We start from the raw sequence: 56114 nt of genomic DNA, 5'->3' as shown, positions 1-56114 counted from the left end.
GGGCAAGATCCTCAACGTGTGGAAGGGCCCTGACGCCAGCAAGGCGCGCCACGCGCTGCAGATGCTGCACGCCTCAGGCGGCGAGCTGTCCACCAAACTGGAGATGATGGGCTCCGCCCTGCGCCAGTACGCGAGCTACCTCCCCGAGACGATCTCGAAGGTCGAGGGCATCTCGACGAACAAGAGCTCCGATGGCGACGTCCCCAGCTCCGAGATCATGGTGGACGACGCCGCCAACGCGAAGGCCGCGAAGGCCGCCGCGGACCGCGAGGCCCAGCAGGCGATGCAGGAGCTGAACAAGAAGATCGTCGATCTTTACAACGTTCAGGTTCCGCACGACGTCTCCTACGAGCTGCCCGGCGTCTCGATCCCGGGCGGTACGGGCACGTACCGCGACCCCGGATACCCGGACCGCGTGGGGATCAACGCCGGCTCCGGTGGAAGCGGGTCGTCGGGTGGCTCCGGCGGGTTTGACGGCGGCTCCGGTTCCGGCGGCTCGGGTTCCACGGGCTCCACGGGTAACGGCACGGGCTCCGACGGCTCCCGCGGCAGCGGTTCGGGCGACTCCTCGGGCTCCGGCTCGGGTGACAAGCCGGGCTCGGACTCCGGCAACGGCAGCCAGAACGGCTCCGACTCCGGCGACAAGCCGGGCTCGGACTCCGGCAACGGCGACCAGAACGGCTCCGACTCCGGCGGTCAGGGCGATTCGTCGAGTGACGGCACCGGCAGCCAGGATCCCTCGAAGACCGGCGGTTCCGACACAAAGGACCAGACGGTCCCGCCCGTGCTCGGCCAGGACGACAAGACCAGCAGCGACAACGTCAAGGGCGGCTTGGACCCGAACGGGACCGAGGTGTCCGCTTACTCGCCGACAACGCCGACCACTACGCCGACCACGGTTTTCAACCCGACCGGCAATCCGGTGAGCACCATCGCCCCCAACCCGGTGGGCGTCCTCTCACCCACCGGCACGCCCAGCGTCCCCTCGGTGCTCGGCTCGCCGAACGGTGGCATGGGCGCGGGGGGCCAAGGGCTCGCGGCGGCGATGCGGACGTCCGGGAACGGCATGTCCGGCGGCATGCCGTTCATGCCGATGGGTGGTGGTGGCGCGTCGGACCAGGGGGACTTCGAGAGAATGACCTATCTCCCCGCGGACCAGGACGATTGGAACTCTGCGCACGACGTGACCGACCCGGTCATCTGCTGATCGCGCTACGGGGAGTGGTATGGGCAACTCAACGCAGAACTCCAGCCAGGCGGCTCAACTCGCGCAGCTGCAGAACAGCGGGCAGTTGCCGACGGCGTCGGGCGTCTCCTTCAAGACCAGCGCGCTCGACACCAACAGCGAGGCGATAGACGAACACGCCGGGGTCATCTCCTCGCTGGAGGCCAAGACGAACACCCTCCCCGTACAGTGGCCGCATTTCGGGGTGATCGGCATCGGCGTCAACAGCGTCCACGACAAGGCGGTCGAACGGCAGAAGGACGCGCTCGAGAAGGGACGCAAGGCGCTGCAGAGCTGGAAGACCGCGCTCAGGCAGGCCTCCTCCAACTACCGGGCGGCGGATGACGCCAGCGGCAATCAGTTCCAGAACGTGGGCTTCGACCCGAACAGCCTCGGCGGCGGACCGAACCTCGGCGGCCTCGGCAATCCCGGCGGCTCCGGCCTGCCGAATTCCGGCGGCATACCGGACCTGTCCGGTGTGGGCAACCCGCCGGGGGGCGACACGAACCTGCCCAACGGTGGCCTGCCCAATGGCGGCCTGCCCTCGACGGATCTTCCCTCAACCGATCTACCGAAGACCGACCTGCCTTCGACGGACCTCCCCAAGACGGACCTGCCATCGACTCCTGATGGGAGCCAGATCAAGCAGCCCGACATGAAGGTGCCGGACATCGACTCGGCGCTCAACGGTCAGCCGCAGCTGCCCGATTCGAAGCTGCCCGGTGTCGACGGCAAGGTCCCCGACACCACGTCGCTGTCCGGGCTCGACCCCAACTCGGTGAACACCCCGCAGCTCAAGAACCCGGACCTCAGCAGCCTGTCTCCGGACTCGACCGGCATCGGCACCAGGACCGGCCCAGGGACGGGAACGGGCACCGGGACGGGTACCGGCACGGGCACTGGCACGGGCATAGGCACCGCGCTCGGCACCGGCACCGGTGTGGGTGCGGCAGGCGCAGTGCCGGCCGGTCTGAAGGGGATCAACGGTTCGAGCGGGATGCCGATGATGCCCATGATGCCGATGGGCGGCGGCGGGACCGGTGGCGACCGGGAGAAGGACCGCGAGAACGCCCTGCTCGGTGAGGACGAGGGTGTTTGGGGCGGCGACGATGAGATCGCGCCCGAAGTGATCGGACGGGATTCCAGGTGAGCTACGAGACCGACGCGTCGCTCTACAAGCTGGCGGCGAGCTCCGCGTCCGCCGCGGCCGTCATGATCCTGCAGCCCTGGGCTTTCTACGTCGCCGCAGCCATCGGCGTGATGGTCTCGGACCCCGGGGGGATGTCGAAGAGCGCCAAGGCCTGGCAGGATCCCGACCTGCTGGACGAGCTGGAGGCGGGGCTGGACCACCTCAAGCAGCAGCTGAAGTCTTCGGGCAAGTGGGCGGGCGGGGCCTTCGACACCTTCGAGGGCATCCACACGGCCTTCAAGAACGGGGTCAAGTCACTCAAGGACACCCGCAACGACACCGGGAAGGCTGTCGACGCGGCGGCCGAGGCCTACCACTACGGCGCCCTCGTGGCCGTGGTGATAGGCGGCAGTATGTTCGCCCTGGGGCTGTACAAGCTGATCTCGAAAGCCACCCCATGGACCGCGATCCTCGCCGAGGGAGTGTCGGCTGCGAGGGGCCGCATCACCCTGCAAGCGGTCAAGACGCTGCTCTGGAAGCATGGCAAGGTCGTCGGAGGTCTCTCCCTGGTCCTCTACTTTGTCATCCAGCAGACCGAGATGACCGGAAAGCTCTTCCCCGGGCTTGAGGCCTCCATCCCCACCGAGATGACCGCGATGAAGTCGGGCGGCATGCCACCGTTCTCCGACGCGGGCATGCAGTACGACGAGAAGCTGGGCGGCCTCGGCGTGAAGATGGACGAGTCGCTGGGCAAGGTGCCCGGCGACATCGCCTCCGTCTGATCCTTACTCGTCCAACGGGATCCGCAGCACCTGTCCGGGCACCAGGCTGCGTGGGTCGTCCCCGATGATGTCCCTGTTCGCGGCGTAGATCTCGCGCCACCGGTCGGGGTCGCCGTACACCTTCTCGGCGATGTCGTACAGCGACCCGTTGTTGACGGGCCAGTAGCCGACCTTCGCGGTGTCGACCCGTGACGGCGGAGTCGCGTGGCCGCTGGCGACGGGCACGTTCGACTGGGGCAGGTCGCCGAAGTCGGGGTTGGTCTGCAGGGGCCGCCACACCCGGAAGAGGGACGTCGGGATGCCACCCCAGAACTGCTTGTGAATGTTGCCCGGCTTCCCGGCGACCCTGGCTCCGGGCAGCTTGAGCTTGACCTGCTCGTACGCCCAGTTGCGCATCCCGACGAAGCCACCGAAGGCCATGCCGGACTCGCCGACGGCGGCGCCCGTCTTGGTCAGGGTCGCCGCCCAGCTCGCCGCGGTGCCGCCCTGGAGGATCCCCTTGCCGAAGAATCCGGACATGGGGGCGAAGGTGGCCATCACCATGGCGCCCGTGGTGATGCGGGCCGCCTGGGTGAAGGTCAGGGGGGCGAGGTTGAAGAGGCTGTGGCCGCTGATGCCCTGGGCCACCATCTGCGTGCCGATGACGCCCGCGTACACGCTGCCGGAGGTCTTGGCGTACGCCTTGAAGCTCGACGCGGCGAACTTGTCGGCGATGGCCGAGTACTTCCTGAACTTCGCGACCGTCAACTCTGCCTTCTCCATGGCCGTGGCGGTGCGTGCTGTGGTGCCGAGCTTGGCCACCCACTTCAGCCGGCCGACCACGGGCAGGACCTTGAGCGCACCGGCACAGATCCTCAGGACGGACGCGAACCTGGTGAGGACCTGGGCCGCCAGAAGGACGATCTTCGTCGTCCGCATGTAGGCGGCTCCCGCGGCCAGCCATCCACCCCATACGCCGGCGGCCCACCTGAGGGCTATGAAGGCCGCGTACCAGATGATTGCGGTCTTGAGCAGCTCGATGATGGCCTGCCTGGTGTGGGCGGCCGAGTCCGCCACCATTCTGAGCAGATTGGCGATCTCCGTGCAGCTCTTCTTCAGCGCGACGCGGTTGTCCTGCCTGAGTACCAGGCCCCAGACCTTCCTGAAGTCGTCGGCGGCCTTGCCCTTCCACTCCTTCACGATCTTGTCGAGGTAGCCGGCGTGCTGGCCCTGGGCGCGCCCGTCCAGAGCGTCGAAGACTTTGTCGAGGCTGACGGCCAGGCTGTCGTGCGCCGCGGCGGCGGCCCTGAGCCGCCCTTCGGTCTCATCGCCGCCGATGAGCGTGGGGAGTGCGCGCCACATGGACGTGATCGTGTTGAGCAGCGGGGTGGGGTCGAGCAGCGAGCCCCAGTTGATCTCGAAGTGCCAATCCGCCCAGTGCCACTGGAGCGGGTTCATGCTGCCTTCGTGGCTCATCTGGTGCCTCCGACCTGGCTGGCCTGGTGGCCGGCCTGGTAGTTGTACGCGGAGACCTCCAGGGCCGTGGTGATGAACTCCAGCGCGTCGGCCAGGTCACCGAGGTAGCCGTAGACCGACTCGTACCGCTTGTCCCGGTGGTTGTTCTCCGCGGTGCCGTTGACGTACGCCGCGCCCAACTCATCTGCTCCTGGCGCGAGGCCGAAGTCGCTCGTACTCAGCTTGGCCGGCGCGAAGGCGATCATGCAGTTGCGGACGATCGGGGCCTGCTCGGCACAGGTCTCCATGGCCTTTTTCAGATCCGGCGGTATGACCTCATACCCCTCGGTCTTGTCCCCCATCGGCCCCCCAGGCATCACAAAGCCACATATGTCCCATTGATAGTAATGTTCACGGCTATTTGTCGTCCAGGAAACCTGCTGTTTACGAGCCACCTGAGCTGGTTACGAGCCACCTGAGCGCATCGCCGGGGTGTCGGAGACCGGTGTCCTGGCGGCCGCCGGGTCCAGCGTCGGTCCCTCAGGGATCAGGTGCAGGAGGTGGGCGGGCAGCGGGGCCACGTTCGAGGCGTCGTAGCCCAGCTTGGTCAGGACGTCGGGCGTGGCCAGCCGGTACTTCTTCCCCTGGTCGGTGACCAGGTAGAACTGCTGCACCGAAGAGAGCTGGTTCTCGGCGGGCAACAGCCCCGCCAGCGCCGCCGTGCCCGGCGGCAGCAGCACCTGGTCGAATTTCTCCGGGTTGCCGTTCGACGCCGGCGTCGGGATGGCCATCCGGCTCCCCACGGTCAGCGTGCCCTTCACGGACCCCTTCACGGTGTTGGCGTAGACCATGCACAGCGCTGCCGAGCTGGCGGGCACCTGGAAGCGCGGCATCGTGGCCGGCATGCCGCCGCCCGTGATCCGCTGGGCCGACACCTTCGTCGCGTTGGCGGCCGCCGCGTCGATGGGGATCTCCCGCACGTGGTTCCGTCCGTACGCCGCCTGGCTGGCCGGATCCTGGACCAGCAGCGTCGCCTGCGTCTGGGTGATCGGCGCGAGGCCGTCCGCGAGCATGACGTACCAGCGCGCGGGGGCGCCGGCGACCGGCGCGACCTTGAAGACCTGCCCGACCTTGAACGTCGAGCCGCCGGGTCCGGGGATGTTGCGGCCGCGCTGGGGGATCTGCGGCGCGGCGAAGTCCGAGCCCTCGGCGATGGCGTTGATCCACGAGGTCGGCACCCGCCGGGGCGTCTGGTCGGTGAGCCGGCTCACGTTCTTCACGGCCATGCGTTGGTTGCCCCAGAGCGCCCAGTTCTGCCGCCCATCGCTGACGATCAGCGCGTCACTTCCGGCCGGCGCGCCGCCGACGTCGGTCCCGCCCACGAGCGTCACGTACGACTTGCGCCCCCCGGCGGCGTCGGTCGCGTCCACCACGCAGGCGGACCAGGGCGACTTGATGAGCCGCTCGGGTTTGGGCAGCGAGTCGGGAGCGCCCGGGATGCCCACCTGCCCGCCGCGCGCGAAGCCGGCCAGCGACTCCGTGGACACCGTCTTGACCTTGATGGCGTCGCTGTCCAGGAGGAGCCGGGCGGAGACGTAGTTGGCCACGGGCAGCAACTGGCCGGTCTGCTGGCTGTAGACGTAGGAGGCGCCCGTCTCCTCCTCCACGATGAGCTGACCGGCGTCCCGCAGATTGGTCGCACCGCCCGGCTTGAGCATGCCCCAGATGCCGAACCCGGCGATGATGAGGACGCCGATCATGACGCCGGCGAACGTCGCCACGTTGTGCCGCCGCATCGGCGACTCGGGTAGGTCGGGTTCGCCCTGCAACAGGGCCATACCCAGGCGCTGGGTCATGAGCCGATGTGCCTGGTAGAGATCCTTGCGGGTCTGCATGCCACTCCGTTCCGGTCCTGCCTGAGGACAGCATAGGAGTGTTGCCTATGAGGACAGTGGGTGTTATGTCGCAAATGAGGGCACTAGATCGTGATATATGGGTAAAGTTTGTGGTCAGTGGTGCCCGGGGAGGTTGCTGTGTCAGATCCCGATAAGTTGAGTCCGCCGGTCCAGGGCTGGCATCTGGAATCGGATTGGGCCGGGCTCGATCCCGAGCGCGAGGGCGTCACGTACAGCGCCAGCAAGCTCAAGAAGCTCGCCGAGCAGCTTACGGATGAATTCGCCAAGTTCTCAGGGGAGAAGTCCGGGTCCGTCAACGACCTGGATATGAAGGCCAACCTCATCGGCCTGAAGGCGACCGTCGAGCAGGTCAAGCGATGGGACGGCGGGCAGGCCTTCGTCGAAACGGTCCAGCGTGGGCACAAGGAGTTCACCGAGGTCTACCGCGAGGTCGTCGAGAAGACGCGGATCGCCATCGAGCTGATCAACGCGGGCGCGGGCAACTACGAGCGCGTCGATCTCGCCAACCTCGGTAACAAGGAGGCGTAGGCTCCCGTGGCCGAAGACAAGAAGATCAAGACCAAGAAGCAGACGCACATGATCAAGACGTACTGCCCGACCTTTGGGGTGGACGACGACGGCAGGAGCGTCGCCGAGGTCAAGACCTTCGTCCAGTCGCTGGACGCGGATGCCGTCAAGCAGGCGGGCAACGCCTACCTCGACGCCTGCTCGACGCTGGCCGGTGCCCAGCGCGTCATCGAGGACATCAACGTCGAGATGGCGAAGTGCTGGGGTGGCAAGGCGTCGGTCGAGGCGCAGGAAGCCCTCAGGGTGTTGCACGCGACGGTGCGCGAGCTGTCGGGCAAGCTCAACTGGATGGGCCGCCCTCTGCAGTCACTCGGTGACAGGATCCGCGAGCATCAGGAGTTCATGGACAAGGGAGGCTTGTCCTGGGCCGACAACACCTACACCTGGGACGACTCCATGGTCGGCTGGTATCGCACCATGGACAAGGGCATCGAATGGGGCTCCCAGGACGAACTCGCCGGCAAGCACCTGCGCCTGCTGAACGACGACCTCACGCAGACCTACCAGAACCTGCCGGACTCCTTCCACAAAGAGATCCCGGACATCAAGGACCCCGCCGCTGCGTCCCCTCCCGTCACGCCCTTGAACACGGACTTCTCCAACCCCGGCGGCACGAACGGATTGGGGAACGGCGACTACAACGGCGCAGGCTTCAACGACGGCTCCTCTGACGGCTCGGACAAGACCGGGGGCGTGACGGACCCCACGGGCGGCGTCACGGATCCCACCAAGGGCCTGACCGACCCGACAAAGGGCGTGACGGACCCCACCACTGGCGCGACGGACCCGACCAACGGCGCGACAGACCCCACGAACGGCGCGACAGACCCGACCAAGGGCGTTACGGACCCCACGGGCGGCGTCACGGATCCCACCAAGGGCCTTACCGACCCGACGAAGGGCGTGACAGACCCCACGTCGGGCATTACCGACCCCACCAAGGGCCTGTCCAGCCCCACCTCCACCAAACTGGAGGACTTCCAGCCCCCCGCCGACTGGAACTCCGGCAACACCCCCACCTCCTCCACCCCCACTTCCACGACCACCAACCCCAACTTCACTTCCCCGAGCTCCCCGAACTCCTCCTCGCCCGCCACCGGACCCCTCACGAGCGCCGGAGGTAACGGCAGCATGGGCTCGGGCCTGTCGAACGGCCTGGGCTCGGCCAAGGCAGGCAGCGGGACCGGGTCAGGCATGCCGTTCATGCCCATGGGCGGCGGCGGCGCGGGCGCCGAGGAGCGAACCAATGAGGGCGGCACCTGGCTGACCGAGGACGACGACGTGTGGGGCGGCGAAACCGAGGGCGTCGTCACCGACCGAATCGGCTGACTGTCCCTGCACGTGTGCGTTCGGGGCCGGATCGCTCGTACGTACGCGCTTGTCCAGCAGAGCGGCCAGCCCCACGGTCCCGAGCGCGGCGACATCCAGCCCGGCCCCGATCCAGGCCACCACCGGATACCCGAACCCGGCCCCGATCGCCAGCCCGCCCACCCACGGCCCCACGGTGATCCCGACGTGGAACGCCGAGAAGTTCGTGGCGGGTGCAGACGTCCGACCTCCACCCGTTTCTGACGCGCCCCTACGCGCCCTGGACGCGTCGCGCCTCGCTCCGGAGGCGGACGCCTGGGCAGGCTCGGCGCTCAGACGGGCGTGTGGTTCGCCCGGTTCTACGGCGGTCCGGTGTCCGTGATGGCGGCTTGGATGGGTGTCGTCCGGCCCATGGTGACCAGCAGGCCGCGTCCTGGCGGGCCTCCGACGGAGCCGCGCGGTAGACGGACCGTGAACAGGTCGCCATCGGCCGGACTCTGTACCGACAGGAGTACGCCGGTGCGCGACTTGCGGGTTTCCGCTACGAAGCCGCGGTATGCCGTCGCCAGGTCGCCTGTCGCGCCCGCGATGATGAGGCCGTGGTCTCCGTCCCGACCTGATCGGAGGATCTCTTCCAGGGCCGTACCGAGGGGGGAGTCCGGGTTGATCAGCTCGGCGTCGTCCACGATCACCACGTAGCTGTCGCGGTTCGCGAGCAGCTCCTGTAGCCCCGCTCCGTCTCCATCGAGTACGGCGAGAACACCGTCCAGCGTACGCAGCGGGCTACGCCGGGGGGCGATGGCGACGACCGGTGTGCCGTACGAGATGAGGGACCTGGCGGCCGTCACCAGCACTGAGGAGCGTCCCGAGCGGGCCGGCCCGGCGACGACGGCGCCGGGACCGTGCGCGAGCAGGTCCAGACCCATCGGAGCGAGTGCGTCACCGCCTGCGCCGACCAGCGCCCATAGGGGCGAAGGCCGGGCGAAGTTCGGTTCCAGGTCCATGGCCTGGTCGGCGGTGATGCGCATGGGAAGCGCGTCAACGCGAAGCGGAGGCTCTCCCTCCCAAAGCCACGCACCACGTCCCAGGCGAGCCGACCGACCCGCTCGGGCAAAGCCACCCGACACGCCCACGTCGCCCAATGCGCCGCCCGAGACGCCGCCGCCTGATGTCCTGCCTGGAGCGTCGCCACCTGGGGTGCCGCTTGACGTTCCACCTGCGGTGCTTCCGGATGCGCCGCCTGACGCGCCTGCGCTGCCCGACGTACCCGTGTCCCCCGGAACATCGCCACCTGGGGTGCTCAGCGACACGTTGCCTGGGACGCCACCACCTGGCGCGGCCGCGCTACCTGACGCCCTACCGCCGATTGACGTGCCGGCCGGGACATCGCCACGTGACGTGCCGCCCGAGGTGTCGCTTGGCGTGATGTCTGGTACGCCCGCTATGGCCTCTCGGAGGTTCGTTCCAGGCTCTGCGGGGGTGGTCGTGCTGAGCCGGGCGGAGTCTTTCGAGGATGCTGTGGAGGCGTATGTCGGGATGCTGTGGAGAGGGGCTGTCGCGCGGGCGAGGGACTGGAGGGCCGCTACCTGGGCGGGGCCCGAGGGGTCTCGGGTGAGGAGGGCGATCTGGCTTTCGACGATGCCGTGTTCGCCCATCGAGAGAGCTCGGCCGGAGGGCATCGATGTGGGGAGCCCCTTCATCGGCATGCCTGCCAGGCCGTAGTCGGCCGGGTCGGCGAGGCGGAGGAGGAGGCGGTCGTCGAATACCGTGGAGATCTGGCCGAGCAGGCACGAACGGTCACCGGTCACCACCGCCCGCAGTCCCACCGCCGGACCCTCTCTGAGTAGTTGCAGGAGGGACTCCGTGAGGCGGCCGTAGTCGTAGCCCTCGAACGCCGCCACGTAGCCCTCCCAGCGGTCGACCATGAGGACCAGCCAGGGGAGGCGGTGGCCTGCCTGGCGGTATTCGGCCAGCGAGGCGTGTCCGGCTTCGGCGAGTAGTTGCTGGCGGCGGCCCACCTCGGCGCGGAGGCGGGCCAGCAGGCGTTCGACGCGGTCGAGCTGGTCGCGGGTCACGACCGCGCCACAGTGCGGCATGGCCATCAGCGGGAGCAGTGCGCCCGATCCGCAGTCGATGGCGTGCAGGTGCACGTCGGCCGGGGACGCTTGCGCGGCGATGGCGCCGGCGATCGTCCGTAGTGCGGTGGACCTGCCGCTACGGGCTGCTCCCGCGATGAGCAGGTGGCCACCCTGGGCCAGGTCCAGCGCGAGCGGGCGTCGGTCCTGCGCCCAGGGCCGATCGATTACCCCGAAGGCCAGTGGGCCCACTTCGGTGAACGGTCCTGAGCCGGTGTCCGTCCCTGAGCCGGCGAGCGGCCCTGAGCCGGAAAGTGCTCCGGCCGCCAGGGAAAGCGTCCCGGCCGCCAAGGAAGGGATGATCTCGTCGAGGGTCACGGTCGAGGGCAGCGGTTCCAGCCAAGGGCTCGGTTGCTCTGGTACGCCGGTGAGGCGGGCGGCCTCGATGAGCGCGTCCGCGAGGACGGTGAGGTCGGTGACCGTCGACCCCTCGGGCGGCTCTGGAAGCGGGGGGAGCGCCCGGCCCAGGGAACGCCAGTCCACGTCGATCACTCGCAGCTGACCGCCCGCGCCCGCCAGCCCTCCCGCGCCCGCCAATCCGCTCGCCATGCCGCCTGGGCCTGGCATCCCACCCGGAAGGGCGCCCGGACCCGCAAGGCCGTCCGTGCGCAGCGGCCCGCCCGTTCCAACCGGCCCGCCCGTTCCAACCGGCCCGCCCGTTCCAACCGGTCCGGTCGCGCCCGATCGGTCGGCTCTGAGGGACGTGCTTGCTACCGGGCTTCGGCCGCCGACTCGTGCGGTCTGTACGGCCACAGCCGCCCCCACACCGGACTTCACGTAACACCGGCCAGGTGTCGACTTGGAGATGTGCGCCGCGTCCGCCATGTCGATGACGTCTGAGGACTCGGCGGGCTCGGTGACCCGGAGCGCGATCCGCAGGGACGTGTTGGCCTGGATGTCGGCCGTGACCACGCCCGCCGGGCGCTGGGTGGCCAGGATCAGGTGGATGCCGAGCGAACGGCCCCGGCGGGCGATGTCGACCAGGCCGTTGACGAAGTCGGGTAGCTCGGCCACCAGAGCGGCGAACTCGTCGATGATCAGCACGAGTCTGGGCAGCGGCTCGCCGGTGTAGTCGTCGATGTCCTTGGCGCCGGCGGCCAGCAGCAGGCGTTCGCGTCGCCGGATCTCGGCGGCCAGGGAGTCGAGGGCCCGCTGCGTCAGGTGGCCGTCCAGGTCGCTGACCATGCCGACCGTGTGCGGCAGGCGTACGCACTCCTTGAACGCGGCACCGCCCTTGTAGTCGACCAGCACGAACGTGAGCTGGTCCGGCCGGTTGGCCACCGCGAGCGAGCAGATGAGCGTCTGCAACAGCTCCGACTTGCCCGCGCCCGTGGTGCCGGCGATCAGGCCGTGCGGACCGTCCACTCTCAGGTCGACGGAGAACGGGCCGTCGGGGCCGATGCCGATGACCGCCTTCGTGGAGCCGTGGCCGTGCCAGCGGGTGACGAGGTCGTGGCCGGACGGGGCGGGCAGGCGCAGCAGGTCGAGCAGGCGGATCGCCTCGGGGAGGTGACCGGCCGGGTCGTCCCTGCTCACGTCGCGGATCGGGGCGAGCGCCCTGGCCACGCGGTCGCACCACGACGGTGACACCAGGTCGGCCAGAACCGGGCCGATGACCTCCAGGCCGCCGCCGAGCAGGCGTACCTGACCGTCCGCGGCGCACGCGGCGACGGTGGCGCACTCCTCGGGGAGCAGGCTCTGGTCGTCGTCGAGGGCGAGGGTGAAGACACCCGAACGCGGGCCTTGGCGCAGGATCTGTGGCATGCCGGGGAGGCCGCGCAGGACCTGGGCGCCGTCGAGCACGACGAGGACGTCGTAGGGGCGTACGTCGTAGGAGGTGAGAGCCGGTGTTTCCGGGCCGCCCAGGTCGTCCCAGCCCGTGGGGATCTTGCCGAGTTCGGGGATGGCGGTGTTCTGGCGTTCGTCGATGAGGGCGGCCAGCTCGGCGACGCGGTGGGCGGCGGACTCGGGGTCGGTGCCGACCAGGGTCACGCAGTCCTCGCCGCCGCGCGGGGCGCAGTGCGGCAGCCAGCGGACCCAGCCCCAGCGGCGCTCGCCGTCGGCGTGCGCGGACAGGACCACGATGGCCAGGTCGCGCGGGCTGTGGAGGGTCGCCGCCTGGCCGATCAGCCAGCCGGTCAGGCCGGTCGCGGTGTCGCGCGGGCCGGTGACCCCCGCCACGCCGAGCCTGCGCATGGCCAGGGCCACCGGTACGGACCGGCAGATCGGCGGCGAGATCGCGCCGCCCTTCTCCTCCGAGAGCTCCAGGTTCGCCGGGAGGTCGGCCAGCCCGACCCTGAGCCGCAGTGCGTCGGGATCGTGAATGCGCCGCTCCCACAGCCGCCTGCGTGGACCGGTGGCGGTGAGCAGCACCTGCGCCGGGTCGGGCGCGTCGGATCGGCGGATCAGCTCGTCCTCGGCCCTGGCCTGCTCGACCGCCAGGTCGTACGCCTCCAGGCGTTCCTTGTGCTGCTTGGCGGCCTTTCTGTGCTGTTTCTTGCCGTGGCGGCGGTCGCTCCACCACTGGCCGATCATGATGAGGGGGCTCATCAGGGCGATGAGCAGGTAGTACGGCTGACGTAGGACGTAGGCCAGCGTGACGCCCATCACCGCGGGCAGAAGCGCGGCCAGCAACTGCAGGCGCATCCCCTCGGTGCGGCTGGGCTCCTGGGGGCGTTCGAAGGTGCGCTCGGGCTCGGGCCTGCGTAGTCGTGGCGGGCGGTTGTAGGCGACGCCGCCCTCCGGGAGGGGCGCCAGGTGCGCGTCCTGCGGCTCGATCGCGGTCAGGGTGAACACCGAGGATCCGCAGGTCAGCAGCGTGTGCTCGGGCCAGTCGACGGGTTCGGTGAGCGGCTGGGCGGCCAGCGTCGGCGGCTCGTAGTGGACGGGCATCAGCTCCGCCGCCTCGCGTTCGGCGACCCGGGCGGTGAGCTCGGCGACCTCGTCGGCCCACCGGCCCTTGAGCTTGAGGCGCTGCGTCTGCTGGGGCACCCGGTGGCGGGCCGGTTCGACCGTGATCGCGTCTGGGGTCACGCGCAGGGTGGCGGCCTCGGGGGCGAGGGACGGGTCGGCGACGGTCAGCGCGCACATCGGGTCGGACCCGATGACGTGCACGCCCAGGCCCAGACGGTGAACGGCGCCCGCGGCCGGGCCGCCGACCACCCGCACCTCGGCCACGCCGCCGGGCTCCTCGATGATCGTGGAGCGTGCGAGGTGGGGGTCGAGGGTGACCTTGTCGCCGTCGCGCAGCACCGCCCCCGCCAGGGCGCGCGGGTCGAGCGGCCGGCCATTGCGCCAGATCACGGCGCCGTGCCAGCCAGGCCCGTAAGTACGGCCCCGGTCGGACCTGTCAGCCCGGCCCCGGGCAGGCCCGTCTGCCCGGCTGCGGTCAGCCCCGTCAGCCCGGCCCCGGGAAGATCCGTATGCGCGGCTGCGGTCGGCCTCCTCAGCCCAGCTCCGGGCAGGCCCGTCCGCCCGGCTGCGGTCGGCCCCGTCAGCCCAGCTTCGGGCAGGCCCGTCCGCCCCCTCCTGGCCGGACCCCTCGGTCCAGCTCCGGTCGGATCCCTCGGTCCGGTCCCGGATGGGCGCCCCGAGGGGGTTGCGCGGGCCGCCAGTGATGTCCCGCGGATCAGGGGTGGGGGCGCTCGGTGGTCCGTCGGCGCGGGTGTGCCGCCTCGATGGGCGGCCGCCGGGGTCGGTCACCGACATGCCGTAGGGGGCTCGAGCTCGGGGAAGGCGGACGACTTCGGCCAGCGGTGCCTGACCGCTGAGTGCCTCGCTCACCCTCGCCACCGTGGCGCCGTTGTCACCCTCGATCACAACGTCACGATCGCCTTGCTCGCCGAGCACGGTGAGCATGATCCGCATGTGCCGTCTCCTCGATCGGGCCTCGGCGCAAAGGTAGCGCCCGAAGAAAGGGTAGGTCCCGTGGTTGGCGGCAATGGCATGGAAGGGCCGGGTTGTGGATAACAGGCGACGGTAATTATGGCCTGTGGAAAGTCGACGATTTGGTTGCCCATTTAGGGGGTGGTGGCTAACGCATGTTAATGGAGTGAATGGTGTGAAAAGAGGGGCGCGGGTGGGCGTCCCCAGCGCCAACAGGGCAGATGCAAGGCCGGAGCCTGAGTGGGCTCGCGAATCGCCCCACTCCATCCCGCCATCGCCGCGCTTATCCCGAAAAAACCACCCTCGTCAACTTGGTAGAAACAATAGGCATCGATTATTTCTTGTTGACACCGCGCCACCTGCGAAACGAGCATGGTTCCTCGCATTCCAGCCCCGCTCCCACAAGCGGGTGCACATAATGGCGTGAATTCGACAATTCACAATGGGAGCCCCCCACCCATGAGGACCAGTGAAAAGCCTGCCGTCAACACGGCGGGGTTGTCCGGCCCTGCCTCGCGCAAGCTCCCCGTGCCGCCCCGCGAACGCAAGCCCGCCCTGGCCGCTCTCGCCGTACTCCTGATCCTCGGCGGAGCGCTCGCCACGACGCTGCTCGTGCTGCGCAGCGGCGACCGGATCTCCGCGATCCGGGTCACCCAGCAGATCGGCGCCGGGCAGCAGTTCACCCTCGAGGCGCTCGAAGAGGTGCAGATCGCCAATACCGGCCTCGACTTCGTCTCCTGGTCACAGAGGGGCGAGGTGACGAAGAGCTTCGCGGCCGTCACGATCGTGCCCGGCACCCTGCTGACCCACAACATGGGCGTCAAGGCCAGCAGCGAGCTGGTGCCCGGCAAGGCCAAGGTGGGCCTCGCCCTGAAACCTGGGCAGTTCCCGTCCGGCATCGTCGCAAGCCATCGGGTCCAGGTGGTGTACGTCCCAGCCCGTACCGAACAGGCGGAAAGCCGCGTACTCGCACAGAGCGCGCTCGTCCAGAGCGTCAGCGACAGCGGCAGAACCGGTGGATCAGTCCTGATCACCGTGATCGTCGACGCCGCGGCGGCGAAGACCATAGTCCAATACGCCTCCAGCGGTGAGATCGCCGTGGCCGACCTGCCCGGAGTAAATTGACGTGGCGCTGATCGTACTGGCCGCCGACAAGGGCGCGCCGGGCGTGACCACTGCCGCGACGGCACTCGCGGCCGTCTGGCCGCGCCCCGTGCTCCTCGCCGAGTGCGACCCCGCGGGCGGTGACCTCGCCTACCGGCTGCCCGCGGCCGACGGCGGCGTGCTCAACCCGGGCAAGGGCCTGCTCACGCTGGCCGCGACCGCCCGGCGCGGCCTGGAGCCCGCGCAGATCCACCAGCACACCCAGAAGATCGTCGGCGGTCTCGACGTGCTGGTCGGCCTCACCCACGGCGAGCAGGCGTCCGGGCTCACCTGGCTGTGGGGGCCGCTGGGCAGGGCGCTCGCCGCGATCCCGAACGCCGACGTGATCGCCGACTGCGGCCGCCTGGGCGCCTACCCGCAGCTAGGAGATCTGATGGCGCAGGCCGAGCAGGTCGTGCTGCTCACCAGAGCCACCCTCGACCACGTCGCCCACCTGCGCGAACGCCTGTCCATCACCAAGGCCCACGGCGTCGCCGTGATCGCCGACCCGCGCAACTACCGCTCCTCGATCGACGACGTACGCAGGATCGTCGGCCCGAGCGTCAAGTTCGTCCACGGCCTCGCGCACGATCCCAAAGGCGCCGAGCTGCTGCGCGGCCAGTGGGGCGGCCGCCTCGACCGCTGCCTGCTCATCCGCACGGCACGCGACCTCGCGGGCCGGTTGGTGAGTCACCTATGACACCTACGACACCTATCAATTTCGGTATGGCATTCAACCTCGCGAGGCGACCGGCACGTACAACCCGGCGACGCCTCCTCGCGAGAGTGAGCAGCCAGTGATCGACCACTCCCTAGTCAAGCGCTTCCGCCAGGAGGTCGGCGACCGCCTGGCCCACCAGCGCCGGCTCGACCAGGTCAACGGTCTGGCCTCGATGACCGGCGAGGACGAGCGCCAGTTCGCCAGGGCGCTGATCTCCCAGGTTCTGGAAGAGCACGCGCGCAGCGAGATCGGCCTGGGCCGTACCCCTCCCACCGTCGAGGAGGAGGAGGCGCTCGCGGCCGGGATCCACGCCGCGCTGTTCGGCGTGGGCCGCCTCCAGCCGCTGCTCGACGACCCCGAGGTCGAGAACATCGACATCAACGGCTGCGACCGCGTTTTTGTCAGCTACGCCGACGGCCAGGAGCTCATGCGGGAGCCGGTCGCCGAGTCCGACGACGAGCTCATCGAGCTGATCCAGATACTGGCGGCCTACTCGGGCCTGTCGAGCAGGCCGTTCGACACCGCCAACCCCCAGCTCGACCTGCGCCTGCCCGACGGATCGCGGCTGAGCGCGGTCATGGACGTCACGCTCAGGCCGGCCGTCTCGATCCGCCGCGCCCGGCTCGGCAAGGTGTTCATGTCGGACCTCGTGGGCAACGGCACGTTGAGCCCGGAGGTGGGCAGGTTCCTCAGCGCGGTGGTCGGCGCCCGCAAGAACATCATGATCGCCGGATCCACGAACGCCGGAAAGACCACCCTGCTCAGGGCCCTGGCCAACGAGATCCCGCCGTACGAGCGCCTGATCACGGTCGAACGCGCGCTGGAGCTCGGCCTCGACCAGTTCCCCGAGCTCCACCCCAATGTCGTCGCCTTCGAGCAGCGCCTGCCCAACTCCGAGGGCCAGGGCGAGATCACCATGGCCGAGCTGGTCAGGAGGTCGCTCCGGATGAACCCCAGCCGGGTGATCGTCGGCGAGGTGCTCGGCGACGAGATCGTCACGATGCTCAACGCGATGACCCAGGGCAACGACGGCTCCCTGTCCACCATCCACGCGAACTCCAGCATGGAGGTGTTCAACCGCATCTCCACCTACGCGCTGCAGGCCGGCGAGCGGCTGCCGATCGACGCCACCCACATGCTCATCGCGGGCGCGATCGACTTCGTGGTCTTCGTGGAGAAGCGCAACGACTACAGCCGCGGCGGCACCCTGCGCCGTTACGTCTCCAGCATCCGCGAGGTCAACGGCTGCGACGGCCGCGTCCTGTCGAGCGAGGTGTTCATCCCGGGCGCCGACGGCACCGCGACGCCGCACGCCCCCGTCTCCTGCCTGGAAGAACTCGCCGCCCACGGATACAACCCCGGAGGCTGGCTGTGATCAACCTCGATCCGCTCGCCCTGCTCGCCGGCGCTCTCGTCGGCGGCGGGCTGTTCCTGTTCTTCATCTCCCTGTACGGCATGCGCGTCCGGCCGGCCCGCCCCAAGCGCGAACTCGTCAAGACCCTCACCACCCGCACCGCGATCGCCGCGGTGTCCGCGACCCTGGTGCTGGTCATCACCGGCTGGCCGGTCATGGCCGTGGGCACGGTGCTGCTGGTGTTCGCGTGGCGCGGCCTGTCCGGCGGCGCCGCCGAGGAACGAGCCGCGATGCGCCGCCTCGAAGGTCTTGCCGCCTGGACGGAGTCGCTGCGCGACACGATCGCCGGCGCGGCCGGGCTGGAGCAGGCCATCCCGTCGTCGATCAGGGCCGCCGCGCCCACGCTCAAACCGCACCTGCGCGCGCTGGTCGACCGCCTGCGCACCCGCATGGCGCTGCCGGAGGCGCTCGCGTACTTCGCCGACGAGCTCGACGACCCCTCGGCCGACCTGGTGGTGGCCGCGCTGATACTCAACTCCAAGCTGCGCGGCCCCGGGCTGCGCGACGTGCTCGGGGCGCTGGCCGTGTCCGCTCGCGAAGAGCTCGACATGCGCCGCCGCGTCGAGGCCGAACGCCGGTCGACCAGGCGCAGTGTCCAGATCGTGGTGGTCACCGCGCTGGTCTTCGCCGGTCTGCTCGTCGTCTTCAACCCCTCCTATGTCAGCGAATACCGCGGCGTGCTCGGTCAGGCCGTGCTGGTCGTCGTGGCGGCGCTGTTCGGGGCCGGGTTCGCCTGGATGCGACGCCTGGCCCGCTTCGACAAGCCCACCCGCCTGCTCGCGGGAGGCGGCCATGGATAGGAGGGGCGGTCATGGTTGAGGGCGTGCTGGCCGGCTCCGCGCTGGGCCTCGGCCTGTTCCTGCTGCTCCGGGCGCTGTTCCCGGCCCGCCCGGGCCTGGTGGCGCGGCTACTGGCGATCGAGGCCGTCCGCGAGGACGCCGACGCGCCACGCATCCAGCTCGTCCTGCCCGACGAGGAGGTCTCCGCCTTCCGCCGCGGCCTGGGCGTGCGCCTGGCCCGCCTCTACCACGCGCGCGGCTGGGAAGTCCGGTCGGTCAAGGCCGACCTGGCGCTGGTCGGGCGGTCGTTCGAGGGCTATCTGGCCACCAAGGCGCTGCTCGCGTCGGCCGGGCTGCTGGCCTTCCCGGTGCTGCTCGGCTGGCTGGCGTTGATGGGCTGGGGCACGTCCCTGACCATCCCGTTCTGGTCCGCCCTGATCATGTCGCTGCTCTTCTTCTTCCTGCCCGACGTTCAGATTCGGCGCGACGCGACGGCGAGGAGGCGCGACTTCAGGCACGTCGTCGGCGCCTTCCTCGACCTCGTCTCGATGAACCTGGCGGGCGGGCGCGGCGTGCCCGAGGCGCTGATGATGGCGGTCTCGGTCAGCGGCGACCAGCCCAACTGGGCGATGTCGCGCATCCGCGAGGCGCTGAGCGGCGCCAGGATCGTCGGCATCACCCCGTGGCAGGCGCTCGGCCAGCTCGGCGAGGAGATCAACGTCGACGAGCTGCGCGACCTTTCCGCCGCGCTCGGCCTGGTCGCCGACGACGGCGCCAAGGTGCGCGCCTCCCTCACCGCGAGGGCCGCCACGCTGCGCCGCCGCGAACTGGCCGAGATCGAGGGCCGCGCCGGTGAGCGCTCCCAGTCGATGCTCGTCGCCCAGCTCCTGCTCTGCGCGGGCTTCGTGATCTTTCTTAGTTTTCCCGCCGCTATGAAGATGTTGGGGTCCTAATGAACCATCCCTGGGTCATCTACCTGCAGGCCTACCTCGGCGTACGTATCCACCGCGCCCGCACCGCCTCCAGCCGGGGCGCCTCGGCGGTCGAGTGGGTGATCATCACGGCGATCATCGCCGGAGTCGCCCTCGGGCTGGCCACCCTGATCAAGACGCTGGTCGAGCAGAAGCAGGGTGAGATCCAGACCAGCTTCGGCCAGACCGGCGGGAATCCGTGACAGTTGCCCGGCGACCAGGCGGGCACAAGCGAGACCGCGGCGCCTCGGTGATCGAGCTCGCCCTGCTGATGCCGGTCATCCTGGCGGTCGTGCTGCTCATCGTGCAGGTGGCGCTCTGGTTCCACGGACGCCAGGTGGCCGAGGCGGCCGCCCGGGAAGGCGCCAGGGTGGCCAGGTCGGCCCCCTTCGACTCGGGCGACTGGGAGGGGGCGGCCACCACCAAGGCCACCGACATCGTCCACGCCATCGGTCCCCGCCTGCTCTCCAACGCGACGGCCACGACCGCGGAGAAGGACCCCGACGAGCGCTTCGTCACCGTGACCGGCAGCGCCGTACAGGTCATCCCGCTCCTGCCGGAGCTCACGTTCACGATCACGGCCACCTCGGGCGGTCCCGTCGAGTGCTTCCGCCCGGACGACGGGAGTGACGACTGCGAATGAGCCAGAACCGGCGGCGTGAGCGCGGCTCGATGGCCGTGGAGACGGTCATGCTGGCGCCCGTCTTCCTGCTGTTCCTGATGTTCCTGGCCGGAGCCGGCCGGCTGGTCGAGGCGCAGGGCGAGGTCAACGGCGCGGCGCGGGACGCGGCTCGGGCCGCGTCGGTGCGGCGGTCGTTCGACGCCGCCGGCGACGCGGCCGACAGGAGCGTCAAGGCCGCGCTCGACGGGCGGTGCCAGAGCCCGGCCGTGTCCCTCGACGGCTCCAAGTGGGAGGAGGGCGGCCAGGTACAGGCCGAGGTCACCTGCGAGCTGGACCTGGGCTTCCTCGGGTTCCCCGGCACCAAGCGGATGACCGGCACCTCGGTGGTGCCCCTGGAGCAGTTGAGGAGGACCGAATGAGCCGCCGCGACCGCGGGACGATGTCGGTCTTCACCGTGCTCTTCTCCGTGGCGGTGTTCCTGCTGGCGGGGCTGCTCGTGGACGGCGGCTCGGCGATCAACGCCCGGCTGCGGGCCGCCGACGTCGCCGAGCAGGCCGCGCGGGCGGGAGCCGACCAGGTCGACGTCGACCACCTCCACGAGACGGGCGAGATCCGGCTGCTCGGCGACGGCCAGGTGTGCGACCGGGCCGACGAGGTGATCACGGCGGTGGCCAGCGCCGACGTGACCAGGGACACGTGCGCCGTCGCGCCGGGCCAGGACGGGGTGACCGTCTCGGTGAAGGTGCGCTGGACGGCCTTCTTCCTGCAGGCCATCGGCTTTCCCGGCACCGAGATGGAGGGCGAGGCCACGGCCGGGCCACAGGCCAGGTGAGCCAGACCGATTCCGCTCACTCGATGGATCAGCGCAGGACCACGCAGGACCCTGAACACGAGAAGGGAGAGGCGATGCCGACGCGAGAACCCGCGCGTCCCGCGGGCCGGCCGCACGGGCCGGGTCAGGCGCCCGTGCGCATCCCGGCCAGGCGGAGCGTGGGCGACGTGCTGGGCGGCCTCGGCGCGCTCCTGGTGCTCGTGGCGATCGTCGGCGGTGTGCCGTACGCGCTGCTCACGTTCGCCGGACCGCCGCTCTCTCCCGAACTGCTCGATCTCGACCTGCTCACCAGCCGCGTGGGACCGAGCACGATCATGGCCGTGCTGGTGCTGTTCGTCTGGTTGGCCTGGCTGCAGTTCTTCGCGTGCGTGGTCGTCGAGGTGTACGCGGGAGTGCGCAAGGTGGGCATGCCCGCCAGGGTGCCGCTCTCCGGCGGGTCCCAGGCGCTGGCCAACAAGCTCGTCTCGGCCGTGCTGGTGCTGTTCACCGCCGGCGCCATGGTCGTGCCCATCGCGAAGCTGGCGACGCCGCCACCCACCGCGCCGCCCATGACGACGGTCGCGTACTCCGCGCCGATCGTGGAGCAGCCACAAGAAGCGCGGCAGACCAAGAAGGTGTACGTGGTCCAGCCGCCGCACGGCCGGCACCACGAGAGCCTGTGGGAGATCGCCGAGAAGTGCCTGGGTGACGGGCGCCGATACCCCGAGATCTACCGGCTCAACCAGCACAAGGAGCAGCCCGACGGCACCCGGCTGCGCATGGCCGACCTGATCAGGCCGGGCTGGGTGCTCGACATGCCCGACGACGCGCGCCACGCCCACGTCGTGCCGGTGAACCAGGCGCGGGCCCAGACGCTGAAGCAGCACCCGGCGGGGTCGCACAGCGGACATCGGCAGGTCACCGACGAGGTACGCCAGACCTCCAGCGTGAAGCAGGGACCGGCGCACGAACGGCGGGACACCCAGGGCACCATAGCCGAGCCGGCGGCGGAGAGCTCCGGCGTCGACCTGGCCGATTACCTGGCCACCGCGTCGCTGGCCGCGGCCGGCCTGCTGATCGTGCTGGCCAGGCGGCGCCGTGAGCAGCTCTGGCGGCGGGCGTTCGGCCGCCGCATCGTCCGGCCGCGCGACGACGCCGCCCAGGCCGAGGTCGCGCTCCGGCTGGGCGCCGACGCGCCGGGCACCCGCATCCTCGACATCGGGCTCCGGCTGCTCGGCGCCGAGTTGGCCACGCAGGGCCGCACCCCGCCGACCGTCTACGCCGCCCATCTGTCGCCGCGCAACCTCGACCTGTGGATCCACCCGCCGGACGGTGACGCGCCCGAGCCGTGGATGGCCCAGGACGGTGGCCAGGTGTGGCGGCTGGCCGCGCACGAGGGCCGCCTGCTGGAGGAGCAGCCCGGCGGCGCGCCGTACCCGGGGCTGGTCTCGATCGGCGCCGACGAGAGTGGCCGGGTGCTGATCGACCTGGAGGCGGCGCAGGGCCTGATCAACATCCGCGGCCCGCAGACCACCGCGGCGCTCGCCGCGCTGGCCGTGGAGCTGGCCACCAACCGCTGGTCCGACCGGATGCGCATCACGCTCGTCGGCTTCGGCGACGAGCTGACCGCGATCGCGCCCGACCGGATCAGGGCCGTGGGCAGCCTGGCCGAGGTGCTGCCCGAGCTGGAGGCCACCGCCGCCCCGCGCCAGGAGGTGCTCACCGGGCGCATCACCGGCAGCCCGCGCGACGCCCACTACCTGCTGTCCGCCGTGGCCCCCACCCATGAGGAGGCGCGCCGCCTGGCGCTGCTCGCCCGCAAGGACACCGCCGGATACGTGGTGACGGGCGACGTGCCGCACGCCACCTGGACCCTGGAGATCACCGACGACGGCAAGGCGAAGATCGCGGAGCTGGGCTTCGAGGTGACCGCCCAGCTGCTGCCGCGCCGCCACTACCAGGCGCTGATCGATCTCTTCCGTACGGCCGAGCAGCTCGACGGCGAGGTGCTGCCCGAGGCGGAGCCGCTGGAAGAGCTGGCGCCACCCGCGGTGGAGATCAGGATGCTCGGGCCGATCGAGATCCTCGGTCGAGACCCCCTCGAAGAGGGCCGGATGGCCCTGGCCACCGAGCTGCTGGTCTACCTGGCCACGCATCCCGGCGGCGTGCACCCCGTCGTCCTCGGCGGCGTCCTGTGGCCGCGCGGCGTGCAGCCCATGGTCAGGGACGCCACGATCGACCGGGTCGTCGACTGGGTGGGCCGCGAACACCTGCGGGTGGACGAGGCGGGCCGGCTGCGGCTGGGGCCCGGCGTGCGCACCGACTGGGCGCTCTTCCGCGAGCTGGTCCGCCGGTCGCACGGCGATCCGGCGGCGCGGACCGTACTCCTGGAGAAGGCGCTCGGCCTGGTCAGAGGGCCGCTGCTGAGCGGACGGCCGCCCGGGAGATACGCCTGGCTGGCGGGCGACGAGCTCGAGTACGACGTCGCGGCCGAGGTCGCCGACGCCGCCCACCGGCTGTGCGAGATCCGGCTGGCGCACGGCGACCCGGACGCGGCGGTCGCGGCCGTACGCGCGGCGCTGCTGCTGGCCACCGACGACGAGGGGCTCTGGCGCGACCTGCTGCGCGCCACGCACGCCACCGAGGACGTGGTACGGCTCCGCACGGTCGTCGAGGGGCTGACCCGGCGCGCGTCCTCCCACCCCTACGGCGGCGGGATGGCACCCGAGACCGAGGCCCTGATCGACGAACTGCTGCCGTCGTGGCGCATCCACATAGTGAGGGAGTCGTCGGCATGAGGCGGATGACGGTAATGCTGGCACTCCTGCTCGCGGCGGCCTGCGCCCCGCCCGACCGCCCGTACGTCCCCGGAGGCGCGCCCGCACCCGCCACCGGCGATACCGCCACGCGGCCCGCCCCCACCTCCGCCCAGAGCAAGACGGTCGAGGTCGGCGACGAGCTGAAGGTCAAGGTGGAGAAGGGGACGACGAGCAACGCGCTGCAACGGCTCTTCGCCGACTACTACGTCGAGCGTTGGAAGGCGGTCGAGACCGGCGACAACCAGTACCTGCGCCACCTGGAGGCGCCGCTGATACCGCAGGCGGGCGAGTGGGTGCGCGGGTTCGCCGACCGGAAGGAGTCGGCGCGCGGTGTCGCGCGGCTCTACCGGCTGCGGATCACGTCGGTCATGGGCAAGGGAGCCCAGGTCGACACGTGCGTGGACGAGCGGGGCGTACGCCTCGTCTCCACGCCCACCGGCAAGGCGGTCGCGCCCCAGCCCGACTGGGTGCGCGCTCCTTACCTCCAAGCCGTGCTCGCGCATCGCGGCGACGACGGTGTGTGGCGGATCAGGGAATTCCGCCAGGACAAAGAAGGGTGCACTTGATGAATCCCCTGATCCCGGCGCTCGTCACAGGGCTGTTGCTGCTGTCCGCGCCCACTCCCCAACCCACCACGGGGGCCAGGACGACCGAACAAGGCAGAACGCGGGCCCTCACCCTCGAACACTCCGGCATCCAGGTCACCGGCGACGTGGGCAAGGGCGGCAAGAGCGACGGCTACCGGATCAAGCGCCCCTGCTGGTACGAGCCGGGGCTCTCCGCTGACGAGATGCTCAAGTTTCAGACGGACTCGAAGACCCAGTTCGCCAGGGTGAAGGCGGACGAGGAGAGTTTCACGAAGTTCGTCAAGCAGTTCAAGGACAAGAAGGGGCAGCCGGGGCGCTGGTGGACGCCGGCCTACGACGCCTCCGACCCCAACGGCGCCACCTGCTGGGCGGGGCTCGAACTGTTCATTTTTGTGCCGCCGAACGACACGCCGCCCTCCGGCATCACCTTCGAGCAGCTGGCCGAGATCGCGCGGGCGGCGATCACCGTGCCCCAGCCGACGGTCAAGCTGAGCCCCGACGCCAAGACCTTCGTCAACCTGCCGACGTTCGTGTGGCTCGAAGGCATCGGCCAGCCGCGGCGTACGGCGACGGCGACGCTGCCCGGGGTCATGAGCGCCACTGTGGTCGCCACGCTCCAGAACATCAAGATCGACGCGGGCACGGGCAAGGACCGGGCCGAGGTGCGCGAACAGTGCGGCGCCACCGGCAAGCCGTACGCCAAGGGAGCCGCGTTCACCTGTGGCGTGCAGTATCTGCGCTCGTCGATCGACCAGCCGCGGCAGGTGTACCAGCTGACCGTGACGACCGTGTGGCCGGTGACGGTGACGGGCGGGGTGCCGGTCCAGTTCGCGCCGGTCGAGGTGGGGGTCACCCGCGACGTGCCGGTAGGCGAGGTGCAGAGCAACGTCCGGCCATAGGCAACGCCTTCAGGCGATGACGGCGACGAGCGGGGCGAGCTCAGGCAGCTCCGCCGCCTCCGCCAGCACCTCCTTGAGCACGGTGTCGTGCGTGGGGCTCGCCTGGCCGAGCAGCTCACGACCCGCCGGGGTGACCTCGGTGTAGATGCCCCTGCGGTCGTCCTCGCACAGGTAGCGGGACAGTAGCCCGCGGTTCTCCAGCCGTGTCACCAGCCGTGTGGTGGCGCTCTGGCTCAGCACGACCGCGCGGGCGAGCTGCTGCATGCGCATGTGCCAGCCGTCCTGGCGGCCCAGCACGTCGAGCACGGTGTACTCGCTCACGCTCAGGTCGTGCTCCTTCTGCAGAGCCCTCTCCAGCCGGTCCTCGATCCTGGCGTGCAGCGCGGCGAGCGTGCGCCAGCCCTGGGCGCGCGCCTCGACGGCGTCATCGGCTAGCGGCATGTGACACCTTCCCGGACAAGCTTGTATGGTGAGTTAGTCGGCGCGTGCAAATAATGTCTACGCCTACTAACGTCGTCTGAGGAGTATTCTATGCCACTCGCCCTGTTCGCCCTGGCGATCAGCGCCTTCGGCATCGGCACCACCGAGTTCATCATCAACGGGCTGCTGCCGGAGCTGGCCGCGGACTTCGCCGTCACGATCCCGGCCGCCGGTCTGCTCGTGTCCGGCTACGCCCTGGGCGTGGCCATCGGCGGGCCGCCGCTGACCATGCTCGGCGGCCGGTTGTCCCGCAAGACCATGCTGCTGTCGCTGATGGTGCTGTTCATCGTGGGCAACCTGCTCTCCGCGCTCGCGCCCTCGTACGCCGTGCTCATGGTCGGCCGGTTCCTGTCCGCGTTCGCGCACGGCGCCTACTTCGGCGTCGGATCCGTGGTGGCCGCCGACCTCGTCGCCCCGCAGAAGCGGGCCAGCGCCATCGCGCTCATGTTCACCGGGCTGACCCTGGCGAACGTCCTCGGGGTGCCGCTCGGCACCTGGATCGGGCAGGCGTTCGGCTGGCGGGCGACGTTCTGGGTCGTGGTGGTCATCGGCGTCGCCGGCCTCGTCGGCGTGCTCGCCCTGGTGCCCGCCCAGCCGCGTCCCGAGGGCGGTGGCCTGCTGCGTGAGCTGGTGACCTTCCGCAAGGGTGGCGTCTGGCTGGCGCTGGCCATGACCGTGTTCGGGTTCGCGCCGGTGTTCGCGGTGATCACCTTCATCTCGCCGATCATGACGAGCGTCGGCGGATTCTCCCCCGGTGCGGTGCCGGTCGTCATGGCGCTGTTCGGGGTGGGTCTTGTGGTCGGCAACCTGATCGGCGGCCGGCTCGCCGACCGGGCCGTCATGCCGAGCATCTACGGCTCGGTGGCCCTGCTCACGCTGCTGGGCGTGGTCCTCGCGCTGGTGGCGGGCAACCAGGTCGCGTTCATCATCACGATCACGCTGTTCGGGGTGGCCGCCTTCGCGACCGTGCCGCCGCTGCAGACCCGGGTCCTGGACGCCGCCGCGGGTGCTCCGACGCTGGCCTCCGCGGCCAACATCGGCGCCTTCAACCTGGGCAACGCGATCGGGTCGTTCGTGGCGGGGCTGACGATCGACGCGGGCTTCGGCTACACGGCTCCGGCCTGGACGGCCGCGCTGCTCGGCCTGACCGGGCTCGCGGTGGCGGGACTCGCCGGTGCGCAGGCCCGCCGCCATCTCGTCCCGGCCGCCTGACGATCCTGTGGGCCTGACGGTCCCGCGGGCCGGCCGATCGCGGGCCGGCTGAGCCGGGGGCCGGTACGCATCGCGCGCCGGCCACGGCTCAGCCGAACAACTCGTCCACGCTCTGCGCGGTCACCGCCCTGACGGTCCAGCGGTCGAGCAGGCTCTGGTCCGTGCACGCCTGGATGCGGGCCCGAGCCTCCTCGGGGATCGCGATGCGGCGTGCGTCGAGGAATCCCAGGATCAGCTGGGCCGGCGTCCTGTCCGGCCCGCCTCTGTATTCATGTGCTCCAGCCACCGGCCAAATCCTACAGAGCGCGGCCGGAACATGACGGGGAGTTGCTAGACCCGGCCGGATTCGTGAGCGAGCAGCCACTCCTTGACCGGCACGCCGTAGTAGTAGCCGCCGTAGCCGCCCGAGCCGGGCAGCACGCGGTGGCAGGGGACGAAGGGGGCGATCAGGTTCTGGGAGCAGGCCGACCCGGCCGCGCGGGCCGCCGTCCTGGGCAGGCCGGCGCGTTCGGCCAGCTCGGCGTACGAGACCGTGGTGCCCGGCTTGACCTCGCGCAGCGCCTCGTGCAGGCGCTTACGGGTCGGCGTGCCCGGCTGCTCGACCGGAACGGCGTCCAGCGCCAGGAGGTCGCCGTCCAGATAGTCGCGTACGGCCTGGGCGGCGAGGCCGAGGTCGTCGACCACGTCCAAGCCCTCGGCCTGCAACGCGGGTGACAGCCGGACGAACATGTCCGAGGGGTCGGCGGTGAAGCCGGCCGCGACCAGCACGCCGTCACGGCACAGCAGGGACAGCGGGCCGATGGGCGTCGGCAGGACCTGGGCGTCGATCATGAGGAACTCCAGAGATGCAGGGCGGCGTAGGCCCGCCAGGGCCGCCACCGCTCGATGTGGTCTTCGGGAATGCCCAGGCAGGCCATGCGCTTGTTGAGCACCAGGTCGCCGATGGGCCAGGCGTCGGGGTCGCGCAGCGCGCGCAGCGCGACATAGCTGGCGGTCCAGGGGCCGATGCCGGGGACGTCGAGCAGCTCCGCCACGGCCTCGGCCGGATCCTGGCCGCCGTCGAGGTCGATCCGGCCCTCGGAGACGGCGATGGCCAGCTCCTTGAGCGTCGAGACGCGGCGGTTGGTGAGCCCCAGCCCCGAGAGGTCCGCCGCGAGCAGCTCCGTGGCGCTGGGGAACAGGTGGGTCAGCCCAGGTGCCGGGCCCTCGACGGGCCGGCCGGCCCGCTCGGCGATCCGGCCGAGCATGGTGCGGGCGCCCGCGACGGAGATCTGCTGGCCCACGACCGCGCGTACGGCCAGCTCGAACCCGTCGAACGCGCCCGGCACCCGCAGCCCGGGCCGGGACTCGACGAGCTGGCTCAGCGAGGTCTCGGCCAGCGCGGTCGCGATGGCGTCGGGGTCGGCGTCGAGATCGAGCAGGCGGCGGCAGCGGGCCACGATGCGGGCCAGTTGCCGGGTGTCGTCCACGGCGACGTCGAGCGCGATGTGGCCGGACTCGGGGGTGAGCGTGATCGTCCCGCCGGGGACAGTCCGGCTGTAGGACGCCGGGCTCGCCACCTCAAGGCCGGGGATCGCGCGCGAGGCCAGGAACGAGAACACGCCCTCCATATCGTACGGCTCCCGCTGGTGCAGGCGCAGCCGGAGCCGCGCGGGCCCCGCCACGACCTCGACCGCCGGTGGCGCCGTGGCGGACAGGCCGCCCGCCGTCGCGCGGAGCTCGCTGGGCGTGAACCCGTACGTCTCCCGCATCGTCGCGTTGAACTGCCGCACGCTCCCGAACCCGGCCGCGAAGGCCACCTCGGTGACCGGAAGCCGCGTCTCCGTCAGCAACTGCTTGGCGAGCAGCAGCCGCTTGGTCCTGGCCACCGCCAGCGGCCCCACGCCGAGCTCGGCCACGAACAGCCGGTGCAGGTGCCGCTCGGTGATGTGCAGCCGCCTGGCCAGCCCCGCCACGCCCTGCTCGTCGGCGGCCCCGTCGTCGATCAGCCGCAGCGCCCGCCCGATGAGGTCGCCGCGCAGGTCCCACCCCGGATCGCCGGGGGAGAGCTCCGGGCGGCAGCGTTTGCACGGGCGGAAGCCCGCCGCCTCCGCCGACGCCGCGTGGCGGTAGAACCGCACGTTGCGCGAGGCCGGCGTGCGGGCCGGGCAGATCGGCCGGCAGTAGATCCGCGTCGAGGTCACCGCCGTGTAGAAACGCCCGTCGAATCGGGCGTCCCGGGCTGAGACCGCCCGGTAGCAGGAGTCGAAATCGAGCTCAAGTGGTGACATGACAACGAGCGTATGCGTTCGCCCAGCCCCCCGACTGGCGGAAATCAGACCTGACCGTAAGAATGCTGGTCAGCAGGTCAAAGCCGCTGACCAGCGGAAATCAGACCTCACTTCGACGAAACGCCCACACCCAGGTCGAACTCCCGGTACACGCGCGCCCAGAACCCGTCACGCAGCCACACCCGCGCCTCGGGGAAGGGCCGCAGCGAGTGGCCGAGCTCCTTCTCCGCCTCGATGAGCAGCTCCGTGTCGATGACCGTCGGCAGGATCGGCCCCGGCAGCAGGTCGCGGATGTTGTCGCGGCCACGCGTGAGGATCCACTTCTGTGCCACGTGCTCGCCCACGTCCTCGACCCGCGGCCTGTTGGGCCCGAGCTTGGCCACCTGGCCGGGCTTGACGTGCGGTTTGACGGGCGCGCGCCCGGCGAACACCTGCGCGGGCGACGGAGCGGTCACCGGCGGGGCGACCGGAACGGGCTGCGGAGCACGGCTGAAAAAGGGCCTCAGGAAATCAGCAGTGATCACTTCCACGGTGTCGGACTCCCACACCAGGCGCTCGGCCTGGTTGGTGCCGTACGGCGGCTCGACGCCCCACAAGTGGATGCGCACTCCGTACGCCTGCGCCGCCTCGACGGCGGGCACCATGTCCTCGTCTCCGGCTAGCAAGATCGTGTCAGTTACCGCATGGTGCCTGGCCAGCGCCTCCAGGTCACTCCTGATCTGCGCGTCCACGCCTTTCTGCTGGCCACGGGCGTTCAGGTTGCCAAGCCGTACCTTGACCCAGGGCAACTGGGCGATGACCCGCTGATCGACGGTCGGCACACGGTCACGAGCGGCGTCATACCAATAGATCCGCAGAAGTTCGCCAGATATACGTTCCAGCGCATGTTTCTGTAGACTCTGGATCAGCTCATCGGCGGCAACTCGATATTCTTTGCGCTCCTTGGCGCCCAGCAGCACTTCGCCTGCGGCAGCATAGAGATAACCGACGTCCACCAGGACGGCGTACTTCGCTGCCACAGCATGCGGCATGAGGTCTGGGATGGCCATGTGTCCTCCAGGCCGCGGTTAGTTGATCGGCTGACTATATACGCCTACTTTCTCTAGATAGTCCCAACTCCTCGAGAACTTGACACCCGATTCCCGGGATCTATCTAGGGTAGGGCGCTCATCCGCCAAGCCGACTTCCCCGGTACGACTGGCTTACGCATCACTCTCGCAGGGTTTCGCCATGTTTGACTTCGCGGTGCGGCGGGCGGTTCCGGCGCGGACCGCCGGGTGGCGAGGACGGCCACGAGGGCGGCGATCTCCTCCGGCGTGGCGTCACCGCGCACGATCCTCAGCTGGGCGCTCATAGCGGGATGTTCCCATGCTTCTTCGGCGGCAGCGAGGCCCGCTTGTTCCGCAGCGCGCGCAGCGCCTTGACGACCTGAGCGCGTGTCTCGGCAGGTCTGATCACCGCGTCGACATAGCCGCGTTCGGCCGCGATGTACGGGTTGGCCAGCGTGTCCTCATACTCGGTCACCAGCCTGGCCCGCTCGGCGTCGGCGTCGTCGCCCGCCGCGGCCAGCTCGCGCCGGTAGAGGATGTTGACGGCGCCCTGCGCGCCCATGACCGCGATCTGCGCCGTGGGCCAGGCCAGGTTGACGTCCGCGCCCAGGTGTTTGGAGCCCATGACGTCGTACGCGCCGCCGTACGCCTTGCGGGTGATCACCGTGACGAGCGGCACGGTGGCCTCGGCGTAGGCGTAGAGGAGCTTGGCGCCGCGGCGGATGATTCCGTTCCATTCCTGATCGGTCCCTGGGAGGAATCCCGGTACATCGACAAAAGTCAGGATAGGAATATTAAAAGCATCACATGTTCGAATAAATCTGGCTGCCTTCTCGGAGGCGTTGATATCCAGGCAGCCGGCGAAATGCATCGGCTGGTTGGCCACCACGCCCACCGACTGCCCGTCCACCCGGCCGTAGCCGACCACCACGTTCGGCGCGAACAGCGCGTGGACCTCCAGGAACTCACCGTCGTCGAGCACGTGCTCGATGACCCGGTGCATGTCGTAGGGCTGGTTCGCCGAGTCCGGGATCAGCTCGTCGAGCTCGGGAACCGGCTCCAGGTCCCCGGCGCCCTCGAAGACCGGCGCCTCGTCCAGGTTGTTGGACGGCAGGTAGGACAGCAGCGCCTTGACGTAGTCGAGCGCGTCGTTCTCGTCCGTGGCCTGGTAGTGGGCCACGCCGGACTTGGTGTTGTGCGTGTGCGCGCCGCCGAGCTCCTCGAAGGTGACCTCCTCGCCGGTCACGGTCTTGATCACGTCCGGGCCGGTGATGAACATCTGCGACGTCTGGTCGACCATCACCACGAAGTCGGTCAGCGCGGGTGAGTAGACGTGCCCACCGGCCGCCGCGCCCATGATGAGCGAGATCTGCGGGATCACGCCCGAGGCGTGCACGTTCCGCTTGAAGATCTCCGCGTAGAGCCCGAGCGCGACCACGCCCTCCTGGATGCGGGCGCCGCCGCCCTCGTTGATGCCGATGATCGGGCAGCCGGTCCGCAGTGCCAGGTCGAGCACCTTGACGATCTTCTCGCCGTAGACCTCGCCGAGCGAGCCGCCGAAGACGGTCACGTCCTGCGAGAACACGCACACCTGGCGCCCGTCGATGGTGCCGTAACCGGTGATCACGCCGTCCCCGTACGGCCGCCTGCTCTCCAGCCCGAACATCGTGGACCGGTGCCTGGCGAACTCGTCGAACTCCACGAACGAGTCCTCGTCGAGCAGCGCAAGCACCCGCTCCCGCGCCGTCATCTTGCCTTTGGCGTGCTGTTTGTCCACGGCGGCCGCGGAGCCGGCGTGCACGGCCTCGTCAAGCCGGCGTTCCAGGTCGGCGATCTTGCCCGCGGTGGTGTGGATGTCCGGCGGGTCCGGTAGGGCCTCGGCAGCGCTCATGCGCGCAAGATTAACCCGCCTCCTAGAGTGGATCCATGACGGAGGCGGTTCACACGCACGGCCTTTTCAAGAGATACGGCCCACAGATCGCGGTGGCCGGCATCGACCTGGTGGTCCCGGCAGGCAGCTTCGCCGGGCTCGTCGGCCCCAACGGCGCCGGCAAGACGACCTCACTCAGCATGATCACCGGCCTGCTCCGCCCCGACGGGGGCCAGGCCGAGATCGACGGCTTCGACGTGTGGCGCGATCCCGTCGCGGTCAAGGCCCGCATCGGCGTGCTGCCCGAGGGGCTGCGGCTGTTCGAGCGGCTGTCGGGCCGCGAGCTGCTCCTGTACAACGGCAGGCTGCGCGGCATCTCCAAGGCCGACGTCGCGCAGCGCGCCGAAGAGCTGCTGCACGTGATGGACCTGGCCGACGCCGCCGACAAGCTCGTCGTCGACTACTCCACCGGCATGCGCAAGAAGATCGGCCTGGCGGCGGCGCTGCTGCACAACCCGTCGGTGCTCTTCCTCGACGAGCCGTTCGAGGGCGTCGACCCCGTCAGCGCCAACACGCTCACCGAGGTGCTCCGGCGCTTCACCGCGTCGGGCTCGACCGTCATCTTCTCCAGCCACGTGATGGATCTCGTCGAACGGCTCTGCGACTGGGTGTCGGTGATGAGCGCCGGGCACATCGTGGCCCAGGGCCCGCTGGAGCTGGTGCGTGAGGGACGCAGCCTCAACCAGGCCTTCCTGGAGCTGGTCGGCGGCTCGCGCGACAACGGCGACTCGGGCCTGACCTGGCTCGGCCGGGGTAAGGAGCCGGCGTGAGCACGGTCGCGCTCTTCGCCCAGCTCAAGCTCCGGTTGCTGGCCGGCAACCTCCGCGGCGACCTGCAGCGCAAGCTCGGCTTCGTCCTCACCCTCATCATGTCCGTGTTCGTGAGCGTCATCGGCTTCCTGCTCATGAGCCTGCTCCGGCTGGCCTCGCACGACACGGCCGCGTCGATCGTCGTCGTGGTCTTCTCGGCCATGCTGATCGGCTGGATGATCGTGCCGCTGCTGGCGTTCGGCCTGGACGACACGCTCGACCCGGCGCGTCTGTCGCTGTTCCCGCTGCCCACGCACCGGCTCGCGGTCGGCATGTTCACCGCCTCCGCCACCGGCGTCTGGCCGCTGGCCACGCTGATCGTCACGACGGGCGCCCTGGTGGGGCTCGCCACCGGCGTCGGCGGCGTGCTGCTCGGGATCGTCGCCGTGTTCCTGCAGTTCGCGCTCTGCCTGGTCGCCTCCAGGCTGGTCACCACCGCGCTGTCCAGCGCGCTGCGCACCCGGCGCGGCCGGGACGTGCTGGCCGTGGCCGCGATCTTCGTCGTCGTGCTCGCGCAGCTGCCGAACCTCGTGCTCAACGGCAACCTCGGCGACCCGGCGGAGATGCTGCGCGGGGCGGCGGCGATCCTCAGGTGGACGCCCTCGGGCATGGCCGCGCACGCGATGGCCGACGGCGGACTGACCGGCCTGGCCGAGCTCGTCGCCGTGGCCCTCGTGGTGGTCGTGGCCGGCTGGCTGTGGATCAAGGCGCTGAGCCGGGCCCTGGTCACGCCCGACGCCTCCACCCGCGCCGCCTCCGTACGCCGGGAAAGCGGGCTGATCGACCGGTTCCTGCCGGACGGGCCGCTGGCCGCCGTGGTCACCAAGGAGCTCAAGTACATCAGGCGCGAACCCCGCTCCCGGGTCGGCTGGTTCTCCTCCGTCGTGGTGGCCGTCGTGCTGGGGTTCTCGGTCACCCGTTCCCTGGAGACCGGGGCGTGGCTCCCGATCCTGCTCACCGCGTCGGCCGGGATGATGATCGCTCTGCAGTCGGCCAACTCGTTCGGCATCGACGGCCGCTCGCTCTGGATGAACGCCGTCGCCACCGGCTCCGAGCGCGGGCTCAGCACCGATCTGGCCGGGCGCCACCTGGCCGCCGCGGTGATCGCGACGCCGCTGCTCGTCGTGATCGCCACCGTCGCCGGACTGCTCGCCGGGCACCCTGAGGGGATCGCACCGGCAGTGCTGACCGGCCTGGGGGCGCTCGGAATAGGGTTCGGCGTCGGCTCCGTGACCAGCGTCGTCATCCCCTACACCGTGCCCGACCGGATGAACGCCTTCACCGGGGCCGCGCCGGGGCAGGGCGGGCAGGCGTTCGTCTCCGGCATGGGCGCGCTGCTGGGCGTCAGCGCCCTGTCGCTGCCGTTCGTGGTGCCGCTGTTTTTCGGGCTCTTCTGGGTGTCCGTGTTCGCGCCGTTCTACGGGCTGCTGGCCGAGGCGCTGGGGCGGCGGCTCGGCGCGAAGATCGGGTTCGCCCGGCTCCCCGAGCTGCTCGCCGCGGTGTCCCAGGCCACCTGATCAATGGTCTAGTCCAATACGTGAGACCGCCTTACGGTCTTTCGGGGCTTGTGGATACCTTTGAAGCATGATTGACCAGGGGATTGAGCGTCGCAGTGCCGCGGTCACCGAAATGCCCGATGAGCTGCGTCAGGACGTGCGGTTGCTCGGCAAGCTGCTCGGGCAGGTGATCGCCGAGCAGGGCGGCGAGGATCTGCTGGCCGATGTCGAACGCCTGCGTAAGGCCGTGATCGCGGCACGCAGGGGTGAGGTCACCGGCGACGAGATCACGGCCATGGTCGCCGAGTGGGAGATCGACCGGGCGGTGCAGATCGCCCGCGCGTTCACCTGTTACTTCCATCTGGCCAACCTGGCCGAGGAGCACTACCGCATCCGCATCCTGCGCGAGCGTGACACCGAGGGCCGGGTCGAGCGGGAGTCGCTGGCGCAGGCCGTACAAGAGCTGGGCAACGAGCGCGTCACCGAGCTGGTCAAGGGGCTGGAGCTGCACCCGGTTCTGACCGCGCACCCGACGGAGGCGCGCAGGCGCGCGGTCGTCACCGCGATCCAGCGGGTCAGCGGCCAGCTCACCGAGTACAACGCGGCCGGTCGCGGCGCCTCCGAGCGCGCTGAGAGCCGGCGCCGGATGCTGGAGGAGATCGACCTGCTGTGGCGTACGGCCCAGCTGCGCTCCACCAAGCTCGACCCGCTCGACGAGGTACGGACGGCCATGGCCGCCTTCGACGAGACGCTGTTCCGCATGGTGCCGCAGGTCTACCGCTCGCTCGACGCGGCGCTCGGCGACGGCACCGGCACCCGCCCGCCGCTGGCCAGGCCCTTCATCCGCTACGGCAGTTGGATCGGCGGCGACCGCGACGGCAACCCCAACGTGACCGCCAAGGTCACCCGCGAGACCGTCCAGATCCAGTCCGACCACGTGCTGACCGCACTGGAGACGGCCTGCACGCGCATAGCCCGCACGCTCACCCCGGCCGAACAGTTCGCGCCGCCTTCGCCGGAGCTCAAGACAGCGCTGGCCGCGGCCGTCGACGCCCACCCCGAGGTGGTCTCGGTGATGGCCACCCGCTCGCCGAGCGAGCCGCACCGGCAGTGGCTGCTGTTCGTGGCCGCCCGCATCGCCGCCACCCTCCGCCGCGACCTCGACCTCGCCTACCGCGCACCGGCCGAGCTGCTGGCCGACCTGCGCCTGGTCCAGGATTCGCTCGCCGAGCACGCCGCACGGCAGGCGTACGGCGAGCTGCAGCACCTCATCTGGCAGGTCGAGACGTTCGGCTTCCACCTGGCCGAGCTGGAGGTACGCCAGCACTCCGAGGTGCACGCGGCGGCGCTGGCGGAGATCAGGGCCGGCGGCGAGCTGTCGGAGCGCACCGAGGAGGTGCTGGCCACGATCCGGGTGATCGCCTGGATCCAGGAGCGGTTCGGCGTCACGGCCTGCTCCCGCTACGTCGTCTCCTTCACCCGCACCGCCGCCGACATCGCCGCGGTCTACGAGCTGGCCGAGCACGCGCTCGGCCGGCGCGCGCCCGTGCTCGACGTGGTGCCGCTGTTCGAGTCGGGCCAGGACCTGGCCAACTCCCCGGCCGTGCTGTCCGGCATGCTGGAGCTGCCCCAGATGCGCGAGCGGCTGGCCGCCACCGGCAGGCGCATGGAGATCATGCTCGGCTACTCCGACTCCGCCAAGGAGCTCGGCCCGGCCGCCGCGACGCTCCGCCTGTACGAGGCGCAGGAGCAGCTGACCGCCTGGGCGGTGGAGCACGACGTGAAGCTGCGCATGTTCCACGGCCGTGGCGGCGCGCTCGGCCGTGGCGGCGGCCCCGCCAACCGCGCGGTGCTCGCCCAGGCGCCCGGCTCGGTCGCCGGCCGCTTCAAGGTCACCGAGCAGGGCGAGGTCATCTTCGCCCGCTACGGCCACATCGCCATCGCCCGCCGCCACCTGGAGCAGGTCACGAACGCGGTGCTGATGGCCTCCTCGCCGTCGATCGGCTCCCGCACCGCCGCCGCGGCCGACCGCTTCCGCCCGCTCGCCGAGAAGGTGGCCACGGCCTCGGAGCAGGCGTACCGCGCGCTCACCGAGGACCCCGGCTTCCCCGAATGGTTCTCCCTGGTCAGCCCGCTGGAGGAGATCGGCTCCCTGCGCCTCGGCTCCCGCCCCGCCCGCCGCGGCCTCGGCGCCCCCCGCTCGCTCGACGACCTGCGCGCCATCCCCTGGGTCTTCGCCTGGGCCCAGACCCGGGTCAACCTGCCCGGCTGGTACGGCCTGGGCACCGGCCTGGCCTCGGTGGGCTCGCTCGACGAGCTGAAGGCCGCCTACGCCGAATGGCCGCTGTTCAACGCCCTGCTCGACAACGCGGAGATGTCGCTGGCCAAGACCGACAGATCGATCGCCGAACGCTACCTGGCACTCGGCGGCCGGGACGACTTCGCCCGCCAGGTCCTGGAGGAGTACGACCGGACCCGCACCCTGGTGCTCCAGGTCACGGGACACACCCGGTTGCTGGAGAACCGCAAGGTCCTGTCCCGCGCCGTCCAGCTCCGCGACCCGTACGTGGACGCCCTGTCCCACCTGCAACTCCGCGCCCTGACGGCCATGCGCACCGGCACCCCGTCCGACCGGGAGCGCGAGCGCCTGTCGACGCTGCTCCTGCTCTCGGTCAACGGGGTGGCGGCGGGCCTGCAGAACACCGGCTGAGGTTCAGCCGAGGCTCTCGAAGAAGGCGCGGATGTCGGCGGTGAGGGCCTCCGTGGCGGTGTGGGCCGTGTAGTGGCCGTGGGCCGGGGCGGGCAGGGTCTTCCAGGAGACGATGCCGGTGTGGTCGCGCTCGGCGAAGGCGCGGATGGACTTGAAGTCGCCCTCCGACATGGCCAGCGCGGTCGGCACGGTGGTCGGCTCCTTGGGGTGCTCGGCGCGGGCGTTCTCCCAGTACAGGCGGAGGGCCGAGCCGGCCGTGCCGGTGAACCAGTGGATCGCCGCGTTGGTCAGCACGAAGTCGTCGTCGAGGTCCTCGTCGAAGAGCTGGGCGAGCCAGCCGACCAGCCCGGCGGGTGAGTCGGTGATCGCGTGGGCGAGCGTCTGCGGCTGCTGGGACTGCAGGACGTTGAAAGCGCCCTTCTCCTTCCAGAACCAGTCGAGTACGGCCAGCCCGGCCTGGTCCTCCTCGCTCAGGTTCGCGAACTCGGCCGGGTCACCGGAGGGGAAGGAGAACACCTGCGTCACATGGACGCCGACGACGCGGTCAGGGGCGAGCCGGCCGATCTCCGGCGAGATCATCGAGCCGGCGTCGTTGCCCACCGCGCCGTAACGCTCGTAGCCGAGGCGGGCCATCAGCTCGATCCACGCCTTGGCGATGCGCTGGTTGTCCCAGCCCAGCTCGGTGGTCGGCCCCGAGAAGCCGTAGCCCGGCAGCGACGGCACGACGAGGTGGAAGTGGCGCGACAGCGGCTCGATGGCGTTGAGGTACTCGACGATCGAGCCCGGCCAGCCGTGCGTGAGGATCAGGGGCAGGGCGTCCGGGTTGTCCGAGCGGACGTGGATGAAGTGGATGTTCTGCCCGTCGATCTCGGTGGTGAACTGCGGGTAGGCGTTGAGCCTGGCCTCCTGCGCCCGCCAGTCGAAGCCGTCGAGCCAGTGGCTGACCAGCCGCAGAACCCGCTCGACGCGCACGCCCTGGTCGGCGCCGCCGATCTCGTCGGTGAAGCGGGTCATGGCGAGGCGGGTCCGCAGGTCGTCGAGGTCGGCCTGGGGGATCTCGATGCGGAAGGGGTGAACGCTCATCGCTGGCTCCTCGTCGGAACGGGTTGTTCTGTTCCAATTATAGCAGAACGGAATGCTTCATTCCGCTAGAATCCGCTCCTGTCCCGAGTACACGTTGCACCGCTGCCCCCGCAGGAACCCGACGAGCGTCATGCCGAACTCCCTGGCCAGGTCCACGGCCAGCGACGAGGGGGCCGAGACCGCGCACACCGCCGGCACGCCCGCGACCAGCGCCTTCTGCATGATCTCGTAGCTGGCCCGGCCGCTGACCATCAGCACGTGCTCGGCCAGCGGGAGCCGTTCGCCGAGCGAGGCCCAGCCGACCAGCTTGTCCACCGCGTTGTGCCGGCCCACGTCCTCCCTGAGCGCCACCAGCGTGCCGTCGGGGCGGAACAGCCCGGCCGCGTGCAGGCCGCCGGTCTTGCCGAAGACGCCCTGGCCGGCGCGGAGCGCGTCCGGCAGGCCGTACAGGATGTCGGGGGTGAGTTCGAGCGTGCCGCGGGGGAGCGGCGCGCAGCGGTCGTGCAGGTCGTCGAGGCTGGCCGAGCCGCAGACGCCGCAGGCGCTGGAGGTGAGGAAGTGGCGGTCCAGCGTGGGCAGGTCGGGGATCGGGCCGTGCAGGCGTACGGTGACCGTGTTGTAGCGGGCCTCGGGCGGGAGATCCTCGTCGGTGCAGTAGGCGATGGCCGCGATGCCGCCGGGCCGGACCAGCCCCTCGCCGTGCAGGAACCCGGCCGCCAGCTCGAAGTCGTGGCCGGGGGTGCGCATGGTGATGGCGACGGTCTTGCGGGTCCCGTCCAGGGCGGTGAGGCGGATCTCCAGCGGTTCCTCGGTGGCGAGGTCGTCGCGCCGGTCGCGGACCGTGGAGCCGGACAGCTCGCGGACGCGGATGCGGGTGGTGGGACCCACGCGGGTCAGCCGGTCGCTCATAGCCGCCGCACGGTGACGAGCGCGTTGTAGTCGGGGATCCTGGCCTGGGGTGAGCGCCGGGTCTCGTCGAGGAGGACGTTCCCCTCCGGCCAGTGGATCTGCAGGTTGCCCGGCATCAGCGGCGCCCGCAGGACCTTGCCCTGGTACGACCGCGCGCCCGAACTCAGCTCGACCGCGGTGCCGTCGGGCAGGCCGAGCCGGTCGGCGTCGTAGGGGCTCATCAGCACGGCCTCGCGCATCGCGCCGTTGAAGCCGTCGCGGCGCTCGTGGACCATGCTGTTGAACTGCTTGCCCCGCCGGGTGGCCACCATGAACGTGCCGTCGGGGCGCTCCAGTGCGGGCGGCTCGACGGCGGAGAACACGCCGCGCCCGTCGGGGGTGTTGAAGCGGCCGTCGGCGAACAGGTGGCGTCCGCCGTACTGGACGTTGTCCCCGAACCCCTTGAGGCCCGAGATGCCCTGGTAGAACGGCACGGCCTGCTCGATCTCCTCGCGGATCCGCGGGGTCCCGGTGAAGCGGACTTTTGCCGAAATTTCGGGGTTCGTTTGGGCGGCCAGCTCGCCGAAGATCTTCCACTCCGGCCACGCCTCGCCGATCCGCGGCCCCTCGATCTCGGGCGAGAAGATGATCCGGCGCTCGGTGGAGGTCTCGGTCACCCCGCCGGTCATCTCGTAGCGGGTCTGCGCGGGCAGCAGCAGCACGTCGCCCTCGGACGGCACCAGCATCTGCGAGGACAGCACGATGTCGATGTGCACGCGGAGCTTGAGCCGGGCCAGCGCCTCCCGGCAGTAGCCGGGGTCGGGCAGCACCTCCAGGAAGTTGCCGCCCGAGGAGATGAGCGCGTCAAGATCGCCCGAGTGGGCCGCGTCGATCATGTCGGTCGCGGTCAGGCCGGGCGCCGTCGGCACCTCAAAGCCCCAAATATCAGTAAATTTCGCGGCATTTTCTGGCGTGATCGGCAGGCCGCCGGGCAGGCCGGTCGCGTACGCGCCCATCTCGGCCCCGCCCTGCACCCCGCTGTGCCCACGGATCGGCATCAGCCCGCAGTTGTCGCGGCCCAGGAAGCCGCGCGCCAAGGCCAGGTTCACGATCGACCGGACGTTGTCCTCGCCGAACGCGTGCTGCGTGATGCCCATCGACCAGACCAGCACCGCCGACTTCGCCTCGCCGAGCAGCCGGGCCAGCCGGAGCATGTCGTCGCGGGTCGCCCCCGACAGCGCCTCCAGCTCCTCCCACGACTGCTCCGCCAGCGCCCGCCGGACCTCCTCGAAGCCGGAGGTCCGCTGGTCGACGAACGCCTTGTCCACCCAGTCGTTCTCGATCAGGTGCTTGAGCACGCCGTTGAGGAAGCCGATGTCGCCGCCCACGTTCACGCCGAAGAACTCGTCGGTGATCTTCGTCCCGAACACCGCCGACTCGGCGTTCGACGGCACCCAGTAGCGGTCCATGCCGGGCTCGCGATAGGCGTTGATCATGGCCACGCGGGTGCCGGCCTTCTTGGCGTGGTAGAGGTACTTCATCGCCACAGGCTGGTTGTTGGACGGGTTCGACCCGATGAAGACGATCAGGTCGGAGCCGATCCAGTCCGTGTAGGAGCAGGTGGTGGCCGCCGCGCCGATCGTCTGCTTGAGCGCGACGGTCGAGGGCGAGTGGCAGATGCGCGCCGCGTTGTCCACGCTGTTCGTGCCCAGCGCGCGTACCGCCTTCTGCGCCGCGTAGTAGTTCTCGTTCGGCATGCCGCGGCTGGTCAGGTAGGCGCCGAAGCGCGCGTCACGCAGCCCGTCGGCGGCCACCTTCAGCGCCGCGTCCCACGAGACCCGGCTGAAGCCCGGCTCGCCCGCCCGGCGCAGCATCGGGTACGGCAGCCGCCCCAGCTCCCGCAGCTCGGCGCTCTTCTTGCCGGCCAGCCCGGAGACGTCGCCCAGCAGCGAGACGTCCAGCGCCGGCATCGTGTTCAGTGGCAGCAGCCGCAGCCGGATGTTGCACAGGTGGACCTCGTCCATCGTCCAGTCGCGCATGCCCCGCGTGCCCAGCGCGCACCCGTCGCACGTGCCCTGCTTGAGTATCCGCCAGGCGTAACGCCTGTTGCCCTTGACCGATCGAAACGCCTTCAGCAGCTCCAAGTAGTTGTTCGGCTTACGCAGGCCGAGGCCGAACGGCCGCCACGAGGCCCAGTTGCGCGGGTCCAGACGTCTGCTCATCTCCCCATCTTCCCCGCGGGCGGCGTCAGAGGACAGCGGAGGTTCGGCGAAGATGGAGGAATGCCCGACTCGCGCTACTCCGATCTCGACCGACCGCCCCTGTCCGAGGCGGCGCTCAACCGCGCCCTCATACGGCCCGGCAGCCTGTGGACCGGCGTACGTGTCGTCGAGAGCACCGGCTCGACCAACGCCGACCTCGCCCAGGCCGCGAAAGAGGGCGCGGAGGAGGGTCTGGTCCTGGTGGCCGAGTCGCAGCTCGCCGGCCGGGGCCGGCTGACCCGCACCTGGACCGCGCCGCCGCGCTCCGGCCTGACCGTCTCGGTCCTGCTCAGGCCCGAGGTGCCCATCGCCAGGCAGGGGTGGCTGGCGCTGCTGTTCGGTGTGGCGGCCGCCTCGGCCGTCCGCAGGCTGGCGGAGGTGGACGTACGGCTCAAATGGCCGAACGACCTGCTGATCGGCGAGCACAAGCTGGCCGGGATCCTGGCCGAGCGGGCCGAGGACGCCGTCGTCATCGGGATGGGCCTGAACGTGTCGCTCAAGCCGGCCGAACTCCCCGTGGAGACGGCGACCTCGCTGGCCATCGAGCAGGCGGCGTGCGTGGACCGGGATCCGCTGCTCAGAGCCGTGCTCAGAGAGGTCGAGCGGCACTACCGCGACTGGTCCGAGGCGGGCGGCGACGCCGACGCGTGCGGGCTGCGCGCCGCCTACCAGGCGTCGAGCGCCACGATCGGGCGGCAGGTCAGGGTCGAGCTGCCCGGCGACCGGCTGCTGACCGGCATGGCGACCGGCATCGACCAGGCAGGACACCTCCAGCTGATCGCGGACGGCAAGACGCACGCGCTTAGCGCGGGTGACGTCGTCCACGTCCGCGCGTCCTCGTAGCCGCGAACGCGCGGAGGTGGCACCATTTGCCCATGACCCTCCCTGACCACCACTTGACGCAGGGTGAACGGCGCATCAGGTCGTTCCACCCGCACTGGAAGCGGCTCGTGGTGCCCTTCATCGCGCTCGTGCTGATCGTCGCCGCCTCGGGCGTGGCGCTCTTCCTCATCCCCAGCACCTTCGAGTACGCCAACTACGCCAGGCTCGCCGTCGGCGTCGTCGCCGTGCTCCTGCTGACGATCTGGTCGTTCGTGCCCTACCTGCAGTGGAAGAACACCGGCTACGTGCTCACCACCCACCGCTTCACGATCAGCACCGGCGTGCTGAACAAGTCGACGGACGAGATCCCGATGGCCAAGGTCAACACGGTCAGCTCCGACCAGACCTTCTTCGAGCGCATCCTCGGCTGCGGCACGCTCACCGTCGAGTCGGCGGGCGATCGGGGGCAGATCGCCCTGCGCGACATCCCCCACATCCAGGACGTCAGGACCGACCTGTTCCGCCTGCTGGAGGACGCCTCCGACGGAGATATCGACGGCCATTGAACAGACCCACCGCTGAGGAGATCGACCGGCTGCTCGTCGGCATGCCCGCCCGCCACACCAAGTCGGGGGTGTCGGCGGCGGCGGGCGTCTCGCCGGAGCTGGCGGAGCGCATCTGGCGGGCGCTGGGCTTCGCCTCGCTCGCCGACGACGCGGTCGCGTTCTCCGACGGTGATGTCGACGCGCTGCGGCGGGTGAGCCGGATGCTCGACAGCGGCCTGCTCGACGAGCAGACCGTCATCCGGATGGCCCGCGCGCTCGGCCAGACCACGGCCAAGCTGGCCCAGTGGCAGGCCGAGATCATGATCGGCGCGATGCTGCCGCCGGGCGAGCGGCCTTCCGACGACGACCTGGCCCGGGTGCTCGACACGGCCCGGCTGCTGCTGCCCGACTTCGAGCAGGTGCTGATCCACGTCTGGCGGGCCCAGTTGGCCGCCGCGGGCACCCGGCTGCTGTCCGTCGCCGACCTCGACGAGGAGAACATCCCCGCCCGCGTGTCGATCGCGGTGGGTTTCGCGGACCTCGTCTCCTTCACCCGGCGGGCCCGCGAGCTCGACGAGCGGGAGCTGGCCGCGCTGGTCGAGGGGTTCGAGGCGCGGGCCTCCGACGTGGTGGCCGCGCACGGCGGCCGGCTGGTCAAGACGCTCGGCGACGAGGTGCTGTTCACCGCCCACACCCCGGCGGACGCGGCGGCGATCGCGCTCGACCTGGTGGAGGCGGCCGACCTGCGCATCGGCCTGGCCTACGGGCCGGTGCTGCCCATCATGGGCGACGTCTACGGCACCACCGTCAACCTGGCCGCCCGGCTCACCGCCATCGCCCGGCCCGGCACGATCGTCGTCGACGCGGAACTGGCCGACGGACTCGGCGACGGCCCGGGGTTCGAGCTACGCCGGATCCGGCGCCGCCCGGCTCGGGGACTCGGGATGGTGCAGCCCTACGCCTTGCGGCGATCATCCTCCTGACCCAAGATGGCTGCCATGCCGTACGAAGTGCAGGGTGTCATCGCCCGAGGTAAGGGCCAGGAAGTATCGGTCGAGACGGTGATCGTCCCCGACCCGGGACCGGGCGAGGCGGTGGTGGCGGTCAGGGCCTGCGGGGTCTGCCATACCGACCTGCACTACCGGGAGGGCGGCATCAACGACGACTTCCCGTTCCTGCTCGGGCACGAGGCCGCGGGCGTGGTCGAGGCGGTGGGCGAGGGCGTCACCGGGGTCGAGCCCGGCGACTACGTGATCCTCAACTGGCGGGCCGTGTGCGGCCAGTGCCGCGCCTGCCTGCGCGGGCGCCCGTGGTACTGCTTCAACACCCACAACGCCACGCAGAAGATGACGCTGGCCGACGGCACCGAGCTGTCGCCCGCGCTGGGCATCGGCGCGTTCCTGGGCAAGACGCTGGTGGCCGCGGGGCAGTGCACCAAGGTCTCCGCCGACGCGCCCGCCGAGGTGGCCGGGCTGCTCGGCTGTGGCGTCATGGCCGGGCTCGGCGCCGCGCTCAACACGGGCAACGTCACCAGGGGCGACTCGGTCGCCGTCATCGGCTGCGGCGGCGTCGGTGACGCCGCGATCCTCGGCGCGTCGATCGCCGGCGCCACGAAGATCATCGCGGTGGACGTGGACGACCGCAAGCTCGAATGGGCCCGCGGCTTCGGCGCCACCGACACGGTCAACTCGCGGGCGAACGACCCCGTCGAGGCGATCCGCGACCTCACCGGTGGCTTCGGCGCCGACGTGGTCATCGATGCCGTCGGCCGCCCAGAGACGTACAAGCAGGCCTTCTACGCCCGTGACCTGGCCGGCACCGTCGTGCTCGTGGGCGTGCCGACACCCGAGATGCAGCTGGAGCTGCCGCTGCTCGACGTGTTCGGGCGCGGCGGATCGCTCAAGTCCTCCTGGTACGGCGACTGCCTGCCCTCGCGCGACTTCCCCATGCTGATCGACCTGTTCCGGCAGGGGCGGCTCCCGCTCGACAAGTTCGTGTCGGAGACCATCGGGCTCGACGGGGTCGAGGAGGCGTTCGCCAAGATGCACCGCGGCGAGGTGCTGCGCTCGGTGGTGGTCCTCTAGATGATCGACAGGGTCATCACCTCGGGGACGTTCTCGCTCGACGGCGGCACCTGGGACGTCGACAACAACATCTGGCTGGTCGGCGACGCCCGCGAGGTGGTCGTCATCGACGCGGCGCACGACGCGCGGGCCATCAAGGACCGCGTCGGCGAGCGTACGGTCAAGGCCATCGTCTGCACGCACGCGCACAACGACCACATCAACGCCGCCGGGGAGCTCGCCGAGCTGACCGGGGCGCCGATCCGGCTGCACCCCGCCGACCAGGTCCTCTGGGACCAGGTGTACGGCCAGGCGCTGCCGTACCAACCGCTGGCCGACGGCGAGAAGATCGGGGTCGGCGGGATCGCGCTGGAGGTGCTCCACACCCCGGGCCACGCGCCGGGCGCGGTCTGCCTGTACGCGCCCGACCTCGGCGTGCTGTTCAGCGGCGACACGCTGTTCAAGGGCGGCCCCGGGGCGACCGGGCGGTCCTTCTCGTCGTTCGACACGATCATCGACTCGATCAGCCGGCGGCTGCTGACGCTGCCCGGCGAGACGGTCGTCCACACCGGCCACGGCGACTCGACGTCGATCGGGGCCGAGGCGCCGCACCTGGAGGAGTGGATCGCCCGGGGACAGTGATCTGTGTCCGACCTAACATAGGCAAGCCTTACCGAAGTGAGCTACTTTAGGTGTGCCTAACCTTGGCTCCCTTCGTCGCGAAAGGCTTGTCCCCGCATGTACGTATGTGTGTGTCGTGCTGTGACCGAGAACGAGGTCCACGACTGCATCGCCGCGGGTGCCAGGAGCGCCAAGCAGATCCGCGACACCACGGGTGCCGGGGGAGACTGCGCGACTTGTGTCAGAAAGATATGTGCGATCCTGAAGAGGTCTGAGGAACTCACGACCGCATAGCACGAGGGGCCCGTTCATGCAGGGCGACATTCAGATCATCGAGCTGCTCAACGAGCAGCTCACCGCTGAGCTCACCGCGATCAACCAATACTTCCTGCACGCCAAGATGCAGCAGAACTGGGGTTACACCAAACTCGCCGAGCACACCCGCGCCGAATCGATCGACGAGATGCGCCACGCCGAGCGCCTCACCGATCGCATCCTCTTCCTCGAAGGGCTGCCCAACTACCAGCGCCTTGGCACGCTGCACATCGGGCAGACCGTCGAGGAGCAGCTCCGGGCCGACCTGGAGGTGGAGGTGTCCGTCGTGGCCCGGCTGCGGCCGGGCATCAAGCTCATGCGGGAGAAGGGCGATGTGACCTCCGCACGGATCTTCGAGGACATCCTCGAGGACGAGGAGCACCACATCGACTATCTGGAGACCGAGTTGGCGCTCATGCGGAGCCTGGGCGAGCAGCTCTATCTCGCCCGCTACGCCGAGCCGCCCTCCGAGGACTGAGCCCCGGATTCGACGCGCCCGCCGGTACTCCCGGCGGGCGCGCGCCTTTCCGCGACACGCCGGACGGCACAGAAGGTTTTGCGATTCAGCAAGATCAGCCACCGCTTTTGTCCCCCGCGAATGCGGTAATTTAAGCGGGATCAACCGACATTTATCTGAGTTTGCCCAGGTCAATGGATAGGTCAACGACGAGTCAAACCGCGCGCTGTGACCGGGAAACGATCGCCTAAGGTCCTACGATCGCTTCATGACCTGCGTACTTCTCGCCGAGGATGACACCTCGATTTCCGAGCCACTCGCGCGTGCGTTGCGCCGTGAGGGCTATCAGGTTGAGGTGAGCCCCGACGGCCCGCAGGCCCTGGAAAGGGCCCTGTCGGGTGGCATCGACCTCATCGTTCTTGACCTCGGCCTGCCAGAAATGGACGGGCTGGAGGTTGCGCGCCGGATCCGCGCCGAAGGGCACGGCACTCCGGTCCTGATACTTACCGCTCGGGTCGACGAAGTCGACACGGTCGTCGGCCTCGACGCCGGCGCCGACGACTACGTCACCAAGCCGTTCCGGCTGGCCGAGCTGCTCGCCAGGGTGCGGGCGCTGCTGCGCCGGGGCACCTCAGAGACACCGGTGGTGCAAGGCGTCCGCATCGACGCCGACTCCCGCCGTGCCTGGATGGGAGAGAAAGAGCTGCATCTTACGACCAAGGAGTTCGACCTGCTCCGCGTGCTGGTCCGCGACGCGGGCAAGGTCGTCACCCGCGAGCAGATCATGCGCGAGGTGTGGGACACCAACTGGTGGGGTTCCACCAAGACACTCGACATGCATATTTCCTGGCTGCGCCGCAAGCTCGGCGACGACGCGGCGAAGCCTCGCTACATCACCACCGTCCGAGGAGTCGGCTTCCGCTTCGAACGCGAGTAGGAATGCGTCGCCGCCTGCTCACATCCACCCTGGTCGTCGCGGTCATCGCGGTGCTGCTGCTGGGGGTCCCCCTGGGCATCGTGGTCAGCCGCCTGATCGTCGACGAGGCGGCCCAGGAGCTCAGGGCGGAGGCCACGCGTCTGGTGGGGGAAGTCGAGTATGCCCGCATCCAGGACACACCTCTCGATCCTCAGCAACTCAAGCAGAAGTACCCCGACCGCTACATCCAGATCTACGAGCGTGCCACCCAGCCCAAGGCGACCATCGTCGGCGTTCCGCCGCCGTCCGGTCACCAGATGACCGAGGACGCCCAGTCCGAGAACGGTATCTACGTCCGGGTGAGCCGCGACAGGGACCAGGTCGAGCAGGACGTGCGAGCACGCCTGCTGCTGATCGTGGCCCTGGCCGTCGCGGCTCTGGCGGTGGCGGTCGGCCTTGCCATCGTCCAGTCACGCCGTCTGACGCTGCCCTTGCAGGACCTGGCGAAGATCGCCGACCGGCTCGGCTCCGGCGACGCCCGGCCCAGCAAGCATCGTTACGGCATTCCGGAGCTCGACCGGGTGGCTCAGGTGCTCGACCGCAGCGCCACCCGCATCTCCGACCTGCTCACCCGCGAACGCGAGTTCGCCACCGACGCCTCCCACCAGCTACGCACCCCGCTGACCGGCCTCACGATGCGCCTGGAGGAGATCGTCGCGGCCAGCGAACACCCGGAGGTCGTCCGCGAGGAGGGCGAGGCGGCCATCGTGCAGGCCGAGCGGCTCACCGCCGTGATCGACGAGCTGCTGGCCGCGGCCCGCCGCCAGCGCCACGCCCAGGCCAAGCCGGTCGGGATCGACGAGGTCCTGGTCCAGCAGGTCACCGAGTGGGAGCCGGTCTTCCGTGGCGAGGGCCGCTCGCTGCTGCTCGAAGGCTCGCGCGGGCTCATGGCGCTGGCCACCACCGGTGGCTTCGGCCAGGTCATCGCCTCGCTGCTGGAGAACTCCCTACGGCACGGCGGCGGCACCGTCACCGTCACCACGACCAGCGGCGACAACTATGTGGTGACCGAGGTGTCCGACGAGGGTCCCGGGATCGCCGACGACATCGCACCCAAGGTCTTCGAACGCAACGTCAGCGGAGCCGGAGGCACCGGCCTGGGGCTGACCCTGGCCCGGGCGCTGGCCGCCGCCGACGGCGGTCGGCTGGAGCTGGTGCGGCGGCGTCCGGCGACGTTCGCCATCTTCCTGCGACACGCTGAGGACAACGACCGGACCCGCGTGGTCAGCGGTCCTGCTTGACCCCTGGCAGCTCCGTGGGGATGGGCTCGGTGGCCTCCAGGAACACCCACTTCTTGTACGACCAGTAGCGGAACAGCGTGCCGAGGCCGACGCCCACGAAGTTGGCGAGGTTGAGGCTGAGCGCGTCGTGCAGGTGAAGCGTGTACTTGGTGAAACCGATCACCAGCAGCCCGAACAGCAAGGCGATGCCGTTGAGCAGGAAGAACAGGAAGTATTCGCGACCCAGGCCGGTCTGCTCGCGGTGCCGGAAGGTCCAGAAGCGGTTGCCCAGGTAGGCGGCCGTCGCCGAGATGATCGTGGCCAGCACCTTGGAGGTCAACGGACCCATGTCGAATGCCAGCAGGAACACGTTGTACATGCCGGTGTCGATGACGAAGGCGATGGCGCCGATCGTGCCGAACTTCGTCAGCTCATGCAGGAGAGCTGAGAACCGCTGGTAGAGCCGCTTGGCGAAGTCCACGTCTGCTACTCGGCCCTTCCGGTCGTGGCGCAAATCAGGTCATGACCACTTCAGCGTACCGGCCGTCAGACCAATGGTAGGCCACAGCCTGTGACATCCCATGCCTATCAACAACCCTATAAATATCGTGTTATGACCGACAATTACGAATAGAGAGCGTTACGCTGCGGTGGCAGATCGCCGGTGCGTGCCGGCGATGGGCTCAGACGGACCGCCGTCAGCAGACGGCCACGACCCTCGGGGTTCTCCTGTGCCGCTTCGACTGCTCGTACTCCTCGTCGGCCTGTCCGTCGTGGCGGCCGGTTGCGGCACCGCGGGCGTCGCCACGGTGGCGCCACCCGAGGATCCGACCTCCGCTCCGGCGTCCGCCCACAGCGTCGACACGGCTACGGCCGAACAGGCGTTCAAGCTGGTCGGCAGCCTTGACCAGGCATGGAAGCGGCGAGACTGCGCCGCCGTCGCCGACCTGACCACGTGGGTGGAGAAGACGCTGGGCGGTCGTGCCTGTGAGGCGACCCGGAACGGCCGCCCAGCCCTCTACAGCGATCCCACCTTCTTCCTGCCCGGCGAGGGCGACTGGTTCGCCGCCCTCGCGAGGAAGCCGTCGCCCGCGTACTTCGTGTTCCTGCGCGAGGGCGGGCGCTGGCGGCTCGGCGCGGGACCCATCCCCGCGCGCGGGGCGGCGCCGGAGACGCCGACCAGCATCACCCCCGATGCCGGGCTGGGCGGTCAGGCCCGGGTGGTCGCTCAGCGTCACCTCACCTACCTCACCGACCCCGCCGGGGTGGCGGGCGTGCGCTTCCCGCCAGGGGACCCGGTACGCGGCCTGCGGGACGAGCTCGGCGGGCTGCCCGAGCAGGTACGGCCGGACCGGCTCGACGTCGACGTGGAGCTGCCCGAACAGCCCACGATGGCGCTCGTCCTGTCGGCCGACACCATGCTCGCCTTCGACGCGCTGCGCATCGTCTACCGGCAACGCCCGAAGGCGGGCAAGTCATCTCTCGCACATCCGCTGAAGAAGAACGCCGAGATCGTCGTGCTGGCCACCGTGATCAGTGCGGACAAGGGCCTGACCACGGTGGGCGTGCGACGCGGACCCGCCTGAGCGCGTTGGGTAAGCTCACCTGCCGTGAGTGCAAACAGTCCCATCGGACCGGTCGTCGGCATGGTCGGCGCCGGCCAGTTGGCCAGGATGACGCAGCAGTCCGCCATCGCGCTCGGCGTCGAGTTGCGGGTGCTGGCCAACACACCTGATGAGAGCGCCGCCAGGGTCATCGTCGACACGCGGCTCGGCGACTACCGCGAGCTGGCCGACCTGCGCGAGTTCGCCAGGGGCTGTCACGCGATCACGTTCGACCACGAGCACGTGCCGACCGAGCACATCAGGGCGCTGGCCGCCGACGGGTTCGCGGTGCGTCCGGGGGCCGACGCGCTGGTGCACGCCCAGGACAAGGCCGTCATGCGCGAGCGGCTGACCTCGTTCGGCGCGCCGTGTCCCGCGTGGGCCCGCGCCTCCGGCATCGAGGACGTGTCGGCGTTCGCCGCCGAGCACGGGTGGCCGGTCGTGCTGAAGGCGATCAGGGGCGGGTACGACGGCCGCGGGGTGTGGGTCTGCCGGACCCCTTCGGAGGTCGAGGAGGCGCTCGAGAGCGGCGTGCCGCTGATGGTCGAGGCGTTCGTGCCGTTCGAGCGGGAGCTGGCCGTACTCGTCGCGCGCTCGCCCCACGGCCAGGGCGTCAGCTACCCGGTCGTGGAGACCGTGCAGCAGGACGGGATCTGTGTCGAGGTGCTCGCGCCCGCCCCCGGCCTCGACCCGGAGGAGGCCGCCGAGGCCCAGCGTGTCGCGCTGCAGATCGCGCACGAGCTCGGCGTGACCGGGCTGCTGGCCGTGGAGATGTTCCAGACGAGTGGCGGGCTGGTGGTCAACGAGCTGGCCATGCGGCCGCACAACAGCGGTCACTGGACGATCGACGGCTCGCGTACGTCGCAGTTCGAGCAGCACCTTCGGGCCGTGCTCGACCTGCCGCTCGGCTCGCCGTCCATGAGCGCGCCCGTCGTCGTCATGGCCAATCTGCTCGGCGGCGACGACCCTGACCTGTTCAAGCGGTACGAACACGTCATGGCCCACGATCCCGGCATCAAGCTGCACTTCTACGGCAAAGAGGTCCGGCCCGGCCGCAAGATCGGCCACGTGACCGCCGTCGGCGACGACCTCGACACCGTACGCGCCCGCGCCCGGCACGCCGCCGTCTACCTGACCACTGGGGAGTACACGTGAAGGTCCTGATTTCCGCGCTGTGGGCTGGGGGGTCGGCGTGACGATCGGCATCGTGATGGGCAGCGACTCCGACTGGCCGGTGATGAAGGCCGCGGCGGAGGCGGTGGCGGAGTTCGGCGTCCCGTTCGAGGCCGACGTGGTCTCCGCGCACCGGATGCCGGCCGAGATGATCGAGTACGGCCGGACCGCCGCGTCCCGCGGCGTCAAGGTCATCATCGCCGGAGCCGGCGGCGCGGCCCACCTGCCGGGAATGCTGGCCTCGGTGACACCGCTGCCGGTGATCGGGGTGCCGGTGCCCCTGAAGTACCTGGACGGCATGGACTCTCTGCTGTCGATCGTCCAGATGCCGGCCGGGGTGCCCGTGGCCACCGTGGCCGTCGGCGGGGCGCGCAACGCCGGGCTGCTGGCGGTCCGCATTCTCGGCGTTTCCGACCCTGAGCTGCGGTGGCGCATGGAGGAGTTCCAGGGTGAGCTGAAGGAGCAGGCGCACGCCAAGGGCGAACGCCTGCGCGCCGAAGCGGCCAACCTGCTCCGCTAGTGGCCCCGGCGGCGGCGCGGCAACTCGCCGGCCGCGCCCGCCGCCGGGTCCGGGGTCAGACCCCGGCGCCCGACCCCGCCCTCGACGACTGACGGCGTGCTACCAAGGTGGGTTTTTCAGGGGCGGCCGAGTGCGCGGTAGTGCCAGCCCGCGGAGCGCCAGGTTTCGGTGTTCAGGGCGTTGCGGCCGTCGACGATGCGGCGGGCCGCGACCACCTTGCCGAGCTCCTCCGGGTCCAGGTCGACGAACTCCGGCCATTCCGTCAGCAGTAGCACCACATGTGCCCCTCGGACGGCCTCAAGCGCCGACTCGCCGTAGTGCAGCTCGGGGTGGGCCTTTCGGGCGTTGCCCAGGGCGATCGGGTCGTACACGGTCACCTGGCCGCCCTGGGCGCCGATGGTGGCCGCCACGTCGAGTGCGGGGGAGTCGCGGATGTCGTCGGAGTTCGGCTTGAAGGCGGCGCCGAGCACGCCGACCGTACAGCCGTGGAACGAACCGCCCGCCAGCTCGCGGGCCAGGTCGACCATGCGGGCGCGGCGCCGCATGTTGATCGCGTCGACTTCGCGCAGGAACGTCAGCGCCTGGTCGGCCCCCAGCTCGCCCGCACGCGCCATGAACGCGCGGATGTCCTTGGGCAGGCAGCCGCCGCCGAACCCGAGCCCGGCGTTGAGGAACCGGCCGCCGATGCGGTCGTCGTACGACAGCGCCTTCGACAGCTGTGTGACGTCGGCGTGGGCGGCCTCGCAGACCTCGGCCATCGCGTTGATGAAGGAGATCTTGGTGGCGAGGAACGCGTTGGCGGCCGTCTTGACCAGCTCGGACGTCGCGAAGTCGGTGACCACCATCGGGATGTCCCCGAGCGGCTGGTACACCTCGCGCAGCATCTTCTCCGCCCGCTCGGAACGCACGCCGATCACGATGCGGTCCGGCTTGAGCGTGTCCTCCACGGCGTAGCCCTCGCGCAGGAATTCGGGGTTCCAGGCGAGCTCGACCTCGACGCCGGCCGGGGCGAGCCGGGCCAGCAGATCGGCGAGCCGCTCCGCGGTGCCCACCGGCACCGTCGACTTGCCGACCACCAGGCACTCGCGGTCGAGGTGCGGGGCCAGCGACTCGATGGCGCTGTCCATGTAGGAGACGTCGGCGGCGTACTCGCCGCGCTTCTGCGGCGTGCCCACGCAGACGAAGTGCACGTCGCCGAAGGCCGCCGCCTCCTCGTACGACGTGGTGAAGCGAAGACGGCCCGAGTCGAGTCCGCGGCGTAGTACGGGTTCGAGCCCCGGTTCGTGGATCGGGAGCTCACCGCTGTTGAGCCGGCGAACTTTGTCGGCGTCTATGTCGAGGCCCAGGACGTCGAATCCGAGATCCGCCATGCAGGACGCATGCGTGATGCCCAGGTATCCGGTCCCGATCACCGTGAGGCGATATGGCACGAGAGAGCTCCTTTCGAGTGCCAGGCATAGTACCGGCCTTCGCTACCTCGTTCTGTGCCACCTGGGCATTTCCGCAAACTGTACCGACTAGTAGCAAGATGGTCGGACGTCCTAGTATTTGCCGCATGGACTTCCCTCTCTACGCGCCCGCCGAAGAGCACGACATGCTCCGGGAGACGATTCGAGCCCTCGCCGACGAGAAGATCGCCCCGCGCGCCGCGGAGACGGACGAGACCGAGGAGTTCCCCTGGGACGTCTACAAGGCGCTCGTGGCGGCCGACCTGCACGCCGTTCATGTGCCGGAGGAGTACGGGGGCGCCGGGGCCGACGCGCTGGCCACGGTGATCGTGATCGAGGAGGTGGCCCGCGCCTGCGCGTCGTCCTCGCTCATCCCGGCGGTGAACAAGCTCGGCACCGTGCCCCTGCTGCTGTCGGCGTCGGCCGATCTCAAGGCTCGCTATCTGGCTCCGGTGGCCCGTGGGGACGCGATGTTCTCGTACGCGCTCTCGGAGGGTGAGGCCGGCTCGGACGCCGCGGCCATGCGGACCCGGGCCGTACTGGACGGCGACCATTATGTGGTCAATGGCACAAAAATGTGGATCACTAACGCGGGTGTGTCGGAGTACTACACCCTGATGGCGGTAACGGACCCATCGGCTGGCGCCCGCGGCATCTCCGCTTTTGTCGTGGAAAAATCCGACGAAGGCGTTTCTTTCGGTCCGAAGGAGCGGAAGCTCGGGATCAAGGGCTCGCCCACCCGGCAGGTGATCCTGGAGAACGTCCGCATCCCCGCCTCTCGCATGATCGGCGACCCGGGCACCGGCTTCAAGACCGCCCTGGCGACCCTCGACCACACCCGCATCACCATCGCCGCCCAGGCCCTCGGCATCGCCCAGGGAGCGCTGGACTACGCCATCGGGTACATCAAGGAGCGTAAGCAGTTCGGGCGGCCGATCGCGGACTTCCAGGGGCTGCAGTTCATGGTCGCGGACATGGCGATGAAACTGGAGGCGGCCAGGCAACTGACGTACCACGCGGCGGCCAAGTCGGAGCTGGCCATGCACGGGCAGCCGCAGAAGGACCTCACGTTCCTGTCCAGCGCCGCGAAGTGCGCCGCGTCGGACGCGGCGATGGAGATCACCACGGATGCGGTGCAGTTGCTGGGCGGGTACGGGTACACGCGGGACTTCCCGGTGGAGCGGATGATGCGCGACGCCAAGATCACCCAGATCTACGAGGGCACCAACCAGATCCAGCGCATGGTCATGGCCCGCCAGTTGTTGAAGTAGGTGTTGACGTGCGGAAACCCGGCACTTCCTGTGAGGTGGGCCGGGTCCGTCGAAACGCTGGCTGATCTTCGGTATTCGCTTGTTCCGTCCCTGTTCCGTGATCTTTACAGGGCGGCTCAGGGGTGCCAGCATCACGCGGCATGGATGTCGATGACTTCTGGGGCCTGATCGAGCGTTCTGGACGCGAGACCGACACGAGGAGAACGCGTGTCTCGTGGTTGGTGGACGAACTCTCTCGCCGTCCGGTCGAAGAGATCATCGACCATCACATCTGGTGGACGACCGACGTGAGACGTTCGAGGCTGTCACTGACTGCCCTGATCGGCTGATCGAGCTGCCTCAGGTGCTCCACCTGCTGGAGTTGGAGGAGTCGTATGCCAACTCCACCAAGCCCCGACCCCGGGATCCGGAGCAGATGAGGGAAGAGCGACCTGAGTTCGAGTCGCTGGCCTACGTGGCGTACTACGCCTACGAACAGGTGACCGGACAGGATCCGGACGGGCTCGGCGAAGCCGTAGATGCTCGCGGCGTTTCAGGCGGATTCCCCCTGATTCCGGCGCTCAGCAGCGTTCCCCATGGAGAGCAATGGGATTTCGACGATGAGCAGGAATTGGCTCGCAGGCTTCCGCGGATAGCCCGCTACCGGGACCAGTGACGATCCCTCTACGCTGATGTGGCGGCCGCATACGGCCGGAAGAAACGCTCGTCAATCGCTCTGCGGGCGCGGTCGTGAGATCCGGGCATCATGTGGGCGTAGACGCGGAGAGTGAAGCCTGGGTCGGCGTGGCCTAGATATTCGGCGAGTTCCTTGACCGAAACGCCGCCGGCCAGCATCACGCTCGCGTAGTAGTGGCGGAGCTGGTGACGCCCTTCCTTGCGAGACGTGGTGAATCGCGTGCGTTGACGAGAGTCCACGTCAGGCGCCGGAATCACGCCCGCTCGCACGAGCGCGGGCTTCCACACGGTCTCGCTGTAGCTGCGAGCTCGTATGTAGCGATCATCTGTCCAGCGGAACAGCAGGTTGTGAGTACGTAGCTTGCCATCGGCCTTCTCCCAGGGGAGCGAGCACACGAGCGGTGGATAGGTCGCGACGTGTCTCTTTATGGCCTCAGCCGTCCATTCAGGGAGCGGTACCACACGCTCACGGTCGTTCTTCGGCAGCGCGAAGACGTGGTCGGCTCCAAGCTTCTTGATCTGCCGACGTACCCGGAGGACGCGCTCCTCGAAGTCGACGTCTTCCAGGGCCAGACCGAACAACTCACCTTGTCGCAGGCCGCATGCGGCCCCGAGCATCGGGAGCAGACGAAAGAGAGCAGGGTGAGCGTCGATCAGGGCGTGAACTCAACTCTGTCCCCGGCCCGCTGCCGCTCTGTGGTGGGTCGACGGCGTACGAGGTGAGCGGGGCGCGACCACAGGTCATTGAAGCGGGGATTCACGTAACCAGGGAATCGAAGTGGAACCAGAACACGGTGCGGATCCCGATGCTCCGTAACACTTAGCAGCTGCTTACGACCTTGATCTTCTCAAACCGCGGACTTCCCGATGAGTCGCTGGCTATTTTTCATTGCATCGGTGGTTGGGATTCAGGGTGGCTTTCACATTGCGGATTACTCCTAAGGCGCACCGATCGCGCTCCATAAGCGATGAAGGCGGGCCCGGTGTGGGGCGCCGGGGGGGGGGGGGGGCCCCCCCCCCGGGGGGGGGGGGTGGGGGGGTTGGGGGGGGGGGGGGGGCCCCCCCGGGC

Annotated in this window: 53 protein-coding genes (1 of these 53 running past the window's edge); 36 read left to right on the top strand and 17 right to left on the bottom strand. The window is 69.9% G+C overall.

Annotation, left to right across the window (positions count from 1 at the left end):
* The 3 genes in view from AB0B91_RS37095 to AB0B91_RS37085 are tightly spaced (at most 19 nt apart) and all read left to right on the top strand, a layout consistent with a single transcriptional unit that may run on beyond the window.
* Positions 1-1207, top strand: the 3' portion of a protein-coding gene (locus AB0B91_RS37095) for a WXG100 family type VII secretion target (RefSeq protein ID WP_358329968.1). It extends 206 nt beyond the left edge of the window; the window shows 1207 of its 1413 coding nt (coding positions 207-1413); its start codon lies off the left edge, out of view; the stop codon is at positions 1205-1207.
* A gap of 19 nt (positions 1208-1226) precedes the next feature.
* Complete coding sequence (locus tag AB0B91_RS37090; protein ID WP_358329965.1) at positions 1227-2375, top strand: type VII secretion target; 1149 nt, start codon at positions 1227-1229, stop codon at positions 2373-2375.
* Positions 2372-3136 (top strand): WXG100 family type VII secretion target, encoded by a 765-nt coding sequence (locus AB0B91_RS37085; RefSeq protein WP_358329962.1) that lies wholly within the window; start codon positions 2372-2374, stop codon positions 3134-3136. Before AB0B91_RS37090 ends, AB0B91_RS37085 begins: the two co-directional genes overlap by 4 nt.
* Positions 3137-3139: 3 nt before the next feature.
* Here AB0B91_RS37085 and AB0B91_RS37080 read toward each other — a convergent pair whose 3' ends face one another.
* The 3 genes from AB0B91_RS37080 to eccB all read right to left on the bottom strand — a co-directional run bounded on the left by AB0B91_RS37080 (position 3140) and on the right by eccB (position 6465).
* Complete coding sequence (locus AB0B91_RS37080) at positions 3140-4591, bottom strand: hypothetical protein (RefSeq protein ID WP_358329959.1); 1452 nt, start codon at positions 4589-4591, stop codon at positions 3140-3142.
* Positions 4588-4932, bottom strand: coding sequence for a hypothetical protein (locus AB0B91_RS37075; RefSeq protein ID WP_358329957.1), 345 nt, complete (start codon positions 4930-4932; stop codon positions 4588-4590). The genes AB0B91_RS37080 and AB0B91_RS37075 overlap by 4 nt, the downstream gene beginning before the upstream one ends.
* 102 nt (positions 4933-5034) lie before the next feature.
* On the bottom strand, positions 5035-6465 hold the full coding sequence (eccB, locus tag AB0B91_RS37070) for a type VII secretion protein EccB (protein ID WP_358329954.1): 1431 nt from the start codon (positions 6463-6465) through the stop codon (positions 5035-5037).
* Positions 6466-6603: 138 nt separating this feature from the next.
* Between eccB and AB0B91_RS37065 the strand changes: the two genes are divergently transcribed.
* Positions 6604-7014 carry a hypothetical protein gene (locus AB0B91_RS37065; protein ID WP_358329951.1) on the top strand — a complete coding sequence of 137 codons (411 nt, stop codon included), beginning with the start codon at positions 6604-6606 and terminating at the stop codon, positions 7012-7014.
* Between the two features lie 6 nt (positions 7015-7020).
* Positions 7021-8382, top strand: a complete 1362-nt coding sequence (locus AB0B91_RS37060; RefSeq protein ID WP_358329948.1) for a hypothetical protein — start codon at positions 7021-7023, stop codon at positions 8380-8382.
* A 338-nt stretch (positions 8383-8720) separates the two neighbouring features.
* Here the strand turns inward: AB0B91_RS37060 and AB0B91_RS37055 are convergent, their stop codons facing one another.
* The gene (locus AB0B91_RS37055) at positions 8721-14363 is read right to left on the bottom strand and encodes an FtsK/SpoIIIE domain-containing protein (protein ID WP_358329945.1); all 5643 of its coding nucleotides are present in this window, start codon (positions 14361-14363) and stop codon (positions 8721-8723) included.
* 477 nt (positions 14364-14840) lie between these two features.
* Here AB0B91_RS37055 and AB0B91_RS37050 point away from each other — a divergent pair, with 477 nt between their 5' ends.
* The 12 genes from AB0B91_RS37050 to AB0B91_RS36995 all read left to right on the top strand — a co-directional run bounded on the left by AB0B91_RS37050 (position 14841) and on the right by AB0B91_RS36995 (position 25147).
* On the top strand, positions 14841-15506 hold the full coding sequence (locus AB0B91_RS37050) for a hypothetical protein (protein WP_358329942.1): 666 nt from the start codon (positions 14841-14843) through the stop codon (positions 15504-15506).
* 1 nt (position 15507) lies between these two features.
* Positions 15508-16224 carry a hypothetical protein gene (locus tag AB0B91_RS37045; protein ID WP_358329939.1) on the top strand — a complete coding sequence of 239 codons (717 nt, stop codon included), beginning with the start codon at positions 15508-15510 and terminating at the stop codon, positions 16222-16224.
* Positions 16225-16321: 97 nt separating this feature from the next.
* Positions 16322-17620, top strand: coding sequence for an ATPase, T2SS/T4P/T4SS family (locus AB0B91_RS37040; RefSeq protein ID WP_358329936.1), 1299 nt, complete (start codon positions 16322-16324; stop codon positions 17618-17620).
* On the top strand, positions 17617-18459 hold the full coding sequence (locus AB0B91_RS37035) for a type II secretion system F family protein (RefSeq protein WP_358329934.1): 843 nt from the start codon (positions 17617-17619) through the stop codon (positions 18457-18459). Before AB0B91_RS37040 ends, AB0B91_RS37035 begins: the two co-directional genes overlap by 4 nt.
* A gap of 11 nt (positions 18460-18470) precedes the next feature.
* Positions 18471-19391, top strand: coding sequence for a type II secretion system protein (locus tag AB0B91_RS37030; RefSeq protein WP_358329931.1), 921 nt, complete (start codon positions 18471-18473; stop codon positions 19389-19391).
* Positions 19391-19612, top strand: a complete 222-nt coding sequence (locus tag AB0B91_RS37025) for a hypothetical protein (protein WP_358329928.1) — start codon at positions 19391-19393, stop codon at positions 19610-19612. The genes AB0B91_RS37030 and AB0B91_RS37025 overlap by 1 nt, the downstream gene beginning before the upstream one ends.
* A gap of 47 nt (positions 19613-19659) precedes the next feature.
* Positions 19660-20052, top strand: coding sequence for a TadE/TadG family type IV pilus assembly protein (locus AB0B91_RS37020; protein WP_358329926.1), 393 nt, complete (start codon positions 19660-19662; stop codon positions 20050-20052).
* Complete coding sequence (locus AB0B91_RS37015; RefSeq protein WP_250904734.1) at positions 20049-20450, top strand: TadE family protein; 402 nt, start codon at positions 20049-20051, stop codon at positions 20448-20450. Before AB0B91_RS37020 ends, AB0B91_RS37015 begins: the two co-directional genes overlap by 4 nt.
* The gene (locus AB0B91_RS37010; RefSeq protein WP_358329923.1) at positions 20447-20863 is read left to right on the top strand and encodes a Tad domain-containing protein; all 417 of its coding nucleotides are present in this window, start codon (positions 20447-20449) and stop codon (positions 20861-20863) included. The genes AB0B91_RS37015 and AB0B91_RS37010 overlap by 4 nt, the downstream gene beginning before the upstream one ends.
* A gap of 74 nt (positions 20864-20937) precedes the next feature.
* Positions 20938-23640, top strand: a complete 2703-nt coding sequence (locus AB0B91_RS37005) for a BTAD domain-containing putative transcriptional regulator (protein ID WP_358329920.1) — start codon at positions 20938-20940, stop codon at positions 23638-23640.
* The gene (locus AB0B91_RS37000; RefSeq protein ID WP_358329917.1) at positions 23637-24227 is read left to right on the top strand and encodes a hypothetical protein; all 591 of its coding nucleotides are present in this window, start codon (positions 23637-23639) and stop codon (positions 24225-24227) included. The genes AB0B91_RS37005 and AB0B91_RS37000 overlap by 4 nt, the downstream gene beginning before the upstream one ends.
* On the top strand, positions 24227-25147 hold the full coding sequence (locus AB0B91_RS36995) for a hypothetical protein (protein WP_358329914.1): 921 nt from the start codon (positions 24227-24229) through the stop codon (positions 25145-25147). The genes AB0B91_RS37000 and AB0B91_RS36995 overlap by 1 nt, the downstream gene beginning before the upstream one ends.
* A 9-nt stretch (positions 25148-25156) precedes the next feature.
* Here AB0B91_RS36995 and AB0B91_RS36990 read toward each other — a convergent pair whose 3' ends face one another.
* On the bottom strand, positions 25157-25588 hold the full coding sequence (locus AB0B91_RS36990; RefSeq protein ID WP_358329911.1) for a MarR family transcriptional regulator: 432 nt from the start codon (positions 25586-25588) through the stop codon (positions 25157-25159).
* A gap of 90 nt (positions 25589-25678) precedes the next feature.
* Here AB0B91_RS36990 and AB0B91_RS36985 point away from each other — a divergent pair, with 90 nt between their 5' ends.
* A complete protein-coding gene (locus AB0B91_RS36985; RefSeq protein WP_358329908.1) occupies positions 25679-26839 on the top strand; it encodes an MFS transporter in 1161 nt (386 codons plus the stop codon).
* A gap of 88 nt (positions 26840-26927) precedes the next feature.
* Here AB0B91_RS36985 and AB0B91_RS36980 read toward each other — a convergent pair whose 3' ends face one another.
* The 6 genes from AB0B91_RS36980 to AB0B91_RS36955 all read right to left on the bottom strand — a co-directional run bounded on the left by AB0B91_RS36980 (position 26928) and on the right by AB0B91_RS36955 (position 32049).
* The gene (locus AB0B91_RS36980) at positions 26928-27125 is read right to left on the bottom strand and encodes a hypothetical protein (RefSeq protein WP_358329905.1); all 198 of its coding nucleotides are present in this window, start codon (positions 27123-27125) and stop codon (positions 26928-26930) included.
* A gap of 44 nt (positions 27126-27169) precedes the next feature.
* Positions 27170-27670 carry a methylated-DNA--[protein]-cysteine S-methyltransferase gene (locus AB0B91_RS36975; RefSeq protein ID WP_358329902.1) on the bottom strand — a complete coding sequence of 167 codons (501 nt, stop codon included), beginning with the start codon at positions 27668-27670 and terminating at the stop codon, positions 27170-27172.
* The gene (locus tag AB0B91_RS36970) at positions 27667-29109 is read right to left on the bottom strand and encodes a DNA-3-methyladenine glycosylase 2 family protein (RefSeq protein ID WP_358329899.1); all 1443 of its coding nucleotides are present in this window, start codon (positions 29107-29109) and stop codon (positions 27667-27669) included. Before AB0B91_RS36970 ends, AB0B91_RS36975 begins: the two co-directional genes overlap by 4 nt.
* A gap of 107 nt (positions 29110-29216) precedes the next feature.
* On the bottom strand, positions 29217-30158 hold the full coding sequence (locus tag AB0B91_RS36965) for an NYN domain-containing protein (RefSeq protein WP_219537365.1): 942 nt from the start codon (positions 30156-30158) through the stop codon (positions 29217-29219).
* A 104-nt stretch (positions 30159-30262) separates the two neighbouring features.
* Entirely contained in the window at positions 30263-30463 is a 201-nt protein-coding gene (locus AB0B91_RS36960) for an acyl-CoA carboxylase subunit epsilon (protein WP_358329896.1), read from the bottom strand.
* Positions 30460-32049 carry an acyl-CoA carboxylase subunit beta gene (locus tag AB0B91_RS36955; protein WP_358329893.1) on the bottom strand — a complete coding sequence of 530 codons (1590 nt, stop codon included), beginning with the start codon at positions 32047-32049 and terminating at the stop codon, positions 30460-30462. The genes AB0B91_RS36960 and AB0B91_RS36955 overlap by 4 nt, the downstream gene beginning before the upstream one ends.
* A gap of 35 nt (positions 32050-32084) precedes the next feature.
* On the opposite strand from AB0B91_RS36955, the gene AB0B91_RS36950 reads away from it, so the two are divergent.
* The 3 genes from AB0B91_RS36950 (at position 32085) to AB0B91_RS36940 (ending at position 37103) form a co-directional block, all read left to right on the top strand.
* Positions 32085-32858: an ABC transporter ATP-binding protein gene (locus AB0B91_RS36950; protein ID WP_358329890.1), complete on the top strand. Its 774-nt coding sequence runs from the start codon at positions 32085-32087 to the stop codon at positions 32856-32858.
* Positions 32855-34414 carry a hypothetical protein gene (locus AB0B91_RS36945; RefSeq protein ID WP_358329888.1) on the top strand — a complete coding sequence of 520 codons (1560 nt, stop codon included), beginning with the start codon at positions 32855-32857 and terminating at the stop codon, positions 34412-34414. The genes AB0B91_RS36950 and AB0B91_RS36945 overlap by 4 nt, the downstream gene beginning before the upstream one ends.
* Before the next feature lie 67 nt (positions 34415-34481).
* Positions 34482-37103 (top strand): phosphoenolpyruvate carboxylase, encoded by a 2622-nt coding sequence (locus AB0B91_RS36940; protein WP_358329885.1) that lies wholly within the window; start codon positions 34482-34484, stop codon positions 37101-37103.
* A gap of 3 nt (positions 37104-37106) precedes the next feature.
* Here AB0B91_RS36940 and AB0B91_RS36935 read toward each other — a convergent pair whose 3' ends face one another.
* Genes AB0B91_RS36935 through AB0B91_RS36925 form a run of 3 tightly spaced genes read right to left on the bottom strand, consistent with a single transcriptional unit; the run spans position 37107 to position 41296 of the window.
* Entirely contained in the window at positions 37107-38186 is a 1080-nt protein-coding gene (locus tag AB0B91_RS36935) for an epoxide hydrolase family protein (protein ID WP_358329883.1), read from the bottom strand.
* A gap of 57 nt (positions 38187-38243) precedes the next feature.
* A complete protein-coding gene (gene fdhD / locus AB0B91_RS36930) occupies positions 38244-39095 on the bottom strand; it encodes a formate dehydrogenase accessory sulfurtransferase FdhD (protein WP_358329880.1) in 852 nt (283 codons plus the stop codon).
* Positions 39092-41296, bottom strand: a complete 2205-nt coding sequence (locus tag AB0B91_RS36925) for an FdhF/YdeP family oxidoreductase (RefSeq protein ID WP_358329878.1) — start codon at positions 41294-41296, stop codon at positions 39092-39094. Before AB0B91_RS36925 ends, fdhD begins: the two co-directional genes overlap by 4 nt.
* Before the next feature lie 60 nt (positions 41297-41356).
* Between AB0B91_RS36925 and AB0B91_RS36920 the strand changes: the two genes are divergently transcribed.
* The 9 genes from AB0B91_RS36920 (at position 41357) to AB0B91_RS36880 (ending at position 48375) form a co-directional block, all read left to right on the top strand.
* Positions 41357-42178, top strand: coding sequence for a biotin--[acetyl-CoA-carboxylase] ligase (locus AB0B91_RS36920; RefSeq protein ID WP_358329875.1), 822 nt, complete (start codon positions 41357-41359; stop codon positions 42176-42178).
* Positions 42179-42210: 32 nt separating this feature from the next.
* Positions 42211-42723 carry a PH domain-containing protein gene (locus AB0B91_RS36915; protein WP_358329872.1) on the top strand — a complete coding sequence of 171 codons (513 nt, stop codon included), beginning with the start codon at positions 42211-42213 and terminating at the stop codon, positions 42721-42723.
* Positions 42720-43685 carry an adenylate/guanylate cyclase domain-containing protein gene (locus AB0B91_RS36910; protein ID WP_358329870.1) on the top strand — a complete coding sequence of 322 codons (966 nt, stop codon included), beginning with the start codon at positions 42720-42722 and terminating at the stop codon, positions 43683-43685. The genes AB0B91_RS36915 and AB0B91_RS36910 overlap by 4 nt, the downstream gene beginning before the upstream one ends.
* A 15-nt stretch (positions 43686-43700) precedes the next feature.
* Complete coding sequence (locus AB0B91_RS36905) at positions 43701-44786, top strand: S-(hydroxymethyl)mycothiol dehydrogenase (RefSeq protein ID WP_358329867.1); 1086 nt, start codon at positions 43701-43703, stop codon at positions 44784-44786.
* Positions 44787-45407, top strand: coding sequence for an MBL fold metallo-hydrolase (locus AB0B91_RS36900; RefSeq protein WP_358329864.1), 621 nt, complete (start codon positions 44787-44789; stop codon positions 45405-45407). It abuts the gene before it with no gap.
* Positions 45408-45503: 96 nt separating this feature from the next.
* Positions 45504-45680: a (2Fe-2S)-binding protein gene (locus AB0B91_RS36895; protein WP_214633455.1), complete on the top strand. Its 177-nt coding sequence runs from the start codon at positions 45504-45506 to the stop codon at positions 45678-45680.
* A 16-nt stretch (positions 45681-45696) separates the two neighbouring features.
* Positions 45697-46179 (top strand): bacterioferritin, encoded by a 483-nt coding sequence (bfr, locus tag AB0B91_RS36890; protein ID WP_214633456.1) that lies wholly within the window; start codon positions 45697-45699, stop codon positions 46177-46179.
* A gap of 247 nt (positions 46180-46426) precedes the next feature.
* Positions 46427-47095 carry a response regulator transcription factor gene (locus AB0B91_RS36885; protein ID WP_043620820.1) on the top strand — a complete coding sequence of 223 codons (669 nt, stop codon included), beginning with the start codon at positions 46427-46429 and terminating at the stop codon, positions 47093-47095.
* Between the two features lie 2 nt (positions 47096-47097).
* Positions 47098-48375, top strand: coding sequence for an ATP-binding protein (locus AB0B91_RS36880; protein WP_358329861.1), 1278 nt, complete (start codon positions 47098-47100; stop codon positions 48373-48375).
* Here the strand turns inward: AB0B91_RS36880 and AB0B91_RS36875 are convergent.
* A complete protein-coding gene (locus AB0B91_RS36875; protein WP_358329858.1) occupies positions 48359-48835 on the bottom strand; it encodes a GtrA family protein in 477 nt (158 codons plus the stop codon). The two genes, AB0B91_RS36880 and AB0B91_RS36875, sit on opposite strands and share 17 nt — an antisense overlap.
* Before the next feature lie 250 nt (positions 48836-49085).
* Here AB0B91_RS36875 and AB0B91_RS36870 point away from each other — a divergent pair, with 250 nt between their 5' ends.
* Genes AB0B91_RS36870 through purE form a run of 3 tightly spaced genes read left to right on the top strand, consistent with a single transcriptional unit; the run spans position 49086 to position 51651 of the window.
* A complete protein-coding gene (locus tag AB0B91_RS36870) occupies positions 49086-49940 on the top strand; it encodes a hypothetical protein (protein ID WP_358329855.1) in 855 nt (284 codons plus the stop codon).
* Positions 49941-49964: 24 nt separating this feature from the next.
* Positions 49965-51113, top strand: coding sequence for a 5-(carboxyamino)imidazole ribonucleotide synthase (locus tag AB0B91_RS36865; RefSeq protein WP_358329852.1), 1149 nt, complete (start codon positions 49965-49967; stop codon positions 51111-51113).
* A 55-nt stretch (positions 51114-51168) separates the two neighbouring features.
* Positions 51169-51651, top strand: a complete 483-nt coding sequence (gene purE, locus AB0B91_RS36860; RefSeq protein WP_358330647.1) for a 5-(carboxyamino)imidazole ribonucleotide mutase — start codon at positions 51169-51171, stop codon at positions 51649-51651.
* Between the two features lie 116 nt (positions 51652-51767).
* On the opposite strand, the gene AB0B91_RS36855 is transcribed toward purE, so the two are convergent.
* Complete coding sequence (locus AB0B91_RS36855) at positions 51768-53081, bottom strand: UDP-glucose/GDP-mannose dehydrogenase family protein (protein ID WP_358329849.1); 1314 nt, start codon at positions 53079-53081, stop codon at positions 51768-51770.
* A 125-nt stretch (positions 53082-53206) separates the two neighbouring features.
* Between AB0B91_RS36855 and AB0B91_RS36850 the strand changes: the two genes are divergently transcribed.
* The 3 genes from AB0B91_RS36850 (at position 53207) to AB0B91_RS36840 (ending at position 55025) form a co-directional block, all read left to right on the top strand.
* Complete coding sequence (locus AB0B91_RS36850; RefSeq protein WP_358329846.1) at positions 53207-54370, top strand: acyl-CoA dehydrogenase family protein; 1164 nt, start codon at positions 53207-53209, stop codon at positions 54368-54370.
* Positions 54371-54510: 140 nt separating this feature from the next.
* Entirely contained in the window at positions 54511-54699 is a 189-nt protein-coding gene (locus tag AB0B91_RS36845) for a DUF4240 domain-containing protein (protein WP_358329843.1), read from the top strand.
* The gene (locus AB0B91_RS36840; protein WP_358329840.1) at positions 54645-55025 is read left to right on the top strand and encodes a hypothetical protein; all 381 of its coding nucleotides are present in this window, start codon (positions 54645-54647) and stop codon (positions 55023-55025) included. Before AB0B91_RS36845 ends, AB0B91_RS36840 begins: the two co-directional genes overlap by 55 nt.
* Positions 55026-55033: 8 nt before the next feature.
* Here the strand turns inward: AB0B91_RS36840 and AB0B91_RS36835 are convergent, their stop codons facing one another.
* Positions 55034-55672 carry a site-specific integrase gene (locus AB0B91_RS36835; protein ID WP_358330645.1) on the bottom strand — a complete coding sequence of 213 codons (639 nt, stop codon included), beginning with the start codon at positions 55670-55672 and terminating at the stop codon, positions 55034-55036.
* Between the last annotated feature and the right edge of the window lie 442 nt (positions 55673-56114).

It is taken from the genome of Nonomuraea sp. NPDC049141, assembly GCF_040648415.1.
GTDB lineage: Bacteria > Actinomycetota > Actinomycetes > Streptosporangiales > Streptosporangiaceae > Nonomuraea.
The sequence above is the reverse complement of the archived record's forward strand: the minus strand, read 5'-3'. Positions and strand labels throughout refer to the sequence as shown.

Excerpts from the sequence above, each read along its gene's own strand:
- AB0B91_RS36925 (WP_358329878.1), bottom strand. The coding sequence starts at position 41,296 with ATGAGCAGACGTCTGGACCCGCGCAACTGGGCCTCGTGGCGGCCGTTC.
- AB0B91_RS36990 (WP_358329911.1), bottom strand. The coding sequence starts at position 25,588 with ATGCCGCTAGCCGATGACGCCGTCGAGGCGCGCGCCCAGGGCTGGCGC.
- AB0B91_RS36920 (WP_358329875.1), top strand. The coding sequence starts at position 41,357 with ATGCCCGACTCGCGCTACTCCGATCTCGACCGACCGCCCCTGTCCGAG.
- AB0B91_RS36885 (WP_043620820.1), top strand. The coding sequence starts at position 46,427 with ATGACCTGCGTACTTCTCGCCGAGGATGACACCTCGATTTCCGAGCCA.
- AB0B91_RS36960 (WP_358329896.1), bottom strand. The coding sequence starts at position 30,463 with ATGAGCGCCCAGCTGAGGATCGTGCGCGGTGACGCCACGCCGGAGGAG.
- AB0B91_RS36905 (WP_358329867.1), top strand. The coding sequence starts at position 43,701 with ATGCCGTACGAAGTGCAGGGTGTCATCGCCCGAGGTAAGGGCCAGGAA.
- AB0B91_RS36955 (WP_358329893.1), bottom strand. The coding sequence starts at position 32,049 with ATGAGCGCTGCCGAGGCCCTACCGGACCCGCCGGACATCCACACCACC.
- AB0B91_RS36965 (WP_219537365.1), bottom strand. The coding sequence starts at position 30,158 with ATGGCCATCCCAGACCTCATGCCGCATGCTGTGGCAGCGAAGTACGCC.
- AB0B91_RS36985 (WP_358329908.1), top strand. The coding sequence starts at position 25,679 with ATGCCACTCGCCCTGTTCGCCCTGGCGATCAGCGCCTTCGGCATCGGC.
- AB0B91_RS37030 (WP_358329931.1), top strand. The coding sequence starts at position 18,471 with ATGGTTGAGGGCGTGCTGGCCGGCTCCGCGCTGGGCCTCGGCCTGTTC.
- AB0B91_RS37025 (WP_358329928.1), top strand. The coding sequence starts at position 19,391 with ATGAACCATCCCTGGGTCATCTACCTGCAGGCCTACCTCGGCGTACGT.
- AB0B91_RS36880 (WP_358329861.1), top strand. The coding sequence starts at position 47,098 with ATGCGTCGCCGCCTGCTCACATCCACCCTGGTCGTCGCGGTCATCGCG.
- AB0B91_RS36970 (WP_358329899.1), bottom strand. The coding sequence starts at position 29,109 with ATGTCACCACTTGAGCTCGATTTCGACTCCTGCTACCGGGCGGTCTCA.
- AB0B91_RS37050 (WP_358329942.1), top strand. The coding sequence starts at position 14,841 with ATGAGGACCAGTGAAAAGCCTGCCGTCAACACGGCGGGGTTGTCCGGC.
- AB0B91_RS36850 (WP_358329846.1), top strand. The coding sequence starts at position 53,207 with ATGGACTTCCCTCTCTACGCGCCCGCCGAAGAGCACGACATGCTCCGG.
- AB0B91_RS37075 (WP_358329957.1), bottom strand. The coding sequence starts at position 4,932 with ATGGGGGACAAGACCGAGGGGTATGAGGTCATACCGCCGGATCTGAAA.
- AB0B91_RS36900 (WP_358329864.1), top strand. The coding sequence starts at position 44,787 with ATGATCGACAGGGTCATCACCTCGGGGACGTTCTCGCTCGACGGCGGC.
- AB0B91_RS36995 (WP_358329914.1), top strand. The coding sequence starts at position 24,227 with ATGAATCCCCTGATCCCGGCGCTCGTCACAGGGCTGTTGCTGCTGTCC.
- AB0B91_RS36895 (WP_214633455.1), top strand. The coding sequence starts at position 45,504 with ATGTACGTATGTGTGTGTCGTGCTGTGACCGAGAACGAGGTCCACGAC.
- AB0B91_RS36915 (WP_358329872.1), top strand. The coding sequence starts at position 42,211 with ATGACCCTCCCTGACCACCACTTGACGCAGGGTGAACGGCGCATCAGG.
- AB0B91_RS37090 (WP_358329965.1), top strand. The coding sequence starts at position 1,227 with ATGGGCAACTCAACGCAGAACTCCAGCCAGGCGGCTCAACTCGCGCAG.
- AB0B91_RS36975 (WP_358329902.1), bottom strand. The coding sequence starts at position 27,670 with ATGATCGACGCCCAGGTCCTGCCGACGCCCATCGGCCCGCTGTCCCTG.
- AB0B91_RS37055 (WP_358329945.1), bottom strand. The coding sequence starts at position 14,363 with ATGCGGATCATGCTCACCGTGCTCGGCGAGCAAGGCGATCGTGACGTT.
- AB0B91_RS36935 (WP_358329883.1), bottom strand. The coding sequence starts at position 38,186 with ATGAGCGTTCACCCCTTCCGCATCGAGATCCCCCAGGCCGACCTCGAC.
- bfr (WP_214633456.1), top strand. The coding sequence starts at position 45,697 with ATGCAGGGCGACATTCAGATCATCGAGCTGCTCAACGAGCAGCTCACC.
- AB0B91_RS37080 (WP_358329959.1), bottom strand. The coding sequence starts at position 4,591 with ATGAGCCACGAAGGCAGCATGAACCCGCTCCAGTGGCACTGGGCGGAT.
- AB0B91_RS36950 (WP_358329890.1), top strand. The coding sequence starts at position 32,085 with ATGACGGAGGCGGTTCACACGCACGGCCTTTTCAAGAGATACGGCCCA.
- AB0B91_RS37000 (WP_358329917.1), top strand. The coding sequence starts at position 23,637 with ATGAGGCGGATGACGGTAATGCTGGCACTCCTGCTCGCGGCGGCCTGC.
- AB0B91_RS36940 (WP_358329885.1), top strand. The coding sequence starts at position 34,482 with ATGATTGACCAGGGGATTGAGCGTCGCAGTGCCGCGGTCACCGAAATG.
- AB0B91_RS37015 (WP_250904734.1), top strand. The coding sequence starts at position 20,049 with ATGAGCCAGAACCGGCGGCGTGAGCGCGGCTCGATGGCCGTGGAGACG.
- eccB (WP_358329954.1), bottom strand. The coding sequence starts at position 6,465 with ATGCAGACCCGCAAGGATCTCTACCAGGCACATCGGCTCATGACCCAG.
- AB0B91_RS37010 (WP_358329923.1), top strand. The coding sequence starts at position 20,447 with ATGAGCCGCCGCGACCGCGGGACGATGTCGGTCTTCACCGTGCTCTTC.
- AB0B91_RS36845 (WP_358329843.1), top strand. The coding sequence starts at position 54,511 with ATGGATGTCGATGACTTCTGGGGCCTGATCGAGCGTTCTGGACGCGAG.
- fdhD (WP_358329880.1), bottom strand. The coding sequence starts at position 39,095 with ATGAGCGACCGGCTGACCCGCGTGGGTCCCACCACCCGCATCCGCGTC.
- AB0B91_RS37005 (WP_358329920.1), top strand. The coding sequence starts at position 20,938 with ATGCCGACGCGAGAACCCGCGCGTCCCGCGGGCCGGCCGCACGGGCCG.
- purE (WP_358330647.1), top strand. The coding sequence starts at position 51,169 with ATGGGCAGCGACTCCGACTGGCCGGTGATGAAGGCCGCGGCGGAGGCG.